Source organism: Bacillota bacterium, assembly GCA_023511485.1.
Taxonomy (GTDB): Bacteria; Actinomycetota; Aquicultoria; order Aquicultorales; family Aquicultoraceae; genus CADDYS01.
Map to the genome: position 1 here is coordinate 1 of JAIMBH010000014.1, position 57,671 is coordinate 57,671.

General features: G+C 44.6%; 57 protein-coding genes, 1 pseudogene and 1 other annotated feature (1 of these 59 running past the window's edge). Of the genes and pseudogenes, 14 read left to right on the forward strand and 44 right to left on the reverse strand.

Annotated features, from left to right (window positions below):
• Nucleotides 1–413 precede the first annotated feature (413 nt).
• The 12 genes from K6T91_06010 to K6T91_06065 form a co-directional block, all read right to left on the reverse strand.
• Nucleotides 414–692: a DnaJ domain-containing protein gene (locus K6T91_06010; GenBank protein ID MCL6472351.1), complete on the reverse strand. Its 279-nt coding sequence runs from the start codon at nt 690–692 to the stop codon at nt 414–416.
• Nucleotides 693–1,066: 374 nt separating this feature from the next.
• A complete protein-coding gene (locus K6T91_06015; protein ID MCL6472352.1) occupies nt 1,067–1,978 on the reverse strand; it encodes an FAD-dependent oxidoreductase in 912 nt (303 codons plus the stop codon).
• A gap of 25 nt (nt 1,979–2,003) precedes the next feature.
• On the reverse strand, nt 2,004–2,240 hold the full coding sequence (locus K6T91_06020; GenBank protein MCL6472353.1) for a glutaredoxin family protein: 237 nt from the start codon (nt 2,238–2,240) through the stop codon (nt 2,004–2,006).
• A gap of 72 nt (nt 2,241–2,312) precedes the next feature.
• Nucleotides 2,313–2,984: a BON domain-containing protein gene (locus K6T91_06025; protein MCL6472354.1), complete on the reverse strand. Its 672-nt coding sequence runs from the start codon at nt 2,982–2,984 to the stop codon at nt 2,313–2,315.
• Nucleotides 2,985–3,173: 189 nt separating this feature from the next.
• Complete coding sequence (locus tag K6T91_06030; GenBank protein MCL6472355.1) at nt 3,174–4,448, reverse strand: amidohydrolase family protein; 1,275 nt, start codon at nt 4,446–4,448, stop codon at nt 3,174–3,176.
• Between the two features lie 70 nt (nt 4,449–4,518).
• Nucleotides 4,519–5,346 (reverse strand): MTAP family purine nucleoside phosphorylase, encoded by an 828-nt coding sequence (locus K6T91_06035; protein ID MCL6472356.1) that lies wholly within the window; start codon nt 5,344–5,346, stop codon nt 4,519–4,521.
• A 210-nt stretch (nt 5,347–5,556) separates the two neighbouring features.
• Nucleotides 5,557–6,624, reverse strand: coding sequence for a dehypoxanthine futalosine cyclase (gene mqnC / locus K6T91_06040; GenBank protein MCL6472357.1), 1,068 nt, complete (start codon nt 6,622–6,624; stop codon nt 5,557–5,559).
• A complete protein-coding gene (locus K6T91_06045; GenBank protein ID MCL6472358.1) occupies nt 6,624–7,454 on the reverse strand; it encodes a menaquinone biosynthesis protein in 831 nt (276 codons plus the stop codon). Before K6T91_06045 ends, mqnC begins: the two co-directional genes overlap by 1 nt.
• 37 nt (nt 7,455–7,491) lie before the next feature.
• Nucleotides 7,492–8,589, reverse strand: coding sequence for an aminofutalosine synthase MqnE (gene mqnE / locus K6T91_06050; protein ID MCL6472359.1), 1,098 nt, complete (start codon nt 8,587–8,589; stop codon nt 7,492–7,494).
• A 238-nt stretch (nt 8,590–8,827) separates the two neighbouring features.
• Nucleotides 8,828–9,442: a UbiX family flavin prenyltransferase gene (locus K6T91_06055; protein MCL6472360.1), complete on the reverse strand. Its 615-nt coding sequence runs from the start codon at nt 9,440–9,442 to the stop codon at nt 8,828–8,830.
• A gap of 3 nt (nt 9,443–9,445) precedes the next feature.
• On the reverse strand, nt 9,446–10,342 hold the full coding sequence (gene ubiA / locus K6T91_06060; protein MCL6472361.1) for a putative 4-hydroxybenzoate polyprenyltransferase: 897 nt from the start codon (nt 10,340–10,342) through the stop codon (nt 9,446–9,448).
• On the reverse strand, nt 10,311–11,756 hold the full coding sequence (locus K6T91_06065) for a menaquinone biosynthesis decarboxylase (protein MCL6472362.1): 1,446 nt from the start codon (nt 11,754–11,756) through the stop codon (nt 10,311–10,313). The genes ubiA and K6T91_06065 overlap by 32 nt, the downstream gene beginning before the upstream one ends.
• Before the next feature lie 650 nt (nt 11,757–12,406).
• Between K6T91_06065 and K6T91_06070 the strand changes: the two genes are divergently transcribed.
• The gene (locus tag K6T91_06070) at nt 12,407–13,321 is read left to right on the forward strand and encodes a cation diffusion facilitator family transporter (GenBank protein MCL6472363.1); all 915 of its coding nucleotides are present in this window, start codon (nt 12,407–12,409) and stop codon (nt 13,319–13,321) included.
• Nucleotides 13,322–13,369: 48 nt separating this feature from the next.
• On the opposite strand, the gene K6T91_06075 is transcribed toward K6T91_06070, so the two are convergent.
• The 8 genes and pseudogenes from K6T91_06075 to K6T91_06110 form a co-directional block, all read right to left on the reverse strand.
• The gene (locus tag K6T91_06075; protein MCL6472364.1) at nt 13,370–13,846 is read right to left on the reverse strand and encodes a ribonuclease HI family protein; all 477 of its coding nucleotides are present in this window, start codon (nt 13,844–13,846) and stop codon (nt 13,370–13,372) included.
• A 134-nt stretch (nt 13,847–13,980) separates the two neighbouring features.
• Nucleotides 13,981–14,688 (reverse strand): hypothetical protein, encoded by a 708-nt coding sequence (locus tag K6T91_06080; GenBank protein ID MCL6472365.1) that lies wholly within the window; start codon nt 14,686–14,688, stop codon nt 13,981–13,983.
• Nucleotides 14,689–14,694: 6 nt separating this feature from the next.
• The gene (locus K6T91_06085; GenBank protein ID MCL6472366.1) at nt 14,695–15,813 is read right to left on the reverse strand and encodes a Nif3-like dinuclear metal center hexameric protein; all 1,119 of its coding nucleotides are present in this window, start codon (nt 15,811–15,813) and stop codon (nt 14,695–14,697) included.
• A gap of 184 nt (nt 15,814–15,997) precedes the next feature.
• Nucleotides 15,998–16,305 (reverse strand): annotated as a pseudogene (locus tag K6T91_06090) (regulatory domain protein).
• Between the two features lie 107 nt (nt 16,306–16,412).
• On the reverse strand, nt 16,413–17,285 hold the full coding sequence (locus tag K6T91_06095) for a KaiC domain-containing protein (GenBank protein ID MCL6472367.1): 873 nt from the start codon (nt 17,283–17,285) through the stop codon (nt 16,413–16,415).
• 728 nt (nt 17,286–18,013) lie between these two features.
• On the reverse strand, nt 18,014–19,618 hold the full coding sequence (locus K6T91_06100; protein ID MCL6472368.1) for a hypothetical protein: 1,605 nt from the start codon (nt 19,616–19,618) through the stop codon (nt 18,014–18,016).
• Nucleotides 19,619–19,942: 324 nt separating this feature from the next.
• Nucleotides 19,943–21,688, reverse strand: coding sequence for a DUF6531 domain-containing protein (locus K6T91_06105; protein ID MCL6472369.1), 1,746 nt, complete (start codon nt 21,686–21,688; stop codon nt 19,943–19,945).
• Between the two features lie 193 nt (nt 21,689–21,881).
• Nucleotides 21,882–22,184 (reverse strand): hypothetical protein, encoded by a 303-nt coding sequence (locus tag K6T91_06110; protein MCL6472370.1) that lies wholly within the window; start codon nt 22,182–22,184, stop codon nt 21,882–21,884.
• Between the two features lie 630 nt (nt 22,185–22,814).
• Here K6T91_06110 and K6T91_06115 point away from each other — a divergent pair.
• The gene (locus tag K6T91_06115; protein ID MCL6472371.1) at nt 22,815–25,268 is read left to right on the forward strand and encodes an ATP-dependent Clp protease ATP-binding subunit; all 2,454 of its coding nucleotides are present in this window, start codon (nt 22,815–22,817) and stop codon (nt 25,266–25,268) included.
• 270 nt (nt 25,269–25,538) lie between these two features.
• Nucleotides 25,539–25,685 (forward strand): hypothetical protein, encoded by a 147-nt coding sequence (locus tag K6T91_06120; GenBank protein ID MCL6472372.1) that lies wholly within the window; start codon nt 25,539–25,541, stop codon nt 25,683–25,685.
• A gap of 32 nt (nt 25,686–25,717) precedes the next feature.
• Here K6T91_06120 and K6T91_06125 read toward each other — a convergent pair whose 3' ends face one another.
• Together K6T91_06125 and K6T91_06130 are read right to left on the reverse strand one after the other, a co-directional pair.
• The gene (locus K6T91_06125) at nt 25,718–26,941 is read right to left on the reverse strand and encodes a methionine adenosyltransferase (protein MCL6472373.1); all 1,224 of its coding nucleotides are present in this window, start codon (nt 26,939–26,941) and stop codon (nt 25,718–25,720) included.
• A gap of 101 nt (nt 26,942–27,042) precedes the next feature.
• A complete protein-coding gene (locus tag K6T91_06130; GenBank protein ID MCL6472374.1) occupies nt 27,043–27,468 on the reverse strand; it encodes a hypothetical protein in 426 nt (141 codons plus the stop codon).
• A 709-nt stretch (nt 27,469–28,177) separates the two neighbouring features.
• Between K6T91_06130 and K6T91_06135 the strand changes: the two genes are divergently transcribed.
• Both K6T91_06135 and K6T91_06140 read left to right on the forward strand, forming a co-directional pair.
• The gene (locus K6T91_06135; protein ID MCL6472375.1) at nt 28,178–28,834 is read left to right on the forward strand and encodes a hypothetical protein; all 657 of its coding nucleotides are present in this window, start codon (nt 28,178–28,180) and stop codon (nt 28,832–28,834) included.
• Between the two features lie 266 nt (nt 28,835–29,100).
• On the forward strand, nt 29,101–30,381 hold the full coding sequence (locus K6T91_06140; protein ID MCL6472376.1) for a DUF1015 domain-containing protein: 1,281 nt from the start codon (nt 29,101–29,103) through the stop codon (nt 30,379–30,381).
• Between the two features lie 129 nt (nt 30,382–30,510).
• Here the strand turns inward: K6T91_06140 and K6T91_06145 are convergent, their stop codons facing one another.
• The 4 genes from K6T91_06145 to K6T91_06160 form a co-directional block, all read right to left on the reverse strand.
• On the reverse strand, nt 30,511–30,735 hold the full coding sequence (locus tag K6T91_06145) for a hypothetical protein (protein MCL6472377.1): 225 nt from the start codon (nt 30,733–30,735) through the stop codon (nt 30,511–30,513).
• Between the two features lie 119 nt (nt 30,736–30,854).
• Nucleotides 30,855–31,094 (reverse strand): hypothetical protein, encoded by a 240-nt coding sequence (locus K6T91_06150; GenBank protein MCL6472378.1) that lies wholly within the window; start codon nt 31,092–31,094, stop codon nt 30,855–30,857.
• An 11-nt stretch (nt 31,095–31,105) separates the two neighbouring features.
• Nucleotides 31,106–31,345, reverse strand: a complete 240-nt coding sequence (locus K6T91_06155) for a 4Fe-4S binding protein (protein MCL6472379.1) — start codon at nt 31,343–31,345, stop codon at nt 31,106–31,108.
• Nucleotides 31,346–31,583: 238 nt separating this feature from the next.
• Nucleotides 31,584–31,886 (reverse strand): hypothetical protein, encoded by a 303-nt coding sequence (locus tag K6T91_06160; protein MCL6472380.1) that lies wholly within the window; start codon nt 31,884–31,886, stop codon nt 31,584–31,586.
• A gap of 340 nt (nt 31,887–32,226) precedes the next feature.
• Here K6T91_06160 and K6T91_06165 point away from each other — a divergent pair, with 340 nt between their 5' ends.
• On the forward strand, nt 32,227–33,183 hold the full coding sequence (locus K6T91_06165) for an alpha/beta hydrolase family protein (protein ID MCL6472381.1): 957 nt from the start codon (nt 32,227–32,229) through the stop codon (nt 33,181–33,183).
• 27 nt (nt 33,184–33,210) lie between these two features.
• Here K6T91_06165 and K6T91_06170 read toward each other — a convergent pair whose 3' ends face one another.
• The 3 genes from K6T91_06170 to amrS all read right to left on the reverse strand — a co-directional run bounded on the left by K6T91_06170 (nt 33,211) and on the right by amrS (nt 37,361).
• Nucleotides 33,211–34,209 (reverse strand): GGDEF domain-containing protein, encoded by a 999-nt coding sequence (locus K6T91_06170; GenBank protein ID MCL6472382.1) that lies wholly within the window; start codon nt 34,207–34,209, stop codon nt 33,211–33,213.
• A gap of 96 nt (nt 34,210–34,305) precedes the next feature.
• Entirely contained in the window at nt 34,306–36,249 is a 1,944-nt protein-coding gene (locus tag K6T91_06175) for a molybdopterin-dependent oxidoreductase (protein MCL6472383.1), read from the reverse strand.
• A gap of 218 nt (nt 36,250–36,467) precedes the next feature.
• Nucleotides 36,468–37,361, reverse strand: coding sequence for an AmmeMemoRadiSam system radical SAM enzyme (amrS, locus tag K6T91_06180; GenBank protein MCL6472384.1), 894 nt, complete (start codon nt 37,359–37,361; stop codon nt 36,468–36,470).
• Between the two features lie 178 nt (nt 37,362–37,539).
• Between amrS and K6T91_06185 the strand changes: the two genes are divergently transcribed.
• Genes K6T91_06185 through K6T91_06195 form a run of 3 tightly spaced genes read left to right on the forward strand, consistent with a single transcriptional unit; the run spans nt 37,540 to nt 38,446 of the window.
• Nucleotides 37,540–37,719: a hypothetical protein gene (locus K6T91_06185; GenBank protein MCL6472385.1), complete on the forward strand. Its 180-nt coding sequence runs from the start codon at nt 37,540–37,542 to the stop codon at nt 37,717–37,719.
• 2 nt (nt 37,720–37,721) lie between these two features.
• The gene (locus K6T91_06190; GenBank protein ID MCL6472386.1) at nt 37,722–38,153 is read left to right on the forward strand and encodes a phage holin family protein; all 432 of its coding nucleotides are present in this window, start codon (nt 37,722–37,724) and stop codon (nt 38,151–38,153) included.
• Nucleotides 38,117–38,446 (forward strand): hypothetical protein, encoded by a 330-nt coding sequence (locus K6T91_06195; protein MCL6472387.1) that lies wholly within the window; start codon nt 38,117–38,119, stop codon nt 38,444–38,446. The genes K6T91_06190 and K6T91_06195 overlap by 37 nt, the downstream gene beginning before the upstream one ends.
• Before the next feature lie 44 nt (nt 38,447–38,490).
• On the opposite strand, the gene K6T91_06200 is transcribed toward K6T91_06195, so the two are convergent.
• The 5 genes from K6T91_06200 to K6T91_06220 form a co-directional block, all read right to left on the reverse strand.
• Entirely contained in the window at nt 38,491–39,036 is a 546-nt protein-coding gene (locus K6T91_06200; GenBank protein ID MCL6472388.1) for a type 1 glutamine amidotransferase, read from the reverse strand.
• 28 nt (nt 39,037–39,064) lie between these two features.
• Nucleotides 39,065–39,484, reverse strand: coding sequence for a hypothetical protein (locus tag K6T91_06205; protein ID MCL6472389.1), 420 nt, complete (start codon nt 39,482–39,484; stop codon nt 39,065–39,067).
• Between the two features lie 129 nt (nt 39,485–39,613).
• The gene (locus K6T91_06210; protein ID MCL6472390.1) at nt 39,614–40,939 is read right to left on the reverse strand and encodes a discoidin domain-containing protein; all 1,326 of its coding nucleotides are present in this window, start codon (nt 40,937–40,939) and stop codon (nt 39,614–39,616) included.
• Nucleotides 40,940–41,157: 218 nt separating this feature from the next.
• A complete protein-coding gene (locus K6T91_06215; GenBank protein ID MCL6472391.1) occupies nt 41,158–42,909 on the reverse strand; it encodes an ATP-dependent DNA ligase in 1,752 nt (583 codons plus the stop codon).
• Nucleotides 42,910–43,247: 338 nt separating this feature from the next.
• The gene (locus K6T91_06220; protein MCL6472392.1) at nt 43,248–44,045 is read right to left on the reverse strand and encodes a hypothetical protein; all 798 of its coding nucleotides are present in this window, start codon (nt 44,043–44,045) and stop codon (nt 43,248–43,250) included.
• A gap of 186 nt (nt 44,046–44,231) precedes the next feature.
• Between K6T91_06220 and K6T91_06225 the strand changes: the two genes are divergently transcribed.
• The gene (locus K6T91_06225) at nt 44,232–44,447 is read left to right on the forward strand and encodes a hypothetical protein (protein ID MCL6472393.1); all 216 of its coding nucleotides are present in this window, start codon (nt 44,232–44,234) and stop codon (nt 44,445–44,447) included.
• A 16-nt stretch (nt 44,448–44,463) separates the two neighbouring features.
• On the opposite strand, the gene K6T91_06230 is transcribed toward K6T91_06225, so the two are convergent.
• From K6T91_06230 to K6T91_06245, 4 genes are all read right to left on the reverse strand, one after another.
• Complete coding sequence (locus tag K6T91_06230) at nt 44,464–45,525, reverse strand: hypothetical protein (protein MCL6472394.1); 1,062 nt, start codon at nt 45,523–45,525, stop codon at nt 44,464–44,466.
• A 296-nt stretch (nt 45,526–45,821) separates the two neighbouring features.
• Nucleotides 45,822–46,226, reverse strand: a complete 405-nt coding sequence (locus tag K6T91_06235) for a 4Fe-4S binding protein (protein MCL6472395.1) — start codon at nt 46,224–46,226, stop codon at nt 45,822–45,824.
• Nucleotides 46,227–47,399 (reverse strand): homocysteine biosynthesis protein, encoded by a 1,173-nt coding sequence (locus K6T91_06240; GenBank protein ID MCL6472396.1) that lies wholly within the window; start codon nt 47,397–47,399, stop codon nt 46,227–46,229. It abuts the gene before it with no gap.
• A gap of 213 nt (nt 47,400–47,612) precedes the next feature.
• Nucleotides 47,613–47,888 (reverse strand) — a binding site (T-box leader).
• Between the two features lie 127 nt (nt 47,889–48,015).
• Complete coding sequence (locus K6T91_06245) at nt 48,016–48,456, reverse strand: OsmC family protein (GenBank protein MCL6472397.1); 441 nt, start codon at nt 48,454–48,456, stop codon at nt 48,016–48,018.
• 237 nt (nt 48,457–48,693) lie between these two features.
• Here K6T91_06245 and K6T91_06250 point away from each other — a divergent pair, with 237 nt between their 5' ends.
• From K6T91_06250 to K6T91_06260, 3 genes are read left to right on the forward strand one after another with little or no spacing between them, the layout of a single operon-like run.
• Nucleotides 48,694–49,422: an ABC transporter ATP-binding protein gene (locus tag K6T91_06250; protein MCL6472398.1), complete on the forward strand. Its 729-nt coding sequence runs from the start codon at nt 48,694–48,696 to the stop codon at nt 49,420–49,422.
• Nucleotides 49,404–50,633 carry a SufD family Fe-S cluster assembly protein gene (locus K6T91_06255; GenBank protein MCL6472399.1) on the forward strand — a complete coding sequence of 410 codons (1,230 nt, stop codon included), beginning with the start codon at nt 49,404–49,406 and terminating at the stop codon, nt 50,631–50,633. Before K6T91_06250 ends, K6T91_06255 begins: the two co-directional genes overlap by 19 nt.
• A 50-nt stretch (nt 50,634–50,683) precedes the next feature.
• Nucleotides 50,684–50,899, forward strand: coding sequence for a cation transporter (locus K6T91_06260; protein ID MCL6472400.1), 216 nt, complete (start codon nt 50,684–50,686; stop codon nt 50,897–50,899).
• 105 nt (nt 50,900–51,004) lie between these two features.
• On the opposite strand, the gene K6T91_06265 is transcribed toward K6T91_06260, so the two are convergent.
• Nucleotides 51,005–51,382, reverse strand: a complete 378-nt coding sequence (locus K6T91_06265) for a hypothetical protein (GenBank protein ID MCL6472401.1) — start codon at nt 51,380–51,382, stop codon at nt 51,005–51,007.
• A gap of 375 nt (nt 51,383–51,757) precedes the next feature.
• Here K6T91_06265 and K6T91_06270 point away from each other — a divergent pair, with 375 nt between their 5' ends.
• A complete protein-coding gene (locus tag K6T91_06270; protein MCL6472402.1) occupies nt 51,758–52,054 on the forward strand; it encodes a hypothetical protein in 297 nt (98 codons plus the stop codon).
• 77 nt (nt 52,055–52,131) lie between these two features.
• Here the strand turns inward: K6T91_06270 and K6T91_06275 are convergent, their stop codons facing one another.
• The 5 genes from K6T91_06275 to pcrA form a co-directional block, all read right to left on the reverse strand.
• The gene (locus K6T91_06275; protein ID MCL6472403.1) at nt 52,132–52,974 is read right to left on the reverse strand and encodes a hypothetical protein; all 843 of its coding nucleotides are present in this window, start codon (nt 52,972–52,974) and stop codon (nt 52,132–52,134) included.
• A gap of 74 nt (nt 52,975–53,048) precedes the next feature.
• Nucleotides 53,049–55,943, reverse strand: a complete 2,895-nt coding sequence (locus K6T91_06280) for a CehA/McbA family metallohydrolase (GenBank protein MCL6472404.1) — start codon at nt 55,941–55,943, stop codon at nt 53,049–53,051.
• Nucleotides 55,944–55,966: 23 nt separating this feature from the next.
• Nucleotides 55,967–56,455, reverse strand: a complete 489-nt coding sequence (locus K6T91_06285) for a hypothetical protein (protein ID MCL6472405.1) — start codon at nt 56,453–56,455, stop codon at nt 55,967–55,969.
• A 211-nt stretch (nt 56,456–56,666) separates the two neighbouring features.
• The gene (locus K6T91_06290) at nt 56,667–57,404 is read right to left on the reverse strand and encodes a DUF4412 domain-containing protein (protein MCL6472406.1); all 738 of its coding nucleotides are present in this window, start codon (nt 57,402–57,404) and stop codon (nt 56,667–56,669) included.
• Nucleotides 57,405–57,647: 243 nt separating this feature from the next.
• On the reverse strand, nt 57,648–57,671 hold the 3' end of the coding sequence (gene pcrA / locus K6T91_06295; protein MCL6472407.1) for a DNA helicase PcrA. Its footprint extends 2,082 nt past the window's final position; 24 of the gene's 2,106 nt are visible here — the last part of the coding sequence; its start codon lies beyond the right edge, outside the window; its stop codon occupies nt 57,648–57,650.

Genomic DNA, 57,671 nt, shown 5'->3' on the forward strand with positions numbered 1-57,671 from the left:
TGAGAGATTGCATGCTACTACGAGAGTCAACTGTTTATTAGTCTTATCTTTTTGTCCGGCACTAGGGGTGCAGTCCACTGAGCAGTGGCCTCATAAGTGGGCGTCGTATAGGCAGTCGCCACTACTGACGAGAGGAAACAAACCAGCACGCCCATTATAATTAAAACTTTTCTTTTCTTTATAACTTCTAGAAACTTAAGAAGCTAGTACGATTCTTTCAAGCCAGTATTACCTCTAAGATTAGTGTAAAATTAGTGATAGAATTTTAGGCGATCATTCCATCGATCTTCTACTCCTATCAATACCTTAAATCATACTGGCTTAAACTTTTTGCGTTGGACTAATTTAAGATTGTTTATTAGTAGAACTTCAGGATAGTTAAATCGGTAGCATGGCGATAGCACCAATGCGGATTACCGCAAATATTTTCTTGCTAATCCAAGTAAGCCCTCGCTCAAAAATAGTTCCCACATCTGCTGCCTTCTTTGCCTGTCATAAGCAGCGCGCTTTTCATCATCTGATAGAACCTCGTAAGCTTCCCTAATCTCCATCCATTTCTTGGACGCCGCTTCTCTGTCCTGAGCTGGATTTTTGTCTGGATGATACCTTAAGGATAATGCTCGATATGCTTTTTCTATTACCTCTCTAGAGGCCTGGGGGTCTACTTCTAAAACTTTATAGTAGTCAGTCAATGCGTAATCCTCCAGATCGGTTCTTAATGAGTATTTTTTGAAAATTGCTGCAGTTACTTGTTGCTTGTTTTCATTAGCTGGCAACTGGTAACTGCAGCACTGACCGCTAATGGGTGACCTTGGCACCCTAATTATACTATGCAAAAACCCGTCGATGACAGTATAATTAGAAACAGCAGAGAGGTGCCTCCTGGCTAGGCTTAATTCCAAAGCAGTATCATAAGGTGAATAATATGCGCATTATCGAGTCATTTAAAGATTTTATTAAGAATGAGGATCCTATCGTTTGGAAGAGCCTGATTATAGCTTCAAGTTTAACGCTTGCTTTTTATATCTTTGTCTTGATCTATACCAGGTAGAAATAGTAAACTTAGCTACTCTGGTAGCCTTACTAAATAATCGTAAGCGGTAAGCGCTGCTTTTGCGCCTTCGCCTGCCGCTATTATAATTTGCTTTTCCGGAACATTTGTTACATCGCCTGCAGCAAAAAGACCTTCTACATTAGTGCGATTGCTGCAATCCACCATAATTTCCTGTCGTTCATCCAGATTAACTAGCCCTTTAACAATTGCCGAGTTTGGCTCTGAACCGATCTCGACAAATATCCCCCTCACAGAAAGCTCCCGTTCTTCTCCTGTTTTTCTTTCTTTTATCTTCATCCACTCTACAAAGTTATGCCCTTCTACCGCTGTAACTTCGTAGCCTTTGTAAACCTCAATATTTGTCGCTCTTAAGACTTTCTCTTGAAGAACTGGATCTGCACTCCAACCGGCTATTGATATTATATAGACCTTCTTTGCAATTTTAATCAACTGCTCTGCGGATTCGAGAGCCGCGTTGCCCCCGCCGATAACGGCAACATCCAATTTTGAAAAAAGCGGTGCATCGCATGTAGCGCAAAAGCTAATTCCCCTTCCAATAAACTGATTTTCGCCCGGTACATTTAGCTTGCGAGGCGACCGCCCGGCAGCTACAATCACGGTCTTTGCCTGAATAACCTCTCCGCCCTGGATAACAACATTGAAAACCGAGTTTTCTTTAGTTATTTTCTCCGCAGTTTTATATACGATAGGTATGTTGAACTCTTCAACTTGCGCCTCAAATTTGGCCATAAGCTCCGGGCCTGAGATTATATTGTATCCCATATAGTTTTCTATATCTGCACTCCAGGCAGCCATACCCCCTATGTTTTTAGTTAATATCATGGCATCTAATTTCTTTCTAGCTGCATATACTGCGGCGGTCATTCCGGCCGGCCCTGCGCCAATTATCACTAAATCCCTCAAAAATATAGACCCCCCGTCACCGTTATCAAGCAGCCAAAGCTGCTTCAAGACTTCCGCGGTCGTAACCAATAATTACTTGCCCGTCAATAACTGTGACCGGTACGGCCAGTTGCCCAGAAACCTCGACTAGCTCACTAACTCGAGCTGGGTCAGCAACCAGATCTATCTCTTCATATTCAACGCCCATATCGGTAAGAAAATTCTTTACCAGCGTGCAAAAAGCACATGTAGGAGTTGTGTAAACCTTTACTGTTTGCGCCACCTTGCTAACCTCCTGGTTCTTTGCCAATTTGTTCCTAGCGCAATATTACCGTGCAATTAGCAGCTTGCACAATTATGCAGCAGGTCTTCGAATACCGTGAACGTGAAGCTCGTTTAGTACATCAACCACACCGGGCACAGAGAATGCTACAAATTCCGCGATTCTTTTTTGCGTAAAATTAGGAACCTCACCAGTTAGAGTCACAACGCCATCTGTAACATCGACTTCCATCTCGGTAAGGTCAAGTCTCGTATTCTTAATCAAAGCGGCTCTAACATCACGAGCTATCTCTGCATCAGCGATCTTCATCTCTGGTTTTACCACAATGTGGTTTACAACATCAATAACACCGGCAACCCAGCGCGCATCGTTTTCGGCCTCTTGCTTTTCTACCCGAGACTTCACAGTTCCTCTTAAAAACACAACACCATCAATCGTCTCTACACTTATCCCTGCCCAATCAACCCATGCATCAAGTTTAAGATTTTGAATAACGTTTTCCGTTATTTCTTCATCGCTTCTAGCAATCGGCGGAACTACGCGGATATTATTTATAACATCTGCGACTCCCCTGACTCTACCGGCTATCTCCTCTGCTAACACCTTCTCGTTATAGGTATCTACCTGTCCATCGAGAGTTATCACGCCGGGCTCTTCGCTGCTTACTCTTATCATCGATTGATCTATTCGTGTATCTGAAGCTAGTGCTCGTTCAACGTCATTGACAATATTAGAGCTTGCCATCTCCGTTATGACCTCCTTTTTTACTTAAAACCCAGGTTAAATGGTTTTCTACCCGAATAGCGAATTTTGAAAACCAAGGGATTGTCTTGAAACGCCAATGTTTCAACATGTCAAAGTCAGTAAATTAAAAGCACCGGCATTTAAGTACTACCTGGCTTCAGCACTTAAAAATACTTTATTGTAGGATTTTTACCTGCTGTAAACTATCTTTCCACCGAGGATAGTATGAGAGATTGAATATTTTGAAGCCTCCTCAATTATATAGGTATAAAGATCGGTAGTAGATTCGGCGATATGTTCAATAGCTATAAAATCAGCCCTTTTGCCAGGCTCGATACTGCCTAGCCTGTCATCCAGACCAAGTATTGCAGCCGCCTCCAGAGTAATCATTTTTACCAATTGCTCGGCACATAGACCCGGCTGCCCTGCCCCGCCACCGGTCTGTTTTTCATAAATAGCAAAGACCTTTCTCGCTTCTGCAAATAAATCCAGATCAGGATTACTTGCCAGACTATCTGTGCCGATGCCAAACCTTAAACCATGTTCAACAAATTTGTGAATTGGTGCTTCGCCCGACCCCAGTAATTCATTTGATGTCGGGCAAACCGCAACTGCGACGCCGCTAGAGCCGAGCAACTCGATATCATCATCGCTTAGCCAAACACCGTGTGCTGCTATAAGCGATTCATTTACTAAACCGCTATCAGCTAGAAATTGCGCAGGTGTCACACCCGATCCACCATCCCTGATAATCTCAAGCTCAAGTCGCTTGCTAATCGCAGAAGCAAGCGACCCTGTACCGTCCCTTATCAATTCAACTTCAGGTTGAGTCTCAGCCAGGTGCACAGTTATTGGCAAATCGTAATCCCTCGCAATGCCTGCACATACTTGGAGGGCAGATCGTGAGAGCGTATAGGGTGAGTGAGGCGACAAGCCTAATTGGAAATTGTCAGCTTCTATAATGCTCTCCGAGCTCTTTATTTTTTCAAATAAATCAACAACTGCATCTTTAAGGTTTCTTTCATCAATACCGACCGCTTCTATATATATAACAGAAGGCAAACCGACCTCAGCTACAGCTTGAAGCCCAAGTCCTGTTCGGGTAATATCTGCTGTACACGTTATCCCGGATTCCAGGTACTTTTGGACACCCTTGCGCGCTGCCGTAAGCCAACCATCCCTCGTCATGCTGCGTCCAGCCTCTATAATTCCTCCAAGCCACTCCGAAAAAGGTGTTGGCCTGGCAAGGAAATCAAACGATGAGCATTCGAGATGACCATGAAGGTTAACCAAGCCTGGCATGATGATTGCGCTACCAAAATCGATAACTTCTTCCTCTTGATTATCATCAAGCAGGCTATCGATATCGCCAACAGCTGTTATAAAACCATTTCTTACTAAGATAGCTCCTCTTTTGATTGGCAAACTTGAGATCGGAAGAACTGTATTTGCTGTATAGATCATGTTTATTTCACCTTTTAGCCCTTTAAAGGAACCTCATACTAGGCTCACATACTATTGGCCTTTTCGCCCTCTAATTGCTTTCTTTCAAAAGAGTTGGTTTCCTTAAGCTTGCACATTCGCAAGCCGAACTTTCACTAATTGAACGGAGAGCCTGGATAATAATCCTGCTTATCACCCTGGACTCGCTATAGAAGATATCGGATAGCTCCTCATGCTTCCAATCTTCAACTATACCTTCGGCATAGTTGACTACTAAGTAGACGCCAGCATAGCACGCGCCTATCTCTCTCGCGAGGTAAACCTCAGGACAAAGGCTTTGACCCACAATGTCCGCTCCCCACTGTTTTAGAACAGATACCTCAGCCGGGCTTTCGAAGTGACGGCCGTCGGTTACTGCGTATATCCCACGCTCAAAAACCTTTGCCGGAGCAATCTGCTTGGCTGCCTGAAGCAAGTTGTTGTGTAAATCCGCACAAATCGCCTTTCGCATAATAAGTAGATAATCGGAGCCAAGACTTACATCTTTTCGCATGGAGTTATCGATATAGTCAGTAGGGATTATTATGTCGCGTGGATTCAAAAGATGGTTGATTGCACCAACGCCACCCTCGGCAAGTATCTTCTTAACGCCAGCTTCTTTAAACACCCAGAAGACCTGTCTTGAAGCATCGGCCCTGCTCACTCCCGATCGCCATCCATGCATTTTGCATGTGAGAGTTAATTTGTCACCTGCTTTGAAATATTTAAAAGGCGGACTATCCCCAAACGGAGTATTAAAGACAAGCCCATCATCGATGATATCAACATCAGGCTCATTTAAAGCCTCCGGAAACTTTATAGAGAATGTGCTTGACCCGCCGATTATTGCGTATGGCGCTTTAGGTATGTTAATGCTCATTAGTATTCAACACTCCAAACCATATGATTGCACTTCGATTTTATAGACGTTTTGCGGTACTGCCATGCTGCGGTTGCCAGTTGCTGAAAGTAAATCGAAAAGTTAAAACCTTCATATATATTTCCGGTATATTATTGAGATTCTTCGACTCAGGCGCTTGCATTACATTGCACTACAATTCAACATTCGAACTTCGAAATTTGTAATTTTCTAGAATCTCTCTATTACCTCATATACCGTATTTCTTCTTGCAGCACGTTTTCCTGTTGCCTGTATAAGGCGTATCATCTCTTCCTTCGACATGGCATAAGCAACTCCAGCCGCTCGCACCACGTTTTCCTCTATCATTATGCTTCCCAGGTCGTCTGCGCCAAATGAGAGGCTTAGCTGGCCGATTTCTTTGCCTTGAGTGACCCATGAGCCCTGTATGTGTTTGACATTATCTAAAAACAATCTTGCAACCGCCAACGTCTTCAGATATTCCCGTGACGAGATAGTCTTTCCCCCAAGCTCTGTGTTGCCCGGCTCATACGTCCAAGCTATAAAGGCTCTAAAACCGCCGGTTTTGTCCTGGAGATTCCTTATTTTGCTCATATGCTCGACTCTATCTTCTATAGTATCGGGACCGCCCATCATCATAGTAGCCGTGCTCTCAATGCCCAATCCATGCGCTTTTTCCATGATTTCAAGCCAGCGCTTGGCCGATACTTTATTTGGACTGACATTTTTGCGATAGTGGTCTACCAATATCTCGGCACCTGCCCCAGGCAATGAATCTAGACCTGCATCCTTTAATCGCTTTAATGTCTCATCCACACTAATACCCGATATATCGGCAATATAGGCGACCTCTGGGGCACCAAAAGAATGGATAGTTATCGAATATCGCTCTTTAATGCTCTTGAGAAGGTCTTCGTAGTAATCAATTTTTAGATCCGGATGAAGGCCGCCCTGCATCATTATCTGCGTACCTTCTAATTCCAAAGTCTCCTCTATTTTTTGGAATATCTCTTCTTTTTCTAAAAGGTAAGCATCGGGGTCATTTTTGTCGCGGTAAAAAGCACAAAACCTGCACTTGCTCGTACAAATATTGGTGTAATTAATATTGCGGTCGATAATAAATGTTACGGTATCTGGATCGTTGAACATGCGCTCTCTTACAGCATTTGCAGTAAAACCTAAAGCCAACAGGTCACCCTCTCGGATAAGGAAGACCGCCTCTTCTTCAGTTAGCCTTCGCCCTTCAAATACCTCGTTTAATATTTTGCCCTGATCCATTATACCTCCACAAACTCCAGCTTCGGTATTTCCTGGATGAAGCCGAGTTCATATGCCCTCGTCGCATAGGCAAGTAAATCCTCCTGGTAGGCGGCATCTAAATCGAAGCTTAAAGTCTGAAAATAGTTCTTCATAAAATCGGCATCAAATATTTCCCATCTTGATGAGGCCTGCGCTATTTCATCAACCTTCTCAATGCTGTATTTCATGGACTTCATAAACGCATGGTAAACTTCTGCTACAAGATCAGGGTTCTCTGCTGCAAATATGCGCCTTACCGCCCACACTGCAAAAACCATACGCCGGCCTGTAAGCTCCTTCCACTCCCTACCCAGGTCGTAAAGATAAAGATCCTGCGGAGGTTTATAAAGCGTGCGAAGGGCATCATCTCCGATAAGAAGCGCGCCGTCTGCCTCCATCATCATCTGCGGAAGGTCGGATGGGCAGACGAAGTATTTAGGTGACACCTTATATTTATCGCGCAAGATAATCCGGGTAAGTGCCTGAGATGTCGCAGATGTGTTAGTAAGTGCAACAGTCCGCCCGTCCATCTCGCCAATCGGAACTTTGCTTACAAAAAGAATGCTTTTGACTTCGCCATCTGCCGCCACGGCAATATTTGGCAAAAGCATTAAATCCTTATAGTTACGGCAATACTCAATTGAAGATATCGGACTTATATCGAGCTTACCTTCAATTAACATCTTATTTAGCTCAGTTGGCGTGCCTTTTATAAGTTCAACATCCATTAAAACATTGTTATGCACTAAACCGTAATAAAGCGGTAGACAATTTATAAACTGTATGTGACCGACTCTTGGCCTGAACAAGAGAGCTCCCCCTTATCTATTGCCCTAAATGACCCTTTTACTTATAAACCTTTATCACATTATATAGCGTATCTCTCTCGACCGGCGTGCGGCCTGCGTCTTTAATAAGGTTAATTAGCTCTGATTTTTCGATATACTCTTCAGTTGTTGCGCCGGCCATGTGAGTTATTTTTTCTTCGACTACGGTGCCATCAAGGTCGTCTGAGCCAAAATCTAGCGATAGCTGGGCTACCTTAAGACCAAGCATGATCCAAAATGCCTTGATGTGGTCAAAGTTATCCAGCATAAGCCTTGATATCGCTATTGTTTTTATATCATCATAAGCAGTCGTTCTTTTTATATCCGTCAATTCGGTATTGTCTGGATGAAATGGCAGCGGTATAAAACTCTGGAAACCTCCAGTTTCATCCTGCAGCTCGCGAAGTTTAAGAAGGTGATCTATTCGCTCTTCTTTCGTCTCAACATGGCCGTAGAGCATGGTCGCATTAGAGCGCAAGCCTAGCTCGTGAGCGGTTCTCATAACCTCTAGCCAGCGCTTTCCGCTTACTTTATCGGCGCAAGTGATCCCACGCACACGCCCGCTGAATATCTCTGCACCGCCACCGGGCAGCGACCCAAGTCCTGCTTCTTTTAAGGTCTCCAGTACCCCGCGGACATCCATACCGGTCAGGCGGGTAAAATAATCAATCTCAACTGCAGTAAAAGCCTGTATATGGATATCTGGCAGAGCTTCCTTACATTTTCTTATCACGTTAAGGTAGTAATCAAAAGGAAGGTCCGGGTGCAGACCGCTTACAATATGAAGCTCTGTCGCGCCTATGGATGGTGCCTCGAGGGCGCGCTCAAGGGCTTCATCGAGGGTCATTGTGTAAGCATGCGGCTCGTCTTTATCCGCGCTAAATGCACAGAACTTACATCTATTTACACAAACATTGGTCAAATTGATGTGTCGGTTGACGTTAAAGTAGGCATAATTTCCAGTCTTTTTCTCTTTTACGTATCTTGCAAGGCCGCCCAAGAATAGGAGATCTTTAATTTCATAAAGAGCTAGTCCATCCTCTTTGGTAAGCCTCTGCCCAGACATCACCTTTTCTTCTATTTCTTTTAGGTTGATGGTCGCAGTAGTAACTAACATAAAATTACCTCCAAAATTAGAGCTTGCGCGTAATACAAAATGCAAAATTAAGTATACATACTTCTATTAATTTATCATTCTGAGCGAAGTCCCTTAGTATAACGGAGGGCTGGAGTCGAAGAATCTAAATAATTTATCAAAAGTTACTGCTCTTGTTACTTGCTTTCAATAACTGGTAACGGCAGCACTGCAGCACGGATTTATCAATCAACAATTGCAAATCGACAATCGAAAATCCCTACCCCCACCGTGTAAACAAATTGTGCTCCACGCCCAACTGATCAAGTACTTTGCCCACGACAAAATCAACGATATCTTCTATAGTTTTTGGACTATTATAAAAAGCAGGCATCGCCGGTACTATTTTTGCACCCGCCTCCTCTGCCTTAAGAAGATTCGCAAGATGGATGCGATTCAGCGGCGTCTCCCTTGGCACTATTATAAGCCGTCTGGACTCCTTTAGCATAACATCAGCCGCTCTTTCTATTAGACTTGACGATATACCATTGGCTATGGCGCCCAGTGTCGCCATGCTGCACGGTATGACCACCATCCCTGATGAAACATGTGAGCCACTACATATCGGTGCCATTAAATCATTATCGCTGTAATATTTTAGACGATGTGCCACATCCAATCTATCCAACCAACCAGCTATCTCCGCAGAGGCATTGTCCTCGTTAAAGGAGAAGCCAAGCTCATGTTTGATTACAAGTTTTCCTGGCTCGGATATGATCAGTGATACATTGTAGTCTTGCTCTAAGAGGACTTGCAGAAGCCGTTTGCCATATATTGAGCCGCTGGCGCCGGTTATTGCAACCGTGTATTCCAAATCACTTTTTATGTTGGACAGCACTCAAGCCAGCCCCTTTAGTAAGTATCTGGCTGCGAAATCTAGACCTGTAAATGCAAATATTTGAAGACTAATAATCCCATTCATAGTAAAGAATGCCATGTTTACCTTCGAAAAATCATCCGGTTTTACGAGCCGGTTCTCGTAAGCCAGCAGCAACGCTGTAAGCATTACGCCGAAATAATAAACCGCACCTAATTTAAATGCTATACCAACTGTAAAAAGCAGGATTACCGTTAAGACGTGAAAGGATCTCGTCACCAAAAGCGCCTGCTTTACACCAAAAACTGCAGGGATAGAAAAAAGTCTGTCGCGCCGGTCAACGTCGATATCCTGGCAAGCGTATATAATATCAAAACCGGCAGTCCAAAGCATAACCGCCGCTCCAAGTACGACAACTGGCCAGCTCAACCCATTGGTAATAGCAATCCAAGCCCCAATGGGTGCAAGCCCGAGGCTTATCCCAAGAACTACGTGGTTTAACCAGGTAAAGCGTTTTGTATAGGAGTATATAACTAGCGGTAGGACTACCGCAGGCCAAGCTATTCGTGCAAGGGGTGCTAGCTGGTATGTTGCGACAAAGAACACGATAAGGCTTACAACTGCAAACCCCATTACGTATGTTGGTGTAAGTTTTCCGGCCGGTATGGCGCGATCCTGCGTGCGGGGATTGCGGGCATCTATTTCGCGGTCGATATAGCGGTTCATCGCCATTGAGAAGCTTCTTGCTCCTACCATCGCAACTGTAATCCAAAGAAACTGACTTAAGGTCGGCAGACCATTTGCTGCAAGCATCATTCCCATATATGCAAAGGGGAGAGCGAATATAGTGTGCTCAAATTTTATCATCTCAAGAACTGTCCTGAACTTACCCAAGTCCGTATTCACTCCATTTTTCATCTACCATGCGTTTTGTGGCTTCATCCATCTCGATATCATCCGGCCACTCCCGGGTGTGGCCTTCTTCAGGCCATTTCTTGGTCGCGTCGATGCCCATCTTAGACCCAAACCTCGCCATGTTTGATGAGTGGTCAAGCACATCAAGCGGTCCCTTTACTACCATGATATCACGGGCCGGATCAACATTGTTAAAGACCTTCCAAAGGACCTCGGACATGTTCTGCACATCGACTGTTTCATCAACCACGATTATCATCTTGGTAAACATCATCTGGCCCAAGCCCCAAAGCGCGCTCATCACTTTGTAAGCATGGGCAGGGTAGCTTTTCTTTATCGATACAACCGCACAGTTGTGGAATACACCCTCCAATGGTAGGTTTAAATCCTTTATCTCGGGCAGTGCGGCCTTTAAGACCGGCAAAAATATCCTCTCGGTTGCTTTTCCCATATAGCAATCTTCCATCGGCGGCTTACCGACAATTGTTGCCGGATAAATTGCGTCCTTGCGCATCGTTATGCACTTTATGTGAAAGACAGGGTAATAGTCTGCCAGCGAGTAGTAGCCGGTGTGATCGCCAAACGGTCCCTCCCAGCGCTTCTCCTCGGGGTCGACATATCCCTCAAGGATAATCTCTGCGTGCGCTGGAACCATTAAATTGACTGTTTTTGCCTTTACAACCTCAACAGGCTTTCTGCGAATAAGACCAGCAAAAAACAACTCCTCAATATGCGGCGGAAGAGGAGCCGTTGCTGAGTATATCGTTGCAGGATCGCCCCCAAGTGCAACCGCAACCTCCATAGGCTCTCCTCTTTTTTGATATTTGCGATAATTCTGCGCACCATCATGGTGCTCATGCCAGTGCATACCGGTTGTTTTGCCGTCATATACCTGCATGCGATACATGCCAAGGTTTTGCCTTCCGCTTTCAGGGTCTTTTGTTATGACAAGCGGCAACGTAATAAATTTGCCACCGTCCTGCGGCCAGCATTTCAAAATTGGAAAGTCGTCGAGGGAAAAATCATCGGTTAAAACAATTTCCTGACACGGAGCATTTTTGACTTCTTTAGGCTTGTAATCAGCTATATTTTTTAGCTTAAGTAAAGCCGATAGCCTTTGCCAAAAAGTTTCCGGTTCGCCATCAGGTAGTAATTCAGCCAGCCTCTTCGGAACCTCATCTAAGTTTTTTGCATCGAGGGCCAGGCTCATCCTCTCATATGAACCAAAGGTATTTATAAGAATAGGATATTTCGAGCCTTTTGGATTTTCAAAAAGAAGAGCCGGTCCATATTGTTTGCTTATCCTATCGGTTATCTCTGTAACCTCTAGGCTTGGGTCAACTTCGGCGTTAATCCTCTTAAGCTGGCCTATTGACTCCAAGAAACTAATAAACTCACGCAGGTCACGGAATGCCACTCTACATCCATCCACCTTTTCAATTCATTAAAGTGAATTGTAGCGTAAACATTGATTAACTTGCAATTTAAGCTCCTGAACACGCTGAAGTTTTGAGCGCAAGATAGGGTCAAATAACTAAGCTCCAACAAATCCTTATTAATTATAAATCTTTTGCGGTCAACCTCGTTCGTAACGTTAGCGCAAGTATTATTAAAGCGCGGCTAAATTTTTTAGCAATTTTTAAACTTGTGTTGACAGATATTTTTCTATCTGGTAAATTATAAATAGACCCCAAGGGGCTGGACGAGAAAAGACTTAAGAAAATGAACGTACCAGCAGCGGCCTTGAGGTGGGACATGAGATATAAAGTGGTCGCAAGACCACCATTGGACGAGTGTCTACCGAGAGGAACGAAACGGGAAGTTCAGGAGTATGAGTCGGATTAAGGAAGGTTCCTTGGGGTTCTTTATTTTTATCCATTTCTTTTATCTTACCTTTTTATTCCTCTTGACTATTTTAATGCTTAATAATATTCTTCAGCAGATAGGCTTTTTTAACGGTTTACCAATTAATGCATGGCAAGTAGGCTTGTAATATGTACCCAACCTGTAACAGTTTTGTCTAAATCTTAATTAAGGCGCAATAATATTGGACAAGCTATACGGTCAATGATTTGGGTAAAACCTCAACAGTATTTTATAGAGGTGTCAGGTTTGGACTCTCATCCAAGGTACAATAGCATTCGAACGACGCTCATACTCGTACTTATACTAAACCTTGCAGTTGCACTGACAAAAGCAGGATACGGCTACCTGACTAATTCGGTAAGCATGCTTGCCGATGGGTTTCACTCTCTCTTCGACGGAACTTCAAATGTTATTGGACTTGCAGGAATTTATATTGCTTCTAAGCCGGCCGATCTAACCCATCCATACGGCCATGCAAAATACGAAACAATCGCCTCTTTAGGCATTGGCGTGCTCTTGTCAGTTACTGCTATCGAGATATTTATGTCCGCTTATCACCGAATTTTTAGCGGGACAATACCAGAAGTTACAACAGCAAGCTTTGTGATAATGCTAATAACTATGGCAATAAATTTGAGCGTCACGACTTATGAAGGAAGACGGGGTAAACAGCTCAAGAGCGAGCTTCTTATATCAGATGCAAAGCACACACGAAGCGATATTTATGTTTCTTTATCGGTCATTGCAAGTCTAGTTGCGGTAAAGCTAGGGTTTCCGCTAGTCGACGTGGTAATTGCATTTATTATTGCCGGTATTATTGGTTATATGGCTATATCTGTGTTTAAAGAAAGCTCCGATGTACTATGCGATGCTCGGGTGATTGAAAATCACGAAATACACGCAGTTGTGTCTAAAATTAGCGGTGTTCATGAAAGCCACGCCATAAGAACGCGGGGCAAAAAGAGCGAAGTATATGTAGACTTACATATAGTGGTCGATCCCAAACTTAACGTCGATAAGGCACATGACATTGCAAGCAAAGTAGAAGAAGAAGTTAAGAAGTCCTTCCCGGATATTACCGATGTTCTGGTTCACGTTGAACCGCATGAACATTAGCTGAAATAGCACTGACTGAAATGATCCAGCGCCCTCTGCAGACTAAGACTAAAATAAACTTCCCTGTTCAGGAATATCCCCCAACCTAAACTCCCTTTTTTCACCTTTTTTAAACTTATCTATCGCCTCATTTGCAAGCACATCAGCGCGCGCGTTCTCGCTCCTGTAGATATGCTTTACGCCGACCCTTTTATATCCTGATAGAAGCGATCTTACCCTCTCAACTAGTGGTTTTAGCCCTTCATTTTTAACCTTATACTCACCGGATAGTTGCCTTACAAGCAATTCGCTATCAGAGCGAATTTCAATTTCTTCTGCATTGAACTTCGAGGCTTTCTCGAGCGCTAGTATAAGCGCCGTGTACTCAGCGACATTATTCGTTGTCTCACCCAAGTACTCGGACATTTCTGCAAGAACATGTCCCTCCGGATCGATTATCAGAGAACCTGCGCCCGCTGGCCCAGGATTACCACGTGCTGCGCCATCAGTAAAGATGATTAGTTTTTTGTGTTTGCTCTTAGTCATATCATGCTCACTAGTTTATCGAGCGGTTGTAAAATTGTTAACGCTTAGCGTTCACAGTTCATCGTTCATGGGTAAATCCCTGAACCCTGGACCTTAGCCCCTGGCTCCTGAGCCTTAGCCCCGGTCCCTAGACCCTATGCTTTCGCAATAATCCTACTACAATTCGGGCATCTCTCTAGCTTTGCAGAGCTTTCGATTCGCTCGGCCTCGGTACTTGGAAGCTCAACCATACACCCCTGGCATATACCCTCTGCAAGGACTGTTACTGCAATCGGGTGTTTAGTTCTTACCCTATCATATAGTTGCCTGGTGTCTTCACTTAAGGCCCCATAGACAGGCTCGCGCTCAGCCTGTAGCTTAGTTCTCTCGCCTCTAATTTCGGCTAACGCGGTATCCATCGCGGATTTTGCCTCGTCTAATTCGCTCTTTCTCGTATCAAGCCGCTCGGAGATGACCTTAACGTTGCTTTTTAGCTTATCGACAACATCAATTTGCTCCAGCAGGGCTGTTTCTTTTTCATCAGCCACCTCTTTTAAATGGTTTATTTCCTGCTGAACGTTGGATAATTCTTTGGGGCTAGTTATCGTGCCGCTGTAAAGACGATTTTGTTCCTTGTCAATCTTTTTGGTAAGGCTATCAAGCTCATCCTCAATACGCTTTTGAATTTGCGCTTCATCATGCAGTTTTTTATCAACAGTATTGTAGAGCGCCTTAGTTTTAGATACCTCTTCGCTAAGGTTTAAGTAACGATCACGCTCAGGTAGATGTTTTTCGCGATAGTTAAGCGAATCGATCTGCGAATCTATCTTTTGTAGTTCTGCTAAAATCTTATGCTCATCCATGTTTATTTAATCCTTGTTCCATGGGCTTGTGTTAATGTCCGATACCAAAACTTCCACGGTCAAGCCTGACCCGTAAATTAATTGTTGCAACCTTTTGGCAAGCTCCGGCACAACTAACCTTTCGGTCTCGCCGTGCCCTGCATCAACAATTGCCAGCCCGATTGCTTTTGCAGCATGCGCCGCGTGATATTTAACGTCACCCGTAACGTACACATCGGCTCCGGATGCCTTTGCAATTGGGATAAGCTCACCACCACTTCCACCACAAACCGCAACCCTCTTAACAATTTTATCTCTATCTCCGGATATTTTAAGGTTGCTTTCTAGTATATCGCACCAAGTATCTGCTAGTTCACCAAGCTTTCTTGGTTTCGCCAAGTTCCCTATCCTGCCAAATCCTACTCCGGCAGGAGCGTTTTTTACCTGGTAGATGTCGTAGGCCACCTCTTCATATGGGTGGATGGCAAGCATCGTCTGTACTACTCTTTCAATCTTGTCAGGACTCACCAAAACCTCGAGGCGATATTCATCAACCTGGTTTAGCTCGCCAACCTTGCCAAGGTAAGGTTGTGCCCCAAGCATCGGGTAAAAAGTGCCTGTTCCTTCTGTCCTAAAACTACAGTGGCTGTAATCGCCGATGATACCTGCCCCCGCATTTCCCAGAGCTGCTATCATCTCATCGATGTTCTCTTTTGGGACAAAGACCACCAGCTTATACATCGCGATATCACGAGCCTCAAGCAAGACTTCAATATCCTGCAAACCAAGAGCGCGGGCAAGAACATCGCTTACGCCATCTTTTGCTCTATCAAGATTGGTATGGGCAACAAGCAGAGATATATCAGATTTAATCAGTTTGGTTACCAGCCCACCGACATCATCAGTAGCTAAAACGCGACTTAGGCTCTTATAGATTAGGGGATGATGCGAGAGAATCATCTGCGCACCTTTATCCCGAGCTTCGTTTATAACCTCTGGTATAACCTCAAGCGTTACCAAGAGCCTATTGACTGAGCTGTTGGGATCGCCCACGTGAAGACCAACATTATCCCCCTCAGATCTTAAATAGCCGGGGGCAATGCTATCGACAATCCCCATTATTTGCGATACAGTTGCCGTCTTCACGCTTTTAATCTCCTCGCAAAAACCGGATTAATTAATAGACTCTTATATATTGACACACATGCTTAGGAGGGTCTAGATGTGGACAGAGAGACGCATGGGAAATAACGTCTCTCTGTCCTTCATCGCTGTCCCTGTCTTTCTTTTATAAAAAGCTAAAGAGTTCTTATGCTGCCTCCTTAGCTTCTTAATACTTTTGATAAGCCATTTTCGCAAGCCCACCAGCAATATGCGTATGTACCTTTGTTTCCTCTTCCTCAAAATATTCACTTAAACGCTTCTCTACCTCTTCTACATTTGCTCTCAAAATATTCTTAACTGATTGCTCAGTAATTCCTAAAAACTCGGCAATCTCCCGCTCGGTCTTTTTTGTTCTTCATGAAGAACAACAGCGTAAGCTGACTCTATTAAAGCGGGAACCCACGTTAGATTCCTGTACTTTATAAGCTTTCGTGGCCCACCAGCTATATCCAAAGCCTTATTAAAAATATCCATTGCAATCTTATCAATATCAACTTCTTGTGGTTTTATCTCTTGCACTTATATCACCTCCTTGCTACTTAATATTCACAACTTTAAAATTTCTAAGCAATTAAAAGGCTTTAGCTTCTTGCTGCAATTTCCCTTAGAGATGGCCCAATCCTTACAAGACCCGTCTCTAATATTTCCATGATATGGGTGCTTGTATCGTGGCCACATAACCTGCAGCCATCAATCCTGAAAAGCCTTACTGTTTCACCAATTGGTGCCCTATATAACCTTTCCTGATTCCTGTTTTCAATAATTATCTTTGCCAAAACAATTGAACAATCTACGATGTGGGAGACAGCAAAACCACCTGCAGCCTCTGCCGTAAGAAGTTCATGACCTGATCTTTTTTGAGAAACAAATATTGCTGTTTGATACCACTTTTTCATAAAGTTAAAGAAGCGCCTAACTATACCTCGAGCTAACATTTCTTGCTCTTCAAAAAAACCAGTTATTGCATCAATAACAAAATGATTTATTGAATATTCCTTTATTGCATAGGCTAAAGTGTTAAAAAGAGTCATTAAATCTTCTCGAAGCCTCGTATAAGAAGCTGCATCAATAATTATGATCTTATCTTCGATAAGATCATAGGGAACGCCCATTGCATTAGCTCTAATTTTTAAGGCATAAGCAACAAAGGGGCCTGGTGTCTCCACAGTTAGAAAGCCAATATTGTTACCTAAGCTTGCCTGCTTTACCGCGAATTGCTCAACCATTAATGTTTTTCCGGTATCGGCTACACCTGTAAGATTTACAACTGAATAGGCTGGATATCCTCCAAGAGGAACCTTTACAGGCTTTCCATCCACTACGTTAGTAACATAAAACAAATTATCAAGTCCCTCAACGCCTGATTCTACTCCATAAAGCTTAGGCGCTCTTTTACCAGCTTCAGCTAAACTTATTACTCCTTCCTCAATTATTTCTCCTTTTCTTTGACTCACATGGTTAACCTACTTTCGTCCTTACACTATCTATTGAAGTCTATCTTGGTGCTAAAATATTTTAGTTTAATTTTTATTGCTTTTCAGTAAGCATTTTAAACTACCGTGTTAGTAGTGATAACAAATACTTTAGGGGACACTCTTTACTTGTTAAACTTACCCCCATCAAGCATTATCGCTTCTGCCTCCCCCTCGCCCCAACCTGAATTTAAGGTGCGACAGACAGCAGTTGCAGTTGCACTTACGTTTAAGTTCTTGGCTAAAGTGCTTGATTGGATAGTTAAGTGCCTTGTTGCAAGCCAGATTGCTTAAGGCTCTTGCTTTTACAATTATCTGCCTTAACATTAAAATTAAGGGGTCAAGTCTAGAACCCTTGCCTGATCCTTGATACAGTGAGGTAACTGGCATGTTTACGCTGGATAAACTAATTGAAAAAACAGAGGAAGTGCTTTTTAAACCGGCCTACCCTGGATAAACTTGACGAAAATATCTTATCCGTCTTTGACTTAAGAAAAATATTTGATAAAAGCTTATAAAACTTTAGAGATACCAAAACCCAAGACCTGACCCCTTTTTCTGCTTTTTCTGCTCTTGGCATATAACAAGACTATCGCTTATTTATATAGATGTCAATCATTTATGCTTATGTGCTTATGGATTATTGCAAGGCAGTCTTTTGGCTGTCAGTGCTCTTGGGTCAAGATCAAGACATGCAAATATCCCCATACTCAAAGATAAGATAGCTTAAGTTTAATAAGTAAAGAGCGTCCCCGTATCGCCCCGGTTTGGCTGATTAGCTCTCCCCAGGGGCCGTATTTGTATGTGGCAACTCTGTTCTTGTTGGCATCGGTTATCGCAAGGATGTCTCCTCTGTGATTTGTGTGGGTGTAATACATCGCCCCGTTTTTCTCAATTGCAACTAGCTGGTCCTTGTCGCTATAGTAAAGAGCAATTGTGTTGCCAGAAGTATCTGACTCTCTGACTAAACGATCCTTGTTGTCCCAGTGGTAGCGAGTTGTGCCAGATGAGGTGGTTTTAGATACTCTTAAGCCCCTGTAGTCATAGGTGTAGGTGGCTACAGTTGCGCCATCTGATACCTTGGTGACTTTTGTGAGCTGGTTTTCGCTGTTGTAGGTGTAGTTGTAGGTGCCATCACTTGTTAGATTGCCATTTGAGTCGTAGGTATAGCCGGGGTTTGTGATCTCGTTTGCGGCGTTGTAGGTGAAGGTTTTGTCACCCTTCTTTGTTAAGTTTCCTACCGCATCATAGGAGTAAGTGGTTAGAGCCCCTGCCTCATTGGTCCAGCTTATTAAGCGATTTAGGGCATCATAGGTAAAGGACTCGACACCGCTTAAGCCGTAGATGTTTACAATGTTGCCGTTGGCATCGTATACGTAGTCGTAGATGCTGCCATCGGGGTTGCCAACATCTGCGATCTCTTTTACTCTTCCGGCCTCGTCGTAGAGGATGTCGGCCTCAAGGCCGTTTCCTTTAACAATTGCAAAGGGCCTTCCCGCTTCGTCGTAGTAGTACTTCGTCTGCCGCCCCGATGTGTCGGTTAGCGCTAGAAGCTGGTTGGCAGAGCCATAAGTGTATGAGACGGTTTTGTTATTGGAGTCGGTGATCGAAGCCAAGTTTCCAGCCTTATCCAGGCTAAAGTTTAGCTTGTAACCAAAGATGTCGGTTAGGCTTGTTAGCCTGTTTGCCATGTCGTAGGCATACGAGTGGCTTCTTGATTTGTCATCAGTTACCTGGCTTAAATTGCCTGCAGCGTCGTAGGAGTACGTGTACCTTGTGGGCTCAGCTGAGTAGCTCTTCTCACTTAGGCGATTTGATGAGTCGTAAGAGTAGAGCGTCTTTCGGCCATCAGGTTGAGTAACTGACGCAAGATTGCCAGTATCATCGTATGTGTTTGTTATCTTCCTGCCTAAGGGGCCGGTTGTGCTTGTTATCTGGTTTAGCTCGTTGTAGGAAAAGACCGTCTTGTAGGTGTCATCCGCCTCGCTTGCGCTTCTCCCGTCTCGGTAGGCAACTTGCAGAGATACCGAGTCGTAGTCGAATCTAAAGATTGCCCCCAAGGGGTCCTTAACTGAAGTTAAGTTGTTTAGAGCATCGTAGGTAAAGTAGGTGATGTTTCCTTTAGGGTCATTTACCATGGTGCGGTTTCCGGCCGCGTCGTAGGCAAAGTCGGCCCAGTTGCCGAGAGGATCGATGACATCGGTTACATAGTTTGCAGCCGAGTCGTAGTAGTACCTGGTCGTTGACCTTGGAACGAGCTTTAGATTGTCAAAGTAGGCGACTCCGGTAGAGGAGTAGACCACCCCGTATACCACCGCATATGCCGCGTTTGTTGGCGCAGTGGTAGCGACGGCGTAGCGGGTGTAGTCTTGTGTTCCCGTCTGAATCTTGGTTGCGCTTATTCCCAGGTAGTTATAGTACTTGTCATAATACTCAACCTCGACCCTGGCGCCTGAGCCCGATAGACTCGACGTCTTTACAAAGCCTGAAAGGGTTAAGGGCTCACCCGGCCTTACCTTTATATCCTGGCTCTCTACCCAGGCGGTACCGGATGAGGAGAGGTTGATCTTGGCGCTGTTTTTCCCCGCCCAGGGTGATTCCGTGCTGATACTTACCGCGTTCGTTGTCCCACCGGCGTATCAGTAGGTTCCCCCTGCCTCAAAGCTGGAATTTTCAACGTAGTCGAACCTGGTTAAGATATGCCCCTCGGTGCTGTTTACCGGGGACTCAAGCTGCGCTCCGTCAAACCAGACGGTTCCGCTTGCGTTCCAAAGCTCAAGAACAACGATGGCATAAACGGCGCCCGTTGGAGCGGTTGATGCGATCATGAGCTTGTCGGTGCCGGTGCCAAGATAAAGGTCGGTATAGTCGCTTCCCACGTAGTTCCAGTTGGCATCGTAGTACTCGATGCCCGCATCCACACCGCCTGCGCCAGAGACGCCCTCCATCTTGATGGGCACGCTTAAGGTAAGCTTCTGCCCTGCTACTACACTTACTTCACGGCTGTAGAGATACGCGATTGTCTGACTCAGGCTTTTAATCCTAACAGATGCATTGCCGTAAAACGCAACTGTCTTGTCCACACTGATAGCCGAGGTAGCCCCACCCCGGGTCCAGAACTGCGGCCTTCCATAGGAATCCGTCCACTCAAAGCTTCCGTTTTGCAAGAAGTTGTACGTTGGTGCACCCGGCTCAGTGGCAGACGTTAGGTTGCCGTATGAGTCATAGGTGTTGGCATCAGCCTCTTTTCTTGCCAGATTGGAAGATGAAAGCTTATTGGAGCTTAAGTCGTACTTTGCCGTTACCTGGTTGTTGTTTGGGTCGGTTACGGTCGTCGGGTTGTTCGCCCCATCGTATGAAATGCTGGTCTTGGCATTTGCGTTGGAGTTAATCGTGTCAGAGATAGATGTTACGTTGCCGTTAGCGTCATAGCTCGCACTCGTTGAGCCGCTGGCATCGGTGATGCTGACGAGATCGTTTTTATCCCAGCTGTAATCGGTCTCCTCAGCTGCGCTTTTAACCTCAACTGCGTTTCCTGTCGAGTTATGGGTATAGGTGACGCTTTTTCCGGCAGGGTCGGTTATCGTGGTCTTAAGAAGGCTCGTGTCATAGGCGAGTGTTGTCGCATATTCCTTGGATTGGTTAGACCTGGCATCTTTTACCTTTACTGTCCTGCCGCTTGCATCATAGACAAAAGAAGTGATGCGGCCGTTGGCATCAGTTATACTTATCATCCTGTTTGACCCATCATAGGCAAAGCGGGTTGCGCCACCCTTAGGGTCGGTAACAGAGATAAGCCTTGCGCTCGCATCGTAGCCAAATGATATGGTCCTGTTTGCCGGATCGGTGATGCTGGCCAGTTTGCCGTTTGCGCCATAGTAGTAGCTGAGTTTCCTGCCAGATGGGTCGGTGACTACGCTCAGTCGGCTGCTTGCATCATAGCTAAACGAAGTCGTGTTTCCCTTCTCGTCTTTAATACTAACCAGCAAGCCATTCTGAAATCGGAAAACGTTGTTGGCTTGATCTTTGATGGTAAATGTCGCCGCATCGACTTTGGTTAATTTAAGGTTGATACCGTCAGGGGCCGTATAGGTTCCGTCTGCATTTTTAGTAAACCTGTGGTTGGTTGCATCCCCGTCCTTAAAAGTTACGCTGCCATCGGCGTTTTCTTTAACAAAGAGATCGCTTGTAAGCTGCCAGCCGACTCCAACCACCCCGGCCTGAGTCGATAGCGAGTTGTAAACCAGCCCTTCACCAAGACCAGTTCCTCTTCCAGGAATACTTACCAGGCCCTTCTGGATAACCAGGTTGCCGGTAAAGGTGTTTATCAAGTACTTCCAGCCGGTGCCTAAATCCTTGCTATAGTAGCTCCAGAAACTCTCCACACCTAAGCCGTCCCGGTCTGCTACAGCGGCCTGCGCTACCGGCGTTCCAGCCACCTCTTTGAAAGGAGAGAACGGTGCCAGATCAAAGGCTATAGGGTTAAATAGAAGGGTGAATACGACTAGCCATGCAATTTTTTAAATATCTTGGTCTTTAACAGATAGCTAATTCCCTGCTTCATATTTCCACCCCTCCCTAATTCGTGCTCTGGGCAGGCTTGAAGATTGAGGTCTTGCTGGAGTGGCGTGGCCTGCTCTCGATAATTGCCTTATCTTGAGCGGGGTCGGCTGTGCCTTTGAGGTTTTTCTTAGGTTTGGGTTTACCATTAGGTTTAATGACGCCCTTTGTGTCCCAGTTCTTTCCGATTGCCTGCTTTGGGTTTTTCTGCTTCGGTACTTGCTCTTTCTTGCTTGAAGCTGCATACGCTCCCGCCGCCAAGCCCGCTATAAGCATGATGACAAGCAGTAGAATGCCGATTCGCTTGGTTTTTGCTGACATTGATCCTCCTTTGGTCTGTTTAAATGATGTACTGTTTTGGTGCTGGACAATTGCTTAAGTACCTGATAATCCCCCCTTTATTACCTGTTTGCATGCAGTAAATAGGTAGTAAAAGTAAGCAAACTTGCGATTAGCAGAAATAGGGTCATGCCTTTAATTATTTTTGCTGCCGCTTGCTAAGCTAGCAAAAAAAAAACAAGTGGATGTCAATAGTAATATGCTGGTTTTATCCTGTCATGTTGGTGGATTAATTAGGCATTGTTTGGCAAGCACAAAGTTCCCTATTGCATAGGCTGGTAATATCTGTTATATAGAAGATAAGAACAAAATAGATTTTGCGTAGTCTTCCCGTTCGCGCATGATTGTGGACGGGAAGAATGTTTCTATAAAGGAATAAGGAGGTTGAACACGTTGCTGTGCCAGAGATGTAATGAGAGACCAGCTAGTGTTACGTACACGCAGATAAAAGGCGATAAGAAAGATGTTTCTTACGTTTGCGAAGATTGCGCACGCGAGCTCGGGATACTGCCTTCATCGCCCTCTGATGATTTTGGGGGAATGTTTGGCATACCGGATATATCAAAGCTATTTCCGGAGTTTTTCAAGCAGTACCGTGGAAATATATTAGAGATGCTTTCATCTAATGCGCAGGAAGCAATAAATCTTGCGGCTAACGAGGCGGTTAGGCTTAACTTCGACTATGTCGGAACTGAGCACCTGCTTCTTGGCTTAAGCCGTGAGTCGGTCGGCTCTAAAATCCTGATGAATCTTGGTGTCAACCTTGATGATTTAAGGAAAGAGATCGAGGACTTAATCGGCCGCGGCAGTGGCGCAGCTGAGAAAGAGATCCCGCTCTCCCCGCGAAGCAAAAAAGCTCTTGAGCTTGCCCTTGAAGAGGCAAGATCAGCTGGTGAAAGATTCATCGGCTCTGAGCACCTGCTGCTTGGTTTAATCCGAGAAGAAGAAGGTATTGCTGCGCAAGTACTTAAGAAGCGCGGCGTAGATCTTGCCCGTGCAAGACAGGAGATCATGGATATGGCCGGTGCTGGCGAGATGCCGCAGGCGGCGCCTTCAAGACCGCGCCAGAAAAGCAAAACGCCAGCCCTTGATCAGTTCAGCCGCGATTTGACCCATCTTGCGAGGGAAGGCAAGCTTGATCCTGTGATTGGCCGCGATAAAGAAATAGAGAGAATCATAAGGATTCTAAGCCGGCGCACTAAGAACAACCCGGCGCTTATAGGCGAGGCCGGTGTCGGCAAAACTGCTATTGCCGAGGGTCTTGCGCAAAAGATAGTCGCCGACGAAGTGCCCGAGATATTAAGAGACAAAAGGGTTGTCGCACTTGATCTAGCCGGCATGGTAGCCGGAACCCGCTATCGTGGTGAATTCGAGGAGCGTCTCAAGAGGGTCATGGAAGAACTTCGCGATAGAAGCGGCGAGATCATCGTCTTTATAGACGAGCTTCACACCATTGCTGGTGCGGGTGCGGCTGAGGGTGCAATCGATGCATCCAATATGTTAAAACCTGCACTCTCAAGAGGTGAGCTCCAGGTAATTGGTGCAACGACTCTCGATGAGTACAGAAAGCACATCGAGAAAGACCCGGCCCTTGAGAGAAGATTCCAGCCGGTAATGGTTGGCGAGCCAACGGTTGAGGAAACTATCGAGATACTAAAAGGCCTACGCGATCGCTACGAGGCACACCATAGGGTGAAAATCAGCGATGAGGCCATTGCAGCTGCGGCTGAACTATCCGATATGTACATAACAGACAGGTTCTTGCCAGATAAAGCTATTGACCTTATCGATGAGGCAGGGGCAAAAGTAAGGCTGCAGTCAACCGTTCCTCCCGTTGATGTAAAAGGTATCGAGGAAAAACTCGAGACAGTTCAAAGAGAGAAAGAGGCCGCAGTTAAAGCCGAGGATTACGAAAAAGCCATGAAGCTTCGCGAGAAAGAGCATGAGCTGCGTCAAGAGCTTGAGGCAGCCGAGCGCGACTGGGCCCGCGCAAAGGGTATGGCAAACTCAACGGTCACAACCGAGGATATCGCTGAGATAGTCTCAAGCTGGACCGGAGTCCCGGCAACTAAACTCGTCGAAGAAGAAAAGACTAGGCTCCTTACTATGGAGCAGGCGCTACATAAAAGGGTTGTTGGCCAGGAGGAAGCCATTAGTGCAATATCCGAGGCGATTAGAAGAGCCCGTGCAGGCTTAAAAGACCCGAAGAGGCCGATCGGCTCGTTTATATTCCTTGGACCAACTGGTGTCGGCAAGACCGAGCTTGCAAGAGCTTTGGCCGAGCATCTCTTCGGCGAGGAAGAGGCCATGATTCGCATTGACATGTCCGAGTACATGGAGAAGCATACTGTCTCAAGACTAATCGGTGCTCCCCCCGGCTATGTCGGGTATGAAGAGGCCGGGCAGTTAACCGAGCCGGTAAGGCGCCGTCCGTACTCGGTTGTGCTCTTTGACGAGATCGAGAAGGCGCACCCGGATGTGCTTAACATCCTGCTCCAGATAATGGACGATGGCCGGATAACCGATGCGAAGGGGCGTACAGTAAACTTCAAGAATACGGTTATTATTATGACGTCTAACATCGGAAGCCAGCTCATCAAACAGGCGCGCGGTCTTGGCTTTAAGCCAGCACGTGAGGAAGAGCAGCGGTTTGAAAAGGTTAAGGATCAGGTTCTTCGCGAGCTTGAGAAAAGCTTCAGACCTGAGTTCCTAAACCGTGTCGACGAGATAATCGTCTTCCATCCGCTAACTTCCGAGCAGATAAGGGCGATCGTCGATATTCTGATGGCAAGAGTTGAGCGTGAGCTCAAAGCTCAGCAGATAACGCTTGAGCTGACCGATTCAGCAAAAGACGTGCTCGCAAAAGAGGGCTTTGACCCACTTCTTGGCGCAAGGCCGCTTAGGCGAACCATTCAGCGCCGTATTGAGAACCCGCTTGCCTCTAAGCTATTGCGGGGCGAGTACTCGGAGGGCGACATTGTGGTCGCCGATGCTGAGAACGGCAAGATAGTCTTCAGAAAGCGAGTCGAAGAGAAGGCAGCTGATGGCGGAATGCCTACCGCATAAACCGCGTAATTTAAAAAAGGGGAGTTGAACGACTCCCCTTTTTTTCCGTTGACAGGCACCGGGCAGGTTTGCTAGCTGCTGTTTTAGTATACCATGAGCAAAAAGTGTGGGATTGTGAAATAACAGGTTTAACCAGTTTGCAATTCAAGCGAGATATTCTAGAAAAACACCTTTGACCTTTGTGAGATTAATCCGGATTAAGGGTAAAGTGTTGAATTGATCCATTTTAGATATTTTTCTGGATTGTTAAAAAAGGAACCGTGGTGACCGATGAGATTGAGATCGATAATGCGGCTTATCGTCCTTGCTGCGGCCGGATATATCGTAGGCCGCATATTTGGAATGGGCAAAAGAAGTGCTGATTATTCTAAATCAACATGGCGTGAGCTACAGGCGATGAGAAAGCTTTCGGCTTAGTCACTTGCCAAAATTGATAACCCTGCTTCATGCTAGTAAACCCTATATCTGCCTTCGGCAAGCTCGGAGGTAAAAGCTTTGATGTTGGAAAGTTCAAGATCTATTACCTCTTGAACGAGTGGAGTTATTTTGTCTATTGAAACACCCGGCTCAAGCCTTAGCTGAGCTGAAGCTACTTTTGGTTCATCAATCGGCGCGCCTATTTCGCTGCAGAGCCAGACGTAGATTTCTTTTATCCCCTGAACTGCATTATAGACCTCATTTGCAATCCTATGTGTAAGTATTGTGTAGATTTTTCCGACATGGCTCGTTGGATTTTTGCCTGCCGCTGCCTCGGCTCCCGTTGGACGGTTTAAGGCTATTACTCCATTGACGCGATTCCCCCTGCCGACTTCCCCAGAGTCCGCATCTTCAGCCGACGTTCCGGTTACTGTTAAGTAAACTCCATCCATCCCACGCTTAGGGTCATCAAGCGTGTTGAGGTCGATATAAACATTCTTTAGGTCTTTGGTCTTTCTTTCGTTTGCAAAATCTATTGCAGCTTGCAGTATATCTTGCTTTTGCTTGAAGTAGGATTCCACACCATCAACAAAGCGGTCGATAAGCGGCATAGCTATAATAAGACGCAGGTCTTCACCAGTACGGTATCCCATAACTTTGATGTCCTCGCCGGAGGAAGGAAACTCATCTTTAAACCCTGAGCTATTTAGATAGTGCTCTATATCAAGAACCATTTTCTCAGTCGGCGATAGAGGAGCATATCCGACAGCGGCCGAAGTATCATTCGCCAAAGGAACCGGGGTTGCCCGCATAAAAATATCTGCAAGCTCAGGCGATCCCGGCTTTAACTCAACATCAAATACCATATCCTCGTCGGGATTAACAAATCTAAGGTTATCCCGTATCCATTTTTGAGCCGTAGTGATAGCGATTTTATCGACCGGCACCAGCTCGGCATCAAATCCAAAGGTTGCCCTGTCGCCGATGATAAGGCGCATTGGCTCAACTACAACACCGCCACCAAATCTGTGCGCGACCTCGCCTGCAACAAGCAGTCCTTTATCGGTATTGTGATGCAGGATACGCCCAAAGCGGCTCAAATATTCCCTACTTAAAGCGATGGATATCTCTTCCATTATTGCATCGCAAATGGAATCGGGATGGCCTATGCCCTTTCGTTCGACAATCTCGACCCCTTGCTCAAAAACAGGTTTACCGGCAAGTTCTTCAACAAGAATATTCCTCGCTTTTTTCACGAATCCTCCAGGCTGGATAACGGTTTGTATTAGATAAATAAAGCCACAACTACGTTTTATAATAGATACCCATTAAACCAGCCTTGTTAGAACTATAAATCCTATAAATCCTCGAAGCCGCCGTCCAGTTTTTTCCGGTCGTAGAAATCCATCCAGTTTGTATTTATCCAATCCTTCGCTGCATAGTGGGTCTCTCCAAGTCCCCTTCTTATCATCTCTCTCGCAACAATTCCGCCTCGATGCGGATATTTATACAACCTCGGCCTATTTGAGCCAAAACCGTGGACGTAATGAGTCAACTCATGCGCTACTACGGCGTCGCACACAAATTCCGGAATCTCCGGCTCTCTCAAAAAACCGTTTATTTTTATTTCGCTAATTTTATTATTTACCAGACGAATGGAGCCTAGTCTGGTCTTGCACCTCTTGCTAAAATGAATCACGACCTTGTCAGATTTCGGAACATCTGGAAAATACTCCGACCAAACCTTCTCAAGCTTATCACGCAACCACTGGTTATCCCGCATCGTTATCCTCCGCTCGTTAGTCAAGACAAAAATTGCCCTAAGAAGCCTACATTACAATAAGCGTGACCATCCGTAAAAATTGATTATTTATCACCCCCTTTCAGCTAAAGCCGGAAGGCAGCTTTATATAACTTGCTTAAAGGGCGGATTCGCTTCAGCCAGTAAAAAGTGGTGCTATCTGGCGCATAGTATTCTAATACTGTATAGAATGAACCACTTTGGCACCAGATTGCAACAGCAAGCGGTTCCTTAAATACACCTGCTTTCTCCCCGTGTATTCAGGCGATCTTGAATTATTACGTTCTCTACCACTGCAAAATAATTTTATTCGCGCGCCTCCAGACCGTTGACATGAAACTCTGCAGAATTTTATAAAGAATAAATAAAGGCTTTAAGAGAAAATGATTGGTTATGCATAGTATGTGGTTGCTACATATCCATTTGCCATGAGATGCCGTTGCTCATGGAGCCAAACCAAAATATTTCAACCAAATATCCCTAATCCAGTTTCAGGTTAAGTTCCCACGGGAACATTAGAGTAGAATTACCCTTATCTACTGCGGCTATAGCAGTTGTCGTTACATCAGCTGTGGGCGCTGCAAGATATTGCAAGCTAAAATAGTGGCTATAAGTACTCTGCTTGAGCTACGTTAACCAGCGGACTATAGCTTGTATATAAATAGCGTTTAAAATCTGGAAGGAGGTAATAATGGCAATATCTAAAGTTCGACTGGGTGCAATTTTTGTCGGATGGATTACCGCTATGTTCCTAATGCTTATGCTAGCTACTGCTATCGTTGCTTATGTCATAACCTCCGGTATAGATTTGGCATCGTTAACCCATAATGTTAGCCGGTTTACGATGCTCTCTTTTGGATTCCTTATTATACTGGCAGTATTTTCTATTTTCTTTATCGGTGGCTATGTCGCAGGACGCATGTCAGCGTTAGCCGGACCATTAAATGGAGCAATGGTGCTGGTTACGAGCATAATCGCAGCTATTCTGGCAATAACGTTTGCAGTAACATTTGGAAATAAGCTTGGCGTAAATGTCCTAGCCCCTATTTTAAGTTCGCTAGCTTCGCAATCCATGATTATATTCGTCTTGACGGCTTTTGCCTTTATAGGAAGTATCGTTGGTGGAAAATTCGGTGAGGGCTATATTGACCGGCTTGATTTGGCACTAGGAATAGCAAAGCCGGCCCAAATACAGCCGGTACCCAAGAAAGACCAAAAAATGCCCACACCAAAGATATATCAAGAAAGCGATAAAGAAAAAGCAGGGGATAAACCTAAAGAAGCTGCTGAAGATAAATCTAAAGAAACAGCCAAAAAACCTTTCAAGAGAGACAGGGTGGCAAGCTAATTTTTAGCGGCAAGCTGCTTTTAGCAAAGCCCAGCGCTGGTAGACTACTAGCCAGAGGCTGTGAATTTAAGAAGTGGGCAGCGGACCGTACCGCTGCCTTTTATTTTCATCGCTTTTACCCCAAGCGCTGACAACTGGCCGCTGAACCTGCTAATAACGCTTGCATAAAACAGGCCAGTTCCTTAGTATATTTAGGGTAGCTATATTTGTGACATTGGTATAGCTATGTACATCTGGCAATTAGATTTTCTCAAAGAAGGTGCAGATTGGCGGAAATTAAAGCTTTCAAAGGTCTATTTTACAACAGAAGCATCGTCGGTGACCTCGCAGAAGTAGTAGCCCCTCCCTACGATGTAATAAGTGAAGGCGAGCAGAAGGAACTGTTAAACAAGAACAAGTACAATGTTGTAAGGCTAATTCTCCCTCAGGGAGCATCCAACAATAAGTACAGCCGGGCAAGCTCATTATTTAACCAGTGGATTGATGATTGTGTGCTTGTTCGGGACTATGAGCCAGCTCTATACATCTACGAACAGGAATACAATGCAAGAGGAAGCCGTAAAAAGAGAATAGGGTTCATTGCACTAGCTAAGATAGAGGATTTTTCGACTGGCAAGATTAAGGCCCATGAGAGAACTCTCAAAGGGCCTAAAGCCGATAGGCTGCGCCTCCTTAAAGCATGTAAGGCGAATTTTAGTCAGATATTCAGTCTGTTCTCAGACCCAGCGCAAGAGATAGATAGCATTCTCCGAGAGCATACACAAAAACCCCCGCGCATAGATATAGAAGTCGACGGGATAAACCATCGTCTGTGGGTTCTAAACGACGAGAAAGCTATTTTAAGAATCGCGGCCTTGATGCATGACAAGCCTCTCTTTATCGCCGATGGTCACCACAGATACGAAACGGCTCTCAATTACCGAAACGAGATGCGTCTCTTTACGGGAAAGCAATCGGGAGAAGAACCCTTTGATTACACAATGATGATGTTTGTAAACATGGATGGCGAAGGCCTTACTATCTTGCCAACCCATAGAGTATTAAAAAACTTGCCCAAGATAAATCATGATAAGTTCCGCGAAAACCTCAAGCAGGTGTTTACAATTGAACAACTAAAATCAATCGACGCGGTTATGTCCAAGCTTGCGGCGGATGAAAACACGCATGCCATAGGTATGTACCTTGGCAACGGCACTTTCCACTTGCTTACAGTCAAGGACGAAGACACGCTTGTTGAAATTCTTGACGGCAACCAGTCAAGGGCCTGGAAACTCCTCGATGTAACCATCCTTCATCAGATAATTATTAACCGTATACTGGGTTTTGGTGGAACCAATATTGAGAACAGCATAAAGTTCACAACCGATGAAAAAGAAGCGGTATCCCTGGTTGCTAGCGGCGGATATCAAATGGCGTTTCTCCTGAATCCAACCAAAATAAGCAGCGTAAGAGAAATCGCAGATAACGGGGAAATCATGCCTCAAAAGTCCACCTACTTTTACCCGAAACTTCTCTCCGGTCTAGTATTTAACAAGCTGGAGTGGTAATCTTTTGCGCTGTAGTTTGTGGTTGCCAGCGCTAGGGCGCTGCAGAATCTCTTTTATTTGCTGATAACCGATAATTGAAAACTGGTAGACTAAAAAGCTCCCCGGAGGGAGCTTTTGCTTTATGGGCTTTTATTGTTCTTCTTTCTTAAGGATCTGGTCAAGCCTTCTGACTATGTCATAATAAGATATATAGCCTGCGCTTATCGCTTCACCATTTAAAAACGTCAAAGGAAATGGCAGGTGATGTGTTTCGATTAACCGCCTAATATCGGGATGGATCTCATCCCCATTGATATCAAAGTAGTTGATATTTACCGCATCACCATAATCGGCTTTAAGAGGCTCAATTACCATCCAGCTTATCTCGGCCCGAGACAGACCATATGAGCCTCACCCAAAACCGCATGAACTTCCATCGTTAAATATGTCTATCCTTATCGGCTTTGTAACAGCATCCAACCCAAAAACCTCCCCTAGGCTTTCAAGGCCTCTTTAACAAGATTTATTTTCTCCTCAATTATCGAGATCTCGCGATCAAAAGAATTGCGGTAGGATTCTATCTTGCTGGCGTTGACATGAACACCGGTCTGGCCCAGTATTAATCTTCTCTCGATTTGTATATCCTCGAGATTTTCTTCAAGGATTTCAAGTTCTTCTTGAAGCTCATCCTTGCTCATTGCTTTAATCTTCTCCAGATACTCCTCGGCAACCATCGTTGACCCTCCTATCGCATATTTATTGCGCCAACAGGACACCTGGTTGTGCAAATACCACAACCTAAGCATAAATCCTCATTAACCGTATATGACGGCCTGGGACCGAAGCCAAAGAATGCAGCTAGCGGATCCGTTTGCATTTCGCTTGTAATTGCTTTTGTCGGGCATATCCTGCTGGCCGGGCATGCCGGCGAACGGTCGCATCTGCTTTGATCGATCTCTGCTTTTTTTAACGTTTGTCTTGGCATATCCGTCCCTCCGTTTACTTTATTTATTATACCCCCTAGGGTATCGTACTAATCCTGATTTGTCAAGCGTTAGCTCGTTGTTTACTGGGGCTTTACTGCAAGATACCAGTAGGGAGTATTATACCCTGGAGACTAAAATTTGAAAATAAAATTTAGCTTATTACCTGCAAAACTATAGGTTCCAAAACTTCTCAACTTTAACTTTCAATTTTCCAGCATATTATGGCCATAAAACTTATTAGGTCCGTTTTCTAAAGGTTGCCTCAAAAATTAATACGACTAAAAGGAGAAGCAAAGCGGCTTCAAGAAGCGGTGTGGTTACATTTCTATCAAGATATAAAAGCAGGAAATATACCCCAAGAAGCAACGCAACTACAACATACCCAAAATTTGTAATTATGCCAATACGGAAAAACCGTTTGTCACCGCTAAAAATATGCCTTCGCACATTATATGCTTTTAGCCCGAAGCTTACTCTCGCAACGGCGACCAACAAGGCTAATATGAAAAGTATCAGTTCGATAGTTTTTGGCAACTTCATAGATCCTCTGTACCGATAATTAATTATAGGGCTATCTATCAATTAACTATAGCCTTAAATTATCCTTTTTTATTTAAATTTATTAAGCCGATTTTTCGGAAATTTTGCGACTTAAAGGTAAGTAAAGTAGGTAGCTAGAGCCGCTTAAAGAAGACCAGGTTGCTATCCCCTGCAATATTTGGTAAAAATAGAAATCGAGTGCAACCTATCTTTACAAAGCCATGCTACTCGCACGGCAGCAATGCTTAATGCATAACAATATCATTAATATAGCAGTTATTTATCAAGAAAGTCGCAAAGCATGAACAAATTATCCGCCCAGATAATCGACAGGTGCATCATGAGCATACTGTCACCAAAATTTGACTCATCTGATGCATTTAAAGCGCAAAACCTGTATCTGCTGAACAATCCTCCCCGCCCACCAAAAAGAATGATAAAAACGCCAAAGGTATTCCTTAAAGAAGTTGGGAGAAAGGGCTCGCTTAACGTATATGAGTATGCCTTTCCAAGCAGAATCCAGACGGCGCAGCTAAAAAACAACACCGTTTACGGCAGATATTTTAAGTTAAGCAATGTAAACCCGAAATCAACATTTATACTTTTGCATGGCATGCATAGTAAAAATTATCGCTACCTGGAAAAACATGCACTAAACCTGGCCAGGAACGGGCATAATTGCATTACCATAACGCTTCCCTATCATATCGAAAGGGCAACAAAAAGCTCAGCAAGCGGCAAACAATTCTTAAGCACAAACCTAAGAATTGTTTTTGAGGCCCTTCAGCAAGCGGTAAAGGATGTTTTATCGCTTGTTAATTGGCTCTCGGCAAACGGTGACAAAAAAATAGGGTTGCTTGGAATTAGCCTTGGCGGCCTGATAGCCAGCTACGTATCTTCAGCCACGCGAAAGATTAATTATCTTGTCCTTTTGACACCGGCAACCAATCCAATGCAAATTATGGGTTATATGTCTTCTGGCAAAACTGCCAATGATAGAATTGCGAAAACCGGTCTCACAGAAAAGCAGATGTTAGAATTGACCGAACCTTGGGACCTCAAAGAAAGCAAACCGCACACACCGGCCAATCGTACCTTGATCTTAAAAGCTGCATATGATGCCATTGTGCCGAGCGATTCTATTGAGAAAGTTTTGGATGCTTGGGGCAAACCACAAATTATAAGGTATAACCATAGTCATTTAAGCATACTGATAAGCCGACAGGTATTTAAAGACATAAATAAGTTTTTGGCCGATACCTTTAGGTATCAAAGCAGTACGGGCCTTTTGAAATAGGAACCTAAACTCCAGACAGGCCCTCCTTTATGCGGTCCTATTCTTTGCTTTGCGGATATCTCCGTAGTAGACAACGCAGTTGCGGCCTCTCTCTTTGGCCGCAAACAACGCAGCATCTGCATTAGCAACAAGAACATCTTTTTCTTTAGCGCATTTCGGAAAATCGGCAACGCCAATACTTACAGTGCATTTCAAGCCTTTGTGGGTAGCAAATTCTCTTTCCACTGCTTGTGAAAATTTCAGACCAAGACGGCGGGCGACTTTCACGGCATCCTCTGCAGATGTATCCGGCAACAGGATTATAAACTCCTCACCCCCGTAACGAGCCGCCACATCGCTTGCCCTTGTCGAACTCTTAACTATATCCGCAAAAAGCTTCAATACGTCATCGCCAACTTGATGACCATATGTATCATTTATGCGCTTAAAATGGTCAAGATCGGCCATAAGAACTGATAGCGATCCACCGCTCCTGCTTATCCTCTTGATTTCGGTATCAAACTTGTTTTCTACCGCCTTACGGTTGTAAAGACCTGTTAAGACATCTCTTTCTGCTTCTTCTTTTGCCAGACAGAGGTTATGCTCAATTTGAAGCCACAAAAGCTGATCCTCTTGTTCTTTTTGCTCAAGGAGTATTTTCATCGAATCTACCTGCTGTTCCTTCTGCTTGATTGCAGAGAGCAGGTGGTTTATCTCACTGGATAGTTCTTTAAGATTATCATCCAGCGACATATCAACCTTATAGCTATAGTCCTTAGCCCCTGCGATCGCCCTTAAATCATCAACGATATGGGCAATTGAGTGGACCATCCTTATACTGATAAATGCAAACACAGCTGCCACAGTAAAGGTCAGCCACGGCGTCGCTATTAAGAACAACCGTATCGTGAGCGATTTTTGGAATGTAGAATATGCCAGAGCCGTTATCAACGAGCTCGCAGCAACAAGCAACAATACTGCACCAAGTAAAACCAATACGGTCACGTAGAATCTTTTTGACGCGCTTCCTGTTAAGGGCCTTGACAACTTATACCACCCTAAAGTTATTAGCCAGGATAAATCACATTTATGATTTAATATCGGCAAAATGTAGTATCATCATAAGAGTCTTTCGCAATGCTGCTAGATTTTTTCTAGCCTAACCATTGTTTGGTAATAGCTGGCATTCTGGCCATCATAGCTCATAAGTGCCGGCACTAGGTGGTTTATAGATTGGCCGAACCTGCCCCACCGTCCCTGCACAACTTTGATAGCGTCTTCTCTTATGCTTTCATCGTGCTCAACTACAACCACAGCCTCGCCTGTTTGGGAGACTATGCGGGCATCTGCCCCGTTGGGCAATCCATAAGCCATAGCAGTTGCAGGATGCACCTTTGCTTTAAGAGGCAAATTATGCTCCGGTGGCAGTATTTGGGAATGTATCCACTGCCTCGAGTGGGTGGTTAGGAGGATAAGAGGAAACTCGTCAGAATCTAGCGTTGGCGTCGAGAAGCTGGTGATAAAGTTAAATTTACCGCTTGCAGTTTCAAAAACCTTATCTTTAAAGGGAACCATTGGGGCATCCGGCACACGCTTATGGGCCTTTCTTAAAGTATCCAGAGTAATGCCCCTACTCTCCAATGGCTTTATGATCCGTTTAATCCAGTAATCGGCTGACCCTGCCATTTGCTCGCCGAACCCCAGAAGCTCGGCAAGTTCCTGGTATATCTCAAGGTCAGTTTTGGCCATCCCAACTGGCTCGATCACCTGGTTAACGGCCCCAACATAGTTATGCCAATAGCTTGCCACCACATCGGTCTCTTCAAGAAAAGTCGTAACCGGAAGAACTAGATCTGCAATTTCAGCGGTATCCGTTAGGAACTGCTCAAAAACAACCACAAAATCAATGCCTTTAAATGCCTCCACTACAGCGGCCGTATCCGGTGACTGGTTAATCGGATTTGCGCCATTGATAAAGGCCATCTTTATTGGAGGGTCGGCCATCTCCTTTATTGCCTTGCCCAGGAGAGGTTTGGGGATTTGTCTCGTTTTTACTGCAAATTCTTTTCCCTTTACCGATTCATCAAAATAGCCATAGTTATCTTTACCATGGCTGACCCCTCCTCCAGGAATGCCAATATTTCCTGTTATAGCAGCTAAAGCATCTATAAGACGAAATACTTCTGCACCCCACTGGTACCGCTGTAGCCCCCATCCCAGAACAATTGCGGCCGGTTTTCTCTCAACATAAAGGTTTGCAAGTATCTCTATATCTACCGCTGAAACACCTGAACGTTTACTTAAAAACTCCATACTAAAGCCGTCAATCATCTGCCGGTAGGCTTCAAAGTTCTCGGTATGGCTAATAATAAAATAAGCGTCGTCCTTGGCGGATTCCAGAATAACTTTTGCCATGCCAAGCGCCAGATATCCATCCATGCCAGGCTTCGGCCTGATATGCATATCGCTGTATCTGCCGGTATCGGTATTAACCGGATCGATCAGCACAATTCTTGCACCGTTAGCACGGGCTTCTTTGAGAATAGGCATCAGGTGAAGATTTGTATCTGAGGGGTTTCTACCCCAGAGGATTATCAGTTCCGAGTTAAATAGGTCTAGTGGGTCATGGCTTGCACGAATACCAAAATCCATGGTTTGGCCGGCACTGCCTGCTCCGCCACAAAGACTTCCACTTGCCTCAGTTACCCCGCCTAAAAGATTAAAGAACCTCTTGTTAAGCATCTTAAGAGCACCGAGCGAACCGGACCCCTGATAGTGAAGGATGGCTGTACTGCCATATTGCTCGATAACTTTTTCTATCCGGTCTGCAATCAACCTAAGAGCTGCATCCCAGCGCAATTGCTGCCATTCTCCATCGATTTTACAAAGCGGCATTAGCACCCTATCGGGACTGTAAACTCGCTGGATATAGCTTAAAGCTTTTCTGCATAAGAAGCTCCGGGTGATCTCGTGCTCGTTAATGCCAGTTAAACCAACCAATCTGTCGTTGGTAACAAAGGCCTTTATGCCGCATGTATCAGGACAATCTCTAGTACAGGTTGTAAGTACAGTCCGGCGTTCCGTCATTCATAACTCCCAGTTGTTTTATGCAGCTTATAGTTTACGATGCGCATCTGCAATACGATAAATGTCCTGCAGTATTCATCGGATAAGCAAACCATTCACTTTATAGCTATACATGTAATAAGGCGTTAGCTTAAGGCAAAATCGACAACTTTTTTGAATAAGATTTCCATATTTTTCCTTAGACTGTTTATCATATAATATCTTGCTGCTTATTCCTATTAAACGTTACCAAGGTAAACGTAATCAAGTCTCTTTTTTGCAATTTCCTTTGCGAGCAGAAGAGTATCAATCGGAGTAGGATTTATTGCCGATTTGTAAGATGGGAAATAGCGTGAGAAATGAAGCGGTGTATCTTTACCCAAAGCACTTGCAATCCAATCGACCAGCTTGCCGATATCCTCTCTTGAGTCATTAAGCCCAGGAATAATTAAATTAGTTATCTCGATATGGCAGTGCTGTTTTGCAAACTCTGCAGTTTTCATTACAGGCTTTAAGTGCCCACCTAGCTTGCGGTAAAATGCCTCGCTAAATCCCTTTACGTCGATGTTCATCGCATCTATAAAGGGAATTAATTCCCTCAAGGGCTGATTAAGAACGTAGCCATTAGTAACCAAAACATTGTACATACCGGCCTCCTTAACAAGAGGAGCAGTATCCCTAATAAACTCATACCAGGTGAACGGCTCATTATAAGTATATGCAATGCCGATATTTCCCATCGGTGCGTACTGCTTGGCAGTTGAAACTGCCTGATCGGGCGTGATTTTATCCGTATAAATAGCTATGGCATCTTCCGGGGCAGCGTCCTTGAAGCTATCAACCGGTTGGGCAATACTCCAGTTTTGACACCAGGGACAAGCAAGATTGCAACCTAAACTTCCAATTGAGTAAATCCTCGATCCTGGGTGGAAATGATAAAGCGGCTTCTTCTCAATTGGGTCGAGGTGACCCGAACTTGCCCGTCCATACCCCATTGCATAAAGTCTGCCGCCTGAATTCTTCCGGCTGAAACATTTACCTGTGCCTCCGGGCTCGATCAGACATAGTTGCGGGCATAGTCTGCACCTTACTCTGCCATTTTCGCGTTGCGTATAAAACATAGCTTCTTTCATAAATATGTCACGTAAGTAATTGTAGACGCTAATTTACAACATGCAAAGCGCTAGCTTTTGGTAAATCACTGAATAGGTAGAGCGGTAAGTAAAAAGCCGTTCCTTATTTTCAAATTGGTATTTACAATCTCATGTTGGGGAATATAAAGTTGGGAGTCCGACAAGACAAGGAGGAATTATGAGAGTTGCCGGTGGGAGTCCAAAGATTTTCCCTGAAGAGATAATAGGAAAAAGCAAGGAGGCTGTTGACAGTCAGCTGGATATTCTGCGAGGGCGCATCCGCAAATATCCCTCCCAATCCCTTCTTGCAGCGTTTGGAATAGGTCTTGTGCTTGGTTTTTTAGTTAGGAGGCTTTAGATATGGCAAGAGCTATGCCGGTGCCACCCGAGGGCAAGAAACCGATAGAAGAAAAGTCAACGCCTAATCTGGTTCGTCAGATAATACAAGAAACCGGCGAGCTAATTCAGCAAGAGTTTCGGCTTTTACGGCAGGAGCTGTTAGAAGCTTTAGGCAAAGCGTCCACTGCAGGTGCTCTTATAGGTGTTGGTGCGATCCTGCTGCTGCTTGGGGCAGTCTACCTCGGCGCTACGTTTATGCTGCTCCTCTCTCTAGCGGTAACGCCGTGGATTTCTGCGGCTATTGTAACGCTAATCTTCCTAGCGATTGGAGGCATTGTTGTTTACGTTGGAATTCGTAACTTCAGGAACTTGAAATTAGCGCCAAGAACGGTTGAAACGTTAAAGGAGGATGCTGAATGGCTGAGTCACCCGACGAAACTAGAAGAGAAATAGAAGCAACACGCCAAAGGATAGCTGAAGCGGCCGGGGAGCTTGAGGAGCGATTTCAGGAGGCAACCAATTGGAGAAAGATAGTCGCCAATTATCCGCTCGAGAGCACTGCTGTCGCATTAGTTAGCGGGTTTATCTTAAGCTCATTAATCTTGCCTGGAGTATTTGCCGCGGTGCGCTCGTCTCGCGAAAGGGTAACGCACCGGGAATTCAGGATACTTGACTGGATAAGGCCCATAGTAGTCCCGGTTGTTGCAGCGAGAATCATAGATTATATGCGTGAGAGACCAAAGTAGACCTCTGACCTACTTTGGTACTTCAAAACTTCGGCACCTTATTTTTATGCCGCTTCCATCTTTGCCTTTCCTTCAAGGATGTTTACTATTGTTTGAATAAATGCCGGTAGATCCGTTACACTGCGCGACGTTACGATATTGCCGTCGATGGCCACTTCTCTATCGACAACATTTGCGCCGGCGTTTTTAAGATCGATCATCACAGAAGGCCAAGAGGTCATCATCTTACCCTCAACAATCCCGGCCGATATTAAGAGCCACGGTGCATGGCAAACCGCAGCAATAAGTTTGCCCTGGTTATACATCTCCCGCACAAATCCTATTGCTTTTTGGCTCAGTCGCAATTTGTCTGGAGAATAGCCTCCCGGAATAACAAGCGCGTCAAAGTCGGCCGGTGATACGTCATCAAAACTTGCATCAGTCATTACTTCCATTTGTCTGTGGTGACCAATAAGCATCTGCTCGGCCTCTACTCCGACAACAACTACATCTGCTCCCTCTTGTTTTAATCGCTCGTAAGGCTGGCTAAATTCCCGCTCATCGAATTCGTTAGCAATAATTATCGCTACCCTTTTACCCTGCAGCGACATTTGAATTCCACCTTTCAATCTATTAATTTTACTTCTGACTACGCCTTTGCTTATAATTACGACTACCGCAATACCCTCTACTCATACCTTTAGACATAAGTTTGAAAAGCTTAAGAGCTGCAAGGGACAAAACGAGCCCGCCGATTTTCATGACTGGGCCGATATCCACTATTGGTTCGTATTTGACCTTATCGGCCGTAACAGTAATAAAGCCAATGGGTACCACGTTGACCTTCATGCCCAAGCCAAATCCTTCTCCTTCGCCCTCGGCCTCCGGCTTAGGCCCGCCTCTGCCTTTTCCGCCACCGCTTCCCCATCTATAGCATATTTTGCCAACCGGAATTACAACCTTGTCGCCAATCTGGCGTGATTCCCCAAAAATCATCTCGACGTTTGTTCCGCTAACCCGGGCCATTACATCTTTGACTACGTTTTCATAATCAGCCATATCTTCACCGCCAATTCGTTTATTTTAATTAAGTATTCCCATGCACAGAAAAAGTTAATAACGGGAGTTAATCAGAAGCACATCACAATAACATGAGGTCAAATGCAGATTTACTTTTTATGCGCACTTTTATACATCGCGCCTTCTTAAACGTGCTCTAACCGATACTACGACCTGCCATATTATAAGAGCAGCAACTAGAACTGAAGCGGCTACTGTTATGGCATCAACGATTGAATATCTGGGTTTGGTATAGATACTATCGGCCTGAGCTAGGCCGATTTTCCATCTTGATGGTTCAAATTTTGTTTGCGATTGCAGCTCGCCAAACTCGATTTCGCTTATATAGGTAACATTTGAGTAAATTCCCTTATAAACGTCGTCTACCTCAAGTTTTACATAGCTCGTCTCAACCGGTTTTACTGAGAAATACTGCATATCAAGTGAGTCCTGCAGTCTAAAATGCTGGCTTGAGCCGTCAGAAAACCTTAATGTGACCGAACTCGGGCGATTATAAAATTTGTACATACTCTCAAGACTGGCAAAACCGGGGATAATCCTGAACTCCCTGATCCACCGCTTACGCCCTAAATCAAATATTAGCCATTCCTTCAAATTGGAGTTCATAATACCCCAGGCAGTAGCCGGGTCCTGATCTGCAACAAACTTAGGTAAATATTCCTTGCCATCGTCATTGAATGCTCCAGAGGCTTTAACATCTGATATCAGGTTTTTGCCCCTGCCAAATATCAAGATTTCCAGGTCTTGATTCGGCTTATAATTCGAGAAATTCCATTTTAGCTCGCCTTGACTAACAGTAAACCCTGCCGGTTGTACAGCGTATTTGTTAGCATAATCACCATACGTAGCAGGATATTTAATATCCCGATCACTTAAACCGCCCATAAAATGAACTACATAAGAAGCCTCGCCAATTCCTCCCTTCCAGCTCGCTCCAGGCTGAAGCGGTATCGTTAACTTACGCTTCCAGGGATCTAGCCTAATCCAATATCTTTCAACGACAATTCGCCTTTCATTTTTAGGAATAAAAACATTGTGGGTATGCCAAACGATTTTCCCGCTTAATCCTGCGACCGTCTGCTCATTTGCGTTTACCGTTCTAACGTCTGTTTCCTTGCCATCCAAAAAAGCCCTAAAATTGTAGATTCCGTAGATAACTGTAGCCTTGGTATTTTCCTCGTCTGGCAGACCCATCGCAAATTCCTGCGCATCACCGGTATTATACAGCTGGTAAACGCTTTCAACCTCAGCAAAACCACGATGGAGCCATATCTGCATGACCTGCTTCTCAAGCACAATATCGGAGCTTTCCTGATACTTTAAGGAAAATCCCGGCGCACCAAGATATGCGCTATTTGCATATGCGGCTGCAGGTATTGCCAGAGCTAAAATCACGGCAATGATTAGCGCACCTATTAGCCTGCTTATTTTCATCAAGCCCATCCTAACAACTATGTGGCATTATGATTCCCAGGTTTATCAGTAAATTCCTGAACAACCATTAATATTTGCCTTTATTTAGCTTTTACTTAGCTTTTATTATATATCTTTGGTAAGACGAGGGTAAGAGGCAGGATTAAAGGGCATTTCAAGAGGCACTTCAAGACATGGGCACATTATCGATTCATCATTCGCAGTTCAAGATTCGATGCTTATGCAACCTTGCGGAGCTTGGATCTATACATCTCAACTATCTCTTGAACCGTGGTAGCATCTTCTGGGGCTTTGTCTTTTCTATATTTGCCAGTAAAGCGGGGGAACCTGATAGCTAGGCCACTGCCGTGCCTGAATATATCCTGCCCCGCAGTATGCAAAGGGCTCAGCGTTATTTCTGCTCCTATGACCTCAAGTACAACCGCCGGCACAAACCATACATCGGGTTTCTCTTTTGCGTTAACTCTCGCATGGCAATTCGGGATTTTATAGGGCTCCAGCATTGCCGGAAGCTCGGCTAAGTCTTTATCGGTAAAGCCTGCCCCCAGTCGTGTTACCGTATCGAACATATCCCTATCCGGGTCGTAGGCCGCCATCAGAAGTGAACCGTATACGCCGGCCCTCTTGCCGCGCCCATAATAGGCTCCGACTACAACCAAATCTACAGTATCAGTCATTTCGCTTCTGTACTCGCGTTTATATTTTATCCAGAGCCATCCACGAGAGCCCGCCTGGTAAAAAGTATAAGGCCCGATAGCTTTACATATCACACCTTCGGTTCCCTCTTGAATCGCGCGCTCAAAGAATACTTGCAGTTCACCTACATTGTCTACCATCTCATACTCAACAAGCCGTGCCCTATCGATAGGTTTGATGATCCGCTTAAGTTCTTCCCTTCGCTCTAAAAAGGGGAGTTGGGTCAAGTCGCGCCCGTTTGAATAAAGGCAGTCGAAGTAAAATAGCGATGCCGGAAACTCCTTTGCCATCTCTTCAATACCGTATTTACGCCGTCGTCTCATCAGCTCCTGGAATGGTCGCATCTCGCCTGTCTCCGGATTGAGTGCCACAATCTCCGCTTCAAGTATTGCGATGTCAGCATCGACCGATTCTCTTGCAAGCTCAACAACATCTGGATACTGGTTGGTTATATTTTCTATTCTACGCGAGAACAGGATCACTTCGTTCTCGCGTTTGTGTATCTGAATGCGCTCTCCATCGTATTTGAACTCCACAACACACCGGCCGCCCATCTTGGCAAGGATCTCCTCAGGGGTTTTTAATCTTTCAGCAAGCATTGGGCGCACTGGTTTGCCAACCGTTATCCTGAAATCCCTTAAGCCATCAAGACCCCTTCTCTCAACAGCTTCAGCAACAGCACCTAAATCAGATGTTATATTATAGGCCCGTTCAATCTCAGCTCTTGATTCTTTGCCGCCTCCGAAAACAATAGCAAGAGCATCAAGTATGGTCATATCCGCAACGCCAAGCCTTAGCTTTCCGGTAACAGTCCTTACGATATATTTGGCTTCAAGCGGGGTTGCCGCCTTTAACAGGTCGGCAAGCATGCTTATTTTTGTATCTGTGCTACCGGGGCCGGAGGTTCTAGCAATTTTATCCAGTGTTGAGTAGACCCTGTCAACAGTAAGAGGCTCCTTCGCTTCACGGGGAACTTTCTGCAATTCTTCATATGCAGTATCGCCAATATCTCCCGTGCGATCCAAAGTCCTAATTACATCATCGGCAGAAAGTCCAGTTGCAATAGATACTGCCCTTACGGCGAGCTTTTCTGCGATGCCTATCTCGATACCTACAAAATTGGGATAAAGCCTGCCCTGGATTAGATAAACTACCTTACCAATAAGATCGGGCGGGGTTTGCCTAAGTAGTTCAGACAGGTAATCGGTTAAAGCTATCCGCTTAGTGGTCGATTCCATTTTAAGAAAGGCCTCTGCTAACTTTATATATTCCATAAAAAATCATCCCCGGTTTTTCTGATGATGCCCAAGAAGTTTTTACCCTAAAATGAAGGCAAAATGGAGTCCATCCTCGCAGGCTAGCTAAGTCGCAATCTCTCGATTGCATTGTCACAGCGAGAATGGACTCCAAATGTAGCACGAAACTCCATCTTATTAATGATAATTATCGGTAGGATGACGTACTGGGTTAATACTTTATTACTAAATAGTTCGCAGGTTGAGAGCAACAGCCTTAGAATGGAGACTTCTCAAGTACTCGAAGCTGCCGTGGAACTGAAGTTCTTACTACAAATCTAATATTTTCCATTCAGGGCTCTTAAGTTCAACATTTACTAGATATTTTCGAGGTTTTCTTGCAAATTTTCGAGGACAGCGAGCGACCAGCCCAGAAACCCCATGAAGAAAAAGTTATCCTCGTCATGGTCACCTATATGCCATAGTGCATGTGCAGTTTCACCTGGGCTAAAACCAACCCAGGGAATCGATAGCTCTATTATTGTTTCTTCAACATCAAATAGCATATTTTCATAATCACCATCTACGGTTATCAGGCGATTGACAAGCGCAACCATGTTGTCAGTTTCATGTTTTAGCTCAAAAAGATTCTCGGTGAAATAATTTGCAACATCTTCTGGGCAGCCTTTTGATATAAGTCTCTTTACTATGCTGCTGAACTGCTGTCGGGTATGCGCCTCGATTTCACTTCTCATATTGCTTTGCAAGTCGTCGCCGCCCAGACTATCAAGAAACTCTCCTGTACTGTCTAATCCCCCGCCGACATCTTCGTCATCCATATCAAGCCGCCCCTCGGTGAGTGCAGTTAGCTTGTCCATGAGTACATAGTAGCCGCGGCCAAACTGGTCGGCAAAGTGCCTGAGACTTTTTACAGCCTCGCGCATTTCTAAGATCTTCTCTGCAATATCCGTGGTTTCAACCAGCTTAACTAGATCGTTAACCTTTACTCCAAAATCATGGGCCTGTATATACATTTGTGCAAGGTTATATGCAGGCTTTGCCGCAATCATCGCTGGAACCTGGCAAGCCAACAACTTATGGTATATTGCCCTATTTAACCTGGTCAAATTGTTTTCACTGTTAATCGAGTCTATCAGATTCTTGTTCTGGTCCATCTATATCCCTTCTATCAATCTTAAATTGTGGTAGTAAAAACATTATACACTTTATTCATTTTTTAATATTGCCGGGCAATGAATAAAATTCTAACCGGTGAGGAATAATAAGTTAGTGATCCCTTTAATAGGCGGTCTTTTACAGGACATCCAGGTAATAGCATTTAAAACTATGGAGCGATCTTTATGGAGGTATCTACTCTTTTTATTTTGTTTTTGATCGGCTTTTTTATCGGACTATTCTCCAGGCTGATTTACGCGCTTATGACCGGAAAATTTCCAGCCGGAAATTTAAAGACTGTAAATAAAGTCCGCTATATAAGCCCTAAAGTAGACATTTATGAGGAATCAGAAAATGAGCAAAACGAATCTTCTCAGGATAAGAAAGCGGCTAATCAGTAATATCTAACCTGTATATCTAATCAGTAATATACCTCTGCCGCATCAAAGCTGATACTTGGCTTGCAAGAGTAAAGGTGAGCTCAGCGTTTTCAGGCTTCATCGAACCGGTTCCACAGTTCGGCGTAATTAAAGCCTGGTTTACCAAAACTTCTTTGTCTATCCCTTTATCAACAAGTAGCTGCATCCCAGCCTCTAGCTTTTCTACAAGCCCTGCAGCTGTCTCTTGCGCTACCTGCTCGGGAGTTGGAAGCCCTGAGGGCACTATTCCCCAGGCAAGAATACCTCCCCTATCCAAAAACGATTTTATCTCACTAGGATAGAGTGCGATGGTTTCACTATATCCGTAGGCGTCGAAGCTTATGACATCAACACCTGTCTCGGTAAGCAAACCCCAATCAGTATTTCCGCAGCAGTGAATCCCTGTAAAGCCATCTATCGCATTGATTAGCTCATTAAGATAGCTTATAACCTCATCTCTGTTTAGGCTCACGAAAGCAGAACCAAACGACATCAGATAAGGCTCATCTATGAAAATTAGCACGGGAAGTTCGGCTCTTAGTTCTTTAAACCTCTTGACTTGATACTTTGCTTTCATTGTAAGCGTCTTTAATATACCTTCGCGAAGAGTATCGTCGTAAAGCCCTGGGCGCTTGTTCTGATCGGCAACTGCAAGACCCATGCTTATTGGTCCGGTCACATGGCCCTTTAAGGCCTTTGCATCCGGATATTCGTTTGCTTTAAGCAACTCCAAAAACCTGTACAGGCCTCGCGCATAGTCTTCTCCAATAGCAAGAGCGTCGATATCATCTGCTATATATTGCCCGAATAGCTTCTCGAGCTCGCCGATAATGTTACGGGTTGTATCAAAGTACACCCTGCGCTCGGTCTCATCTACTACTATTCCTGGCATGCCCTCGGTATACTGCACATACATGTTCTCTTTAAAGCTTATATTGGGAAGCTGTGGCCACATTGGTATATGGCGCATGCTGCCAAGCACTATATTGCAGGCAGCATCTACATTTGTATGCGGAACGCTTCCAATGGCAGTTGCCATACATTTAGCCTCAAAAGCCATTTATCTACCTCACAGCTTACATAATCGATTTGCACTATTATACAAGAAAAGGAGTCAAGCGTTAGAAATAGGTCTTGATGTTCCAAGGTGCCAAGGTCAATTAAAGCTGTCAACTTTTAACTGTCAGCTTTCAGCTAGTGCAAGTAGGTAACGAGGGCAGTGATTTTGATACTATTTAGATGTTCGGCTCCGCTCCTTGCTACCTGCTGCCTGTTAGCAGCCCTAAAGGGCTACACTACATTTTTATAAACCCTGTCTTTTATAAACCCTGGTTCCTGAAACCTGGCCCCTGGCCCCTAAAATTGTACCTTAATAGCTCTAGTTGGGCATGTGTTTATACAGAGCTCACAGAATATGCACTTCTCTAGGTCAAAATCAAGCCTCCAATCATCCGGTTTGATAGCAAGAGCCCCGGGTTTGCAAACGCCGGTGCATGCACCGCAGTCAACGCACCGATTTGGGTCTATTGTTAAATCCTGTATGGCCTCTTGAATCCCTACACCTTGCTCTTTTAGAAAACTAATCCCTTTGTCGATCTGTTCAGCCGAGCCAGTCAAATCCACAACAAGCGTTCCTTCGTTCTCATCAATTTGCGCACGCAAGATGTTAGGTATAAGATTGAAGTCTTTTACCAGGTGATAAGTTATCGGCTTCTCAACGCTTTCTTCTGGAAAGTGGAGGACGTATTTTTTCTTTGCCACTTAAATCCCCTCCTCAGTTACAATCTCAAGTGGCTTAAACGATTGGTCGAGTGAGAAGTTTTCAACCGGCTGCTGCAGATAGAAATTGCCTTGCTTGATCCATTCCTTTAAGGTTGCAGCTATTTTTCTCGCTTTACTATAGCTGGATATTGGAGCCGTGCGAACTTGCTTGCCGTTTATTTCTATCTTTCCGCTTCTAAGCTCGGCATAACTTACTTTGCCTAAACTTGGTTTAGAGCGTTTTTCCACGCTGTAATCTAAAATCGTGCTGTAGATATCTTTGTCGCTAATACTTGCTTTCTCGACAACATCCGTATCGAGCACTGGTATCGGGACTCCCACACCAACAAACATCGTCGTACCATAATTATGGAAAGTCGCTGCTCTCAAGAACTCAGTACTCATTTTCTTTAAGTCACCGATTAGCGCAAGTGTACCTGCAGGGGCTGTTGGAACTCCGTTTTCACCACGGGCTTGGTTTGGGTTAAACTGCGTTCCCTGCCAGGCAACATACCCTGGAGCGCCTCCTAAAAATATCCTGGTTCCTATCCCGATGGTGCGGTAGAATGGATCATTTATCAATGGGCTAAGCTGACTTGCGCTGCAGTATGTGGCATTGCCAAGGCGCGGCAAAAGCGTCCCCATGTACGTGTATAGAATCCTCGACGATGTGTTTGTGGCTATTGCGTAGTTTTGGTATGCGTTTCTTGGGTTAAATAAATACGCTTCGTTTAGTGTGTCTTTATGGATAAAAGTTGCGATATCTTTTCTTGGATAGCAATCCGTGCCGTAAGCTTTGGATACAAGCTTTACTCTCTTGCCGGCGACAAGGTCCTCAATAACGTGAGCACCGCCATACATCATGCCCGCCGTTTCGGAAAGTTCAGTCGCGCCGATATAAGCATCGACCGCCGCAAGACCCGCATACGCCGGAACATCGTTTAGCCATACCTTCGTCATTTTTATTGGCGGGTCGGAGTGGCCAAAGTTAATGAATGCACCGGTCGAGCACATAGGGCCAAATGTCCCTGTGGTAATAACATCTACTTTTTGGGCAGCTTTCTCAACGCCCACATCATTGACTATGTCAATGATTTCTTCGGCGGTCACAACAACCGCCTCGCCTCGCCGTATCTTCTCATTGATTTCTTCATAAGTCTTTTTAACGGCCATACTTACCTCCTTTACACCCGCACATTGAAAACAATTCTTTCAATGCAAAGAATTGAAATTAGAAAGCAATAAGTAGGATTAGCTATCGCACTGTTTGGTAATTAAGGTTTTTATCGCCCCGTATTAATTTCATGTCGGCCTACTTATGCTACCTCCTGCTCTTACAACGCTAATATTTGTACGTGACACAGGTAATAAAAAAATCCCGCCCCATAATGGGACGAGAGATATTCCCGCGGTACCACCCAAATTCAGCCAGTAACTGCAAATACTTTGCGCCTGCTAGGTTTTTACTGCATAAACTGGCTGCCCTTGAGACCAGATAACGGCTGGCCAACCGTCCGGCTCTACTCGAACGCCATCATATGCGCTCTTTCTTCCGAAAGCTCAGGGACCATGTTCAATCCGCACACCGCCCCAGCTTTCACCTCACCTGGGTCTCTTTTAGCGGCTGATATAGGATTTACTCATTCCCCTCTCAGCTTAGGCGATTTTTTGGCACTTTGTGCCTTTGTAATAAGCTAGCACGCAGCCATGACGGTTGTCAACAAAGTTATTTATCTAGCGATTATTGTCAATAAAACCTCAAGTTGCTAATTATGCATCTAGATACTAATTATGTATCTGGAGCTTCCGCAGGCTCTATCTCATATGTGTGGGTGATCTCAGGATTGCCTTCTAAAGTTGCTCTTACCGAACAGTATTTCTCCTCAGATAACTGAATAGCCCTTTCAACCGCAGCTTTATCGACATTTTCACCCTTTATTCTGTAAATAAGCTTTATATTCTCAAATGCCTGCGGATAATCCTCACGCTGTATTCCCTCAACTTCCACCGAAAAATCGGTTATAACCTGGCGCTTTTTCCCTAGTATCGATATGACATCCATGGCAGTGCATCCAGCCAAAGATATGAGCAACAATTCGGTTGGCTTAAAGCCAATCCCTTCCCCGCCAGCCTCAATCAATGCATCCATAACAACGCCTGAATTCCGCTCATTAATACCGATAAACTGCCTTCCATCAACCCACTTCACACGTGTTTTAAGTTCTTTCATCTATTCCTCGCTTTCTACGTAAATACATAAACCTGGTGCAACATAGCACAGCTTTTTAAAGAGTCAGCTCACGCCCTTTATTTTGCTCAGGATAGTTCCCCAAAGGAGCTGCGCAAGGGCTGCGTAAGATTCTTGATTCTGCAATTTAAATTTTGAATTTCCTATATACCCCCCTACCGTATATTGCCATATGCTTTATAATTAGATTATAACCAGACATCAAGGAAAGGAGACCTGATGCTAGAGCTAAGAAATTTAAAGGTTGAGGTTTCCGGTAAAGAAATTCTCCACGGAGTTAATCTTAAAATTAACGACGCACAGACACACGTTCTCTTCGGGCCAAACGGAGCCGGTAAAACAACCCTGCTTATGGCTATAATGGGATTTCCAGAATACAAGATAACCGGCGGGCAAATCCTATTTAACGGTGAGGACATTACCCACCTTCCACTGCATGAAAGGGCCAGAAAAGGTATCGGGATGAGCTTCCAGCGTCCACCCACTATAAAAGGGTTGAAAACACACAAGTTAATTGAGCTCTCGGCTGGAAACGGAGTCGATGTGGAAGCGATCGCCAGAGAACTCAATCTGGATTACCTTCTTAACCGCGATGTTAACGATGGCTTTTCTGGCGGCGAGATCAAACGCTCAGAACTTGCCCAGCTAATGGCACAAAAACCGACCTTTGTTCTCTTAGACGAGCCAGAGTCCGGTGTTGACCTTGAGAACATCGCTATGCTGGGTGGCGCAATAAACAAGCTGCTGCAAAAAGACCTTAAGCGGCAGAGAGTAAACTCCGGGCTCATTATTACTCATACCGGATATATCTTGGATTATGTAGATGCCGATGTTGGTCACCTGTTAATCGATGGAATTATCCCCTGTGGTGGTAATCCAAGGGAGATGCTTCAACACATAAAAGAAAACGGATACGAGGTGTGCTCATTATGTCCTACAAGCTGTTAGATGAGTTAAAAGAGCGTGCAACGCTCGCAGTAGATAAAAAAGCCGCCTTTGGCGAGGATATCGACCTGGCAAAATATATTGAGCCGTCAAATAGGCACGAGTACGTAGAGGATCTCGAGACGCTTCCCGAAGAGGATAAGGAACAACTTATCGCAGTTGGTGTCGATACCAGTGCAGAGCAGCGCTCAGGAAGTTTTGTCCAGCACGATACCAAGGTCTTACACCGCCGCTCAACGCAGGAGGGCGTCGAGGTTATGGGCACCAGGGAAGCCCTTGAAAAATACGACTGGCTTGAAGAATATTGGTGGAAAGCTGTTGCGGTCGACCAGGATAAGTACACAGCCCATGTCGAACTGCACCAAAACGACGGCTACTTTATAAGAACGCTTCCCGGCGTTAAAACCACCTTCCCGCTACAGGCATGCCTGTATTTACGCGAGGAGCAAGTAGCGCAAAACGTGCATAACATCATCATCGCCGAAGAGGGCTCAGAACTTCATATAATTACCGGCTGCACGACCGGCCCACATGTCAAAGAGGGTATCCATCTTGGGGTCTCCGAGTTCTTCGTAAAGAAAGGCGCAAAAGTCTCCTTCACTATGATTCATGGCTGGAATGAAAATGTGGCAGTACGGCCAAGAACTGGTGTGATCATTGAAGAAGACGGTGTTTTTCTATCTAATTACATTTTGCTTAAAAGGGCAAGATCGCTTCAGATGTACCCAAACGCATATCTCATCGGCAAAAACTCAACGGCACGGTTTAACTCAATTATTGCAGTGCCGGAGGGCTCGCATGTAGATAGCGGGGCCAGAACTTATCTTCGGGCTCCCGGAGCTAAAGCCGAGATCATCTCAAGAACAATCAGCACCGGTGGAACCGTTATCTCGCGAGGGCATATGATTGGTGAAGTCCCGGGCGTCAAGTCCCATATGGAGTGCAACGGTCTTATATTAACCGAGACAGGCATCGTCTCGGCCGTTCCCGAAATAGAGGGGCGTGTCGCCGATGTCGAAATGTCGCATGAGGCCGCCGTCGGCAAGATTGCGAAGGAAGAAATAGAATATCTGATGGCGAGAGGCTTAAGCGAAGACGAGGCTAAAGCTACAATCATCAGAGGATTTCTCGACGTAAGCATAATGGGGCTTCCGCCCCATCTTGAAGCAGCCATAAAGAAGACTGTGGAGACCAGCCAGAAGGGGTTCATGTAGAGTTTAAAAAACTGATTCAGCGTGGCATAAACAGTGAGGAGATGATTTTTATGGCGAAAACAACAGCAAAACTAGTTTCACCGGCAATAAGCTGCGATCATTGCGTGCAGGCGATCACTGGCGGGCTTAAGGGGACTCCCGGCATTGAGAGCGTTTCTGTCGATAAGGACAGCAAAGAGGTGACTGTGACCTACGATACCGATTATCTTACTGAGAAGAATATTAGGGACAAAATGAAGGATATCGGATACGAGGTAGTCGGATAAATAGATAAATATACTGTGGCGAACAATCAAATCCCCCGTTATTTCACGGGGGATTTTTAGGTCCCTTATTAAGAGATGTCTATTTCCGAGGCGATTAACCTAAGATTAAGTAACTAACCTTACCGAGAATACAACAAACCCAAATACAGCCGCTAAAACGCCTAATACTAACGCGATTAATCCAAGGATGACTCCAATAACCGCCCAAACTGCACCCGAATGAGTGCCGGCAAATGCCTGTCCTATGCCAATAGCTCCAAAAACTATCGCCAAAACGGACAAGAATATACCAGCAACCGGACCAATTACTCCACCAACATTGATTATATCGGCGATTAAGGCAAGTACGCCAAGGATAAAGCTCAATATAGCCGAAGTACTGGTCGGCTTGGCCACAGGGACTGCTGGCCTCTCTACATATCTTTCTTCTGCGGGCTGCCTAGCTGCAGGCTCTTGCCCATGCTCCCTCTCTGGCCTGGCCATATACCACACCTCCTCTTTCTGTCTAAATTTATCTATACCCTCGGATTATCAACAAACCACGTTTCCATTTTTAAGGTTATGAGGTTGAAGCTTACGAGCTGAGATCACTCTGTGAAATGGCTGCACTGCTGAATCGCCGTTTACAGTAAATACCAGCCCGTTTCTGATAGAGTCAACGGTAAAGCGAATGGTTAGGCATGTGGACAGGCATTTTTATGCACCGCTTACCTTTTACTGACACCCATTTACCAGTTTTAGTGCACGTTTGCCAGATATTTATTATCAAACTCTGCATTTAATAAGATAATCAACATGACAAAAAATACAGGCTTAAAACGCTTGCAAGGCGTAGAGCCAGATCTGGGGGTGGCAAGGATGGCAAGAACAGCGATTTTAAGAGGAATCTTAGATAAGGTTTTTCCAGTGGTAAAACCCACAAACACCTGGAGTGTCATCAAAGTAGAGAAAATGCTGAAAGATGCCGGTATAAGTAAATACGAGTTTGACTATGAGACAAAGTGTGTATGCCTTGCCAGTAAAGACGACCTTATGGAAATCATCATACGGCTTATGCCGTCCGAGATCACGCAAGACCAAGATGTGGTTATCTCTAAATTCAATGGTGCAGCGGAGTTAAGGATCGGTAATTGGAAATTCAAAGTACAAAACTAGGGTAACGGCCCTTTAAAGGCATTATATAAATATCATAACCTATCAACGCGGGGCATATCAAACCCCGCGTTGATAGGTTATTGCGTTTCAACCGGATTGGCCAATATGCCGACGAGCATCTCTTTTAATATATCAATCATTATGTAGTTTGATTTGTGGGTAATGCTATCCTTAAATTCGGGATCAACTTTGGTACTTGCGGTGCATGGGTAGCTTGAGAGACCCTTGCATGCAACTTCAATGATTCTCTCATCAGCTTTCAACCCCTCGAAAATACGGGCTAGATAATAAGTTGCGCCGCATGGTGCACTAACCTGCACATCAACTCGTTCGATAACACCGTCCTTTATTATCAAGTCGAGTTTTGGTCTACCTATCTTAAACTCCTCGATAAACTGCTTTATGTAAGTGTAGTCGCCGGGATTCAGGCTACAAAACGGCTTTGGTGCGGCAAACTCAAGGCCAAGCTCAAAGCATTTTTCTTCAAGCTTGCCCTTTGTCCAGTTACCCAGCCAATCAGGATCCTCAACCGGTACAATCAAGGCTTTGCTCCCCGCTTTTACTGCAAGATTTGGTAGCTCGAGCAGCAGGTCGCTATGGATATTTATCGCTATGGTAACATCGTGAGCTGGCAGTTCATCTGGCAAAAAATCATCCGGCTCGTCTATAAATTGGTCAGTAAGAAGTGGCATCTTCAGGTGCCCGGCAATCTTATCTGATAAATCCTCAACTACACCGTCACGGCAGAATATGCAATCTTCACCGCACGCTGTGCAGAATGACAAATAATCGTTTTTAAGATGCTTTATAAACCGCTGTGCAAAGCCTTCGTCGAATTTTAGCTGATAAACACGCTCTCCTTGGTGTGTGACAGCCGGTGCCCCTCCAGCCGAAACAATATAAATCTTAATCCTTATCACCTTTGAGTCGTTGATGATGCAGCTACAGTAGCTGCATCATCAACTATAACATTGGTCAAGAAGAAAAGTCATCTTCAAGGAATACCGAGGGTTACCACATTTGATGCCTCGCTTTCGTTACCTGCTACATCAATTGCAGTTACATAGTATGAATAGTTTTCACCCGGCTGGTTTATATCGTCCTTAAACTGAACTGAGATTACCGGATAGCCGTTCAGTTGTTTCGTTACCCCATTACTATCTACTCTATAGATATTATATCCTGCAAGGTCCTTCTCCTTGTTCGGACTCCAGACAAGATGTATGGTTTTGTCACTTAGGTTGTATTTCAGCCCTTCTGGGGGTTCCGGTGCCTTACCATCATCTTGCAGATTGGGGCTATTCGGCATATTCAACACTTTGATATCAATAGTATCGGTTGCCGTGTTGCCCGCCTCATCGGTTACTGTAAGCGTTGCTGTATATTTTCCCTTTTTGTTATAGGTATGGCTAATTATTGGACCAGCTGCGGTTTCAGTCATACCATCGCCAAAATCCCAGTAATAGCCAAACCAATCGACATTTTTAGAGCCAGAAGCATCAAAGACCACTTCAATGCCTTCACGAACCTTTTTGTCTTCTCCAGCATCGGCAATCGGCATAACGTTATCCACAATTAAAGTCACCCCCTCTTGACCTGAGGCAGACTCCGAGTCAAACGCCATGCTTGCAAAATAGTAATATCCATCGGGAATACCCAGTGTATCCCAGGTGTAATTTATCGTCGACATGGATGTGCTCGTAGTATCGGCGGTCTTTACAAGATTGCCATTTAAGTAGAGCTCAAAATCGGTGATCTCTTTATCGTCTTTGGCCTGGGCTGCAATAGAAGTTATGCCTCTAACAACCTGCCCATCCTGCGGAGAACCGATGGTTACTTCCGGCGGAGTCTCAGCAATACCTGAGACGTCAAGTTTTACTTCTTCACCACCTTGCGGAATATCGACCCCCTCCATGTATATCTTCCAATCACCCGGCATCGGATTATCTATACGATAGAGCTCATAAGTTGGCCCTTTTATGTGAGAGACATCCGGGTCGTCTGTGTTGCAATCTATTACCGCACCATCCGGAGATACTAGCGTTAAGGCAACATCGCTTCCTGTCCAACGGGTGTTAAACGTGGCCTGCAGGTTATTTGAAGATATGTAAACAATCTTCTCAATTTTTTGTCCTTTCTGGATACTGGCACTCATCTTAGAGATGGAAACCCCACCTTGCAGAACCTGCGATAAATCGAAATAAATCTCGCTTATTCCACCTGGGGTGTAAGTGCTAAAATACCGGCCTCCAGTTTGCAAGGCTATACTGTTGAGAAGACCTGGATTGGTATCCGTGCCCAGACCAATAGTAAAAACAGCCCACCCTCTGTTTTTAAAAAGCACTTCGGGGTTAGTGTAGACCCCAACGTTATGTGAACCATCAGTTAGTAGGATAGCTGACTTCTTGTTGCTAGAGCCATCCTTTAGTAATTCATTGAACGCAACTTTTAGCGCGGCATCGATATTTGTCGAGCCTGAAGCACCAATCCTATCCACAGCAGCCTTTAACACTTGTCTGTCTGCATTGGTTTTTATCTCTCTTAATCCTGCAAGCGTATAAGCGCTTGTATCAAAACCAATAACAGCGATCCTATCCCCTGGCCGAGCAAGATCGATAAAATATTTTGCTGCCTCTTTTCGTAAACCATTTTGGTCATTCCAGTCCATACTGCCGCTGCTGTCTATGATCAAGGCTACCGATATATTGCTACCTGAGAACGCAGGCTGTGTCCCAGACGGTTTAATAAATATTGGGTTGGTATATGCCATCTTACCTTTATCGGTCTCAATTTTAGCAAGAATATAGCCTTTACCCTTTACTTCGTAATCAAGACTCATGCTTCCAGTTAGCCCGCTAATTGGATAAACGGTACCTGCACCCGTTAAGTCTCTTGTCTGATCATATATCCTGATTCTGGTCGGATTGCCGTACGCAGAAGCAGAACTCCAGGAAACATTCACTTTAAGTTTGCTCCCAATGGCAACGTTTTTAATAGAATCGCCCGGATATTTACCGCTAACATTAAAGTGTAGAGAAGGGCCATTTGAGGCTACTGCGCGACCATTTTTCAGCGCGTTTAGAATCTCTGACTCAGAGTTATTATTAGCAATAATGGACGTATAGGAAGAGGCCATAAAGGGTGGGATTAATCTCTGCCATACATTATGAGTATCGCTGTTGCCCACAACCCAAAAAGGCCTCTGCTGTCTTAAAAATCCCTGCCATTTCTTCAAGGCGGCATTGCCTTGAAATTTACCGGCGCTAAAAAGCTCCATCCCTTTTACTACATCTAGATTATTAGTTACACTACTCCAAACCTGCCAGGTATCGCACGGCAATATGCTGGTGTAAGGGTGTGCAATAAAACCGAATCCTTTCTGGCTTCTTATATCAGGAAATATTTCATAAGCTGTTCTGCGATATTGTGGAGTCGATCCTTTTGCCTGCGTGCTGGCTATTGATCTGTTAAAAACCTGGATTGGCTCATTGATATTGTAAGTAAGAAAATGGCCCCTGGTTTTCAGATCCTTTCCGTTACCAACCGTTACCTCTTCCCCTAAAAGAACAGGAGTGCCCCAATTTTTCCCAGTTTCCTGCTGCAAAATAGACCACTCGGGTATGGTTAGCTCGTCCTTAAACAACTTATTATTTAAAACAAGGTCACTATGATCTGTAACCGAAAACCAGTTTAGGTTTTTTTTGGTTGCCACATTGACCCATCGGTCAATCGTCGCACCGGTAGTGAGTGCTACCTCACCGGATAAATAAGTATGCACGTGTCCGTCGCCGGCATAATAGCTTGCAGCAAAAGCTGATGAGGTTAAAAGAGATAAAACAATCCCCAGAGCAAGTATTTGTCGTAATACTTGCCAACATTCCTTAAACATTGGCGCCCCTCCATTATTTAAATTTATTTTCTTATCATTGCTCGCAATCTATCCAATAGATAGCCAATAAACAACCCCAAAAGGCCCCAGCCTAGCCAGGAAAACGTAACAACAATAAAGTAGAATATAGCAGGTGTTGGAATAAACGGTTGAAAAGGTATAGATATTAAGCTCCCGGGTAAATAATAAGTTAAAAATATCCTAGCAACGTCAGTATCGCCTTGTACAGGCCCATCAATCAGCGACAGGATAAGTACTAGCGCAACCATAATAGCACCGGCATAAACAGCAATAACCCTCTCTCTCCTATAAAACCATCGCAGCAATAGAGAAAATATCATCCCGACAACCGCTGAGCCTAATCCGAGTAAAAAAATAGAAACGGGAGTTAATATCTTATCATTGGGTGGATTTGTATATGGCCCCGAGAAAGGCCCCAGAGCAAATATTACTATCCCATAGATGAACATCAAAATGAAGCCAACCGTTGCCCATTTTAGTCGCTCGCTCATTACTACTCCTATTGCTTTGAATGCCACATTTGGCTTAATTGCTTTACTAGCGTTTTATATCAATACGATAAATTAGCAACCTAGTTATCATGTTACTACTAAACGCTATTTAGTCAATAGCTCATTTGTACATTTATATATTTTCTCAAAAAAAAGAAAGGGCCAATTTTCAGACCCTTTCTTTCAACCATAGGATATGTTTTTAACACGGCTATTGCTTAGGTAGATTGGGAAGCTGCTTTTGAAATTCGCTTAAGTCAGTGACTTCCATACCAGCTGGAATCTCAAACATCTCTGCCGGCTGCTTTCCCACCTTTAGATTCTTGTAATCTATGGCCATCTTGCTGCCGTCTGGCAAAGAGGCTTCTATACGAACAGGTAAGCCATTGTCCTCGGTAATCCACATCTTTGTGTTGATTTTGCCAGTTTCGTCGTTGGATACCTGTATGGAAATTACCCTGCACTTAATACCGTTATAGGTGGTAGTTTCCAGAGACTTGGCTGTTTTAATATCAATATTTTCTAGATAATCGGTCGGCTTATCCGGTAAACTACTGGTTTCACCCATAGGTATTTTCATCGCCTTCTTATTTTCTTCATCGATCATATAGGCAACGTTTTTCTCACCATCGACTATAACAGTTGATTTTTGACCGAGGAATGTACCCTCGGTTCTCATTTTCTTGCCTGTCATCCAAACCTTGCCTTCCATCTTCTGCCCCACAGCATCAACCACATACTCATAATACATACCATCAATTTTTTGACCCTTTGAGATTAGATCTCCAAGTGCCAGATCTTTTTTAACTGATGAACCCTTCTTGATCGCTCCATCTTTTTCGTTACCTGCCTCTGTTGAGCCGCCCCCTGATTTTCCAGCACATCCTGAGATAGCTAAACTTAAGGCTACAAAAATTGCTACTGTTAATACCGCTAGTCGCTTCTTCATTTTCCCCCCAGATGATAGATTTGGCCTGATTTACTTAAAATACGGTGTCCCATAAAAAGGTTGCCTATTAATTATATACTAGCCGTTTGGCATATGTTATAAGAAAAATGGACTCTAAGGCAACCTTTTTGTATTCGCACAGCTTAAGGTTATAACAAAAGAGTTAAAAACTAGCTTCAGACCGTCTGTAAGCCTTTCCTTCTTTGCCGGCGGCATTGAACTTAAAAATCGGCCCCGCCCTTGCTATCTCTTCTCAAGTGGAGCATA

Excerpts from the sequence above, each read along its gene's own strand:
- K6T91_06025 (MCL6472354.1), bottom strand. The coding sequence starts at position 2,984 with ATGGCAAGCTCTAATATTGTCAATGACGTTGAACGAGCACTAGCTTCA.
- K6T91_06030 (MCL6472355.1), bottom strand. The coding sequence starts at position 4,448 with ATGATCTATACAGCAAATACAGTTCTTCCGATCTCAAGTTTGCCAATC.
- K6T91_06035 (MCL6472356.1), bottom strand. The coding sequence starts at position 5,346 with ATGAGCATTAACATACCTAAAGCGCCATACGCAATAATCGGCGGGTCA.
- mqnC (MCL6472357.1), bottom strand. The coding sequence starts at position 6,624 with ATGGATCAGGGCAAAATATTAAACGAGGTATTTGAAGGGCGAAGGCTA.
- mqnE (MCL6472359.1), bottom strand. The coding sequence starts at position 8,589 with ATGTTAGTTACTACTGCGACCATCAACCTAAAAGAAATAGAAGAAAAG.
- ubiA (MCL6472361.1), bottom strand. The coding sequence starts at position 10,342 with ATGAAAAATGGAGTGAATACGGACTTGGGTAAGTTCAGGACAGTTCTT.
- K6T91_06070 (MCL6472363.1), top strand. The coding sequence starts at position 12,407 with ATGATTTGGGTAAAACCTCAACAGTATTTTATAGAGGTGTCAGGTTTG.
- K6T91_06075 (MCL6472364.1), bottom strand. The coding sequence starts at position 13,846 with ATGACTAAGAGCAAACACAAAAAACTAATCATCTTTACTGATGGCGCA.
- K6T91_06080 (MCL6472365.1), bottom strand. The coding sequence starts at position 14,688 with ATGGATGAGCATAAGATTTTAGCAGAACTACAAAAGATAGATTCGCAG.
- K6T91_06110 (MCL6472370.1), bottom strand. The coding sequence starts at position 22,184 with ATGTCAGCAAAAACCAAGCGAATCGGCATTCTACTGCTTGTCATCATG.
- K6T91_06115 (MCL6472371.1), top strand. The coding sequence starts at position 22,815 with ATGCTTTCATCTAATGCGCAGGAAGCAATAAATCTTGCGGCTAACGAG.
- K6T91_06120 (MCL6472372.1), top strand. The coding sequence starts at position 25,539 with ATGAGATTGAGATCGATAATGCGGCTTATCGTCCTTGCTGCGGCCGGA.
- K6T91_06130 (MCL6472374.1), bottom strand. The coding sequence starts at position 27,468 with ATGCGGGATAACCAGTGGTTGCGTGATAAGCTTGAGAAGGTTTGGTCG.
- K6T91_06135 (MCL6472375.1), top strand. The coding sequence starts at position 28,178 with ATGGCAATATCTAAAGTTCGACTGGGTGCAATTTTTGTCGGATGGATT.
- K6T91_06145 (MCL6472377.1), bottom strand. The coding sequence starts at position 30,735 with ATGGTAATTGAGCCTCTTAAAGCCGATTATGGTGATGCGGTAAATATC.
- K6T91_06150 (MCL6472378.1), bottom strand. The coding sequence starts at position 31,094 with ATGGTTGCCGAGGAGTATCTGGAGAAGATTAAAGCAATGAGCAAGGAT.
- K6T91_06155 (MCL6472379.1), bottom strand. The coding sequence starts at position 31,345 with ATGCCAAGACAAACGTTAAAAAAAGCAGAGATCGATCAAAGCAGATGC.
- K6T91_06160 (MCL6472380.1), bottom strand. The coding sequence starts at position 31,886 with ATGAAGTTGCCAAAAACTATCGAACTGATACTTTTCATATTAGCCTTG.
- K6T91_06165 (MCL6472381.1), top strand. The coding sequence starts at position 32,227 with ATGAGCATACTGTCACCAAAATTTGACTCATCTGATGCATTTAAAGCG.
- K6T91_06175 (MCL6472383.1), bottom strand. The coding sequence starts at position 36,249 with ATGACGGAACGCCGGACTGTACTTACAACCTGTACTAGAGATTGTCCT.
- amrS (MCL6472384.1), bottom strand. The coding sequence starts at position 37,361 with ATGAAAGAAGCTATGTTTTATACGCAACGCGAAAATGGCAGAGTAAGG.
- K6T91_06185 (MCL6472385.1), top strand. The coding sequence starts at position 37,540 with ATGAGAGTTGCCGGTGGGAGTCCAAAGATTTTCCCTGAAGAGATAATA.
- K6T91_06190 (MCL6472386.1), top strand. The coding sequence starts at position 37,722 with ATGGCAAGAGCTATGCCGGTGCCACCCGAGGGCAAGAAACCGATAGAA.
- K6T91_06195 (MCL6472387.1), top strand. The coding sequence starts at position 38,117 with ATGGCTGAGTCACCCGACGAAACTAGAAGAGAAATAGAAGCAACACGC.
- K6T91_06200 (MCL6472388.1), bottom strand. The coding sequence starts at position 39,036 with ATGTCGCTGCAGGGTAAAAGGGTAGCGATAATTATTGCTAACGAATTC.
- K6T91_06205 (MCL6472389.1), bottom strand. The coding sequence starts at position 39,484 with ATGGCTGATTATGAAAACGTAGTCAAAGATGTAATGGCCCGGGTTAGC.
- K6T91_06210 (MCL6472390.1), bottom strand. The coding sequence starts at position 40,939 with ATGAAAATAAGCAGGCTAATAGGTGCGCTAATCATTGCCGTGATTTTA.
- K6T91_06215 (MCL6472391.1), bottom strand. The coding sequence starts at position 42,909 with ATGGAATATATAAAGTTAGCAGAGGCCTTTCTTAAAATGGAATCGACC.
- K6T91_06220 (MCL6472392.1), bottom strand. The coding sequence starts at position 44,045 with ATGGACCAGAACAAGAATCTGATAGACTCGATTAACAGTGAAAACAAT.
- K6T91_06225 (MCL6472393.1), top strand. The coding sequence starts at position 44,232 with ATGGAGGTATCTACTCTTTTTATTTTGTTTTTGATCGGCTTTTTTATC.
- K6T91_06230 (MCL6472394.1), bottom strand. The coding sequence starts at position 45,525 with ATGGCTTTTGAGGCTAAATGTATGGCAACTGCCATTGGAAGCGTTCCG.
- K6T91_06240 (MCL6472396.1), bottom strand. The coding sequence starts at position 47,399 with ATGGCCGTTAAAAAGACTTATGAAGAAATCAATGAGAAGATACGGCGA.
- K6T91_06245 (MCL6472397.1), bottom strand. The coding sequence starts at position 48,456 with ATGAAAGAACTTAAAACACGTGTGAAGTGGGTTGATGGAAGGCAGTTT.
- K6T91_06250 (MCL6472398.1), top strand. The coding sequence starts at position 48,694 with ATGCTAGAGCTAAGAAATTTAAAGGTTGAGGTTTCCGGTAAAGAAATT.
- K6T91_06255 (MCL6472399.1), top strand. The coding sequence starts at position 49,404 with ATGTCCTACAAGCTGTTAGATGAGTTAAAAGAGCGTGCAACGCTCGCA.
- K6T91_06260 (MCL6472400.1), top strand. The coding sequence starts at position 50,684 with ATGGCGAAAACAACAGCAAAACTAGTTTCACCGGCAATAAGCTGCGAT.
- K6T91_06265 (MCL6472401.1), bottom strand. The coding sequence starts at position 51,382 with ATGGCCAGGCCAGAGAGGGAGCATGGGCAAGAGCCTGCAGCTAGGCAG.
- K6T91_06270 (MCL6472402.1), top strand. The coding sequence starts at position 51,758 with ATGGCAAGAACAGCGATTTTAAGAGGAATCTTAGATAAGGTTTTTCCA.
- K6T91_06280 (MCL6472404.1), bottom strand. The coding sequence starts at position 55,943 with ATGTTTAAGGAATGTTGGCAAGTATTACGACAAATACTTGCTCTGGGG.
- K6T91_06285 (MCL6472405.1), bottom strand. The coding sequence starts at position 56,455 with ATGAGCGAGCGACTAAAATGGGCAACGGTTGGCTTCATTTTGATGTTC.
- K6T91_06290 (MCL6472406.1), bottom strand. The coding sequence starts at position 57,404 with ATGAAGAAGCGACTAGCGGTATTAACAGTAGCAATTTTTGTAGCCTTA.